The 55,165-nt window shown below is 64.7% G+C and carries 57 protein-coding genes and 1 tRNA gene (2 of these 58 only partly in view); 35 read left to right on the plus strand and 23 right to left on the minus strand.

Annotated elements, in window-relative coordinates:
* The 4 genes from NLM32_RS04830 to NLM32_RS04845 all read left to right on the plus strand — a co-directional run.
* A protein-coding gene (locus tag NLM32_RS04830) for an FAD-dependent oxidoreductase (protein WP_254135213.1) crosses the window boundary here: on the plus strand, positions 1 to 127 show its 3' portion. The gene continues 1,541 nt to the left of window position 1, outside the view; the window shows 127 of its 1,668 coding nt (coding positions 1,542-1,668); its start codon lies beyond the left edge, outside the window; the stop codon is at positions 125 to 127.
* Between the two features lie 123 nt (positions 128 to 250).
* The gene (locus NLM32_RS04835; RefSeq protein ID WP_063985878.1) at positions 251 to 559 is read left to right on the plus strand and encodes an EthD family reductase; all 309 of its coding nucleotides are present in this window, start codon (positions 251 to 253) and stop codon (positions 557 to 559) included.
* 198 nt (positions 560 to 757) lie between these two features.
* Positions 758 to 1,267, plus strand: a complete 510-nt coding sequence (locus NLM32_RS04840; RefSeq protein ID WP_254128124.1) for a hypothetical protein — start codon at positions 758 to 760, stop codon at positions 1,265 to 1,267.
* A 27-nt stretch (positions 1,268 to 1,294) separates the two neighbouring features.
* The gene (locus tag NLM32_RS04845) at positions 1,295 to 2,119 is read left to right on the plus strand and encodes an alpha/beta fold hydrolase (protein WP_254128125.1); all 825 of its coding nucleotides are present in this window, start codon (positions 1,295 to 1,297) and stop codon (positions 2,117 to 2,119) included.
* Between the two features lie 9 nt (positions 2,120 to 2,128).
* On the opposite strand, the gene NLM32_RS04850 is transcribed toward NLM32_RS04845, so the two are convergent.
* A complete protein-coding gene (locus tag NLM32_RS04850) occupies positions 2,129 to 2,770 on the minus strand; it encodes a TetR/AcrR family transcriptional regulator (RefSeq protein ID WP_254128126.1) in 642 nt (213 codons plus the stop codon).
* 84 nt (positions 2,771 to 2,854) lie between these two features.
* On the opposite strand from NLM32_RS04850, the gene NLM32_RS04855 reads away from it, so the two are divergent.
* From NLM32_RS04855 to NLM32_RS04900, 10 genes are all read left to right on the plus strand, one after another.
* Positions 2,855 to 3,793, plus strand: coding sequence for an SDR family oxidoreductase (locus NLM32_RS04855; protein ID WP_254128127.1), 939 nt, complete (start codon positions 2,855 to 2,857; stop codon positions 3,791 to 3,793).
* A gap of 26 nt (positions 3,794 to 3,819) precedes the next feature.
* On the plus strand, positions 3,820 to 4,479 hold the full coding sequence (locus NLM32_RS04860) for an NAD(P)H-binding protein (RefSeq protein WP_254128128.1): 660 nt from the start codon (positions 3,820 to 3,822) through the stop codon (positions 4,477 to 4,479).
* An 89-nt stretch (positions 4,480 to 4,568) separates the two neighbouring features.
* A complete protein-coding gene (locus NLM32_RS04865) occupies positions 4,569 to 5,018 on the plus strand; it encodes a DUF2948 family protein (RefSeq protein ID WP_254128129.1) in 450 nt (149 codons plus the stop codon).
* Between the two features lie 159 nt (positions 5,019 to 5,177).
* A complete protein-coding gene (hisD, locus tag NLM32_RS04870) occupies positions 5,178 to 6,473 on the plus strand; it encodes a histidinol dehydrogenase (RefSeq protein WP_254128130.1) in 1,296 nt (431 codons plus the stop codon).
* A complete protein-coding gene (locus tag NLM32_RS04875; RefSeq protein ID WP_254128131.1) occupies positions 6,470 to 6,967 on the plus strand; it encodes a UPF0262 family protein in 498 nt (165 codons plus the stop codon). Before hisD ends, NLM32_RS04875 begins: the two co-directional genes overlap by 4 nt.
* A gap of 5 nt (positions 6,968 to 6,972) precedes the next feature.
* The gene (locus NLM32_RS04880; RefSeq protein ID WP_254128132.1) at positions 6,973 to 7,440 is read left to right on the plus strand and encodes a low molecular weight phosphatase family protein; all 468 of its coding nucleotides are present in this window, start codon (positions 6,973 to 6,975) and stop codon (positions 7,438 to 7,440) included.
* Between the two features lie 157 nt (positions 7,441 to 7,597).
* The gene (locus NLM32_RS04885; RefSeq protein WP_148774643.1) at positions 7,598 to 8,227 is read left to right on the plus strand and encodes a Maf-like protein; all 630 of its coding nucleotides are present in this window, start codon (positions 7,598 to 7,600) and stop codon (positions 8,225 to 8,227) included.
* A gap of 126 nt (positions 8,228 to 8,353) precedes the next feature.
* Positions 8,354 to 8,536, plus strand: a complete 183-nt coding sequence (gene yacG, locus NLM32_RS04890) for a DNA gyrase inhibitor YacG (protein WP_254135214.1) — start codon at positions 8,354 to 8,356, stop codon at positions 8,534 to 8,536.
* 186 nt (positions 8,537 to 8,722) lie between these two features.
* Positions 8,723 to 8,798, plus strand: a tRNA-Phe gene (locus NLM32_RS04895).
* A gap of 289 nt (positions 8,799 to 9,087) precedes the next feature.
* Positions 9,088 to 9,291: a hypothetical protein gene (locus NLM32_RS04900; RefSeq protein WP_254128133.1), complete on the plus strand. Its 204-nt coding sequence runs from the start codon at positions 9,088 to 9,090 to the stop codon at positions 9,289 to 9,291.
* 44 nt (positions 9,292 to 9,335) lie between these two features.
* Here NLM32_RS04900 and NLM32_RS04905 read toward each other — a convergent pair whose 3' ends face one another.
* Positions 9,336 to 10,481 (minus strand): cytochrome-c peroxidase, encoded by a 1,146-nt coding sequence (locus NLM32_RS04905; RefSeq protein ID WP_254135215.1) that lies wholly within the window; start codon positions 10,479 to 10,481, stop codon positions 9,336 to 9,338.
* A gap of 199 nt (positions 10,482 to 10,680) precedes the next feature.
* Here NLM32_RS04905 and NLM32_RS04910 point away from each other — a divergent pair, with 199 nt between their 5' ends.
* On the plus strand, positions 10,681 to 12,246 hold the full coding sequence (locus tag NLM32_RS04910) for an acid phosphatase (RefSeq protein WP_254128134.1): 1,566 nt from the start codon (positions 10,681 to 10,683) through the stop codon (positions 12,244 to 12,246).
* Positions 12,247 to 12,565: 319 nt separating this feature from the next.
* On the opposite strand, the gene NLM32_RS04915 is transcribed toward NLM32_RS04910, so the two are convergent.
* Positions 12,566 to 12,946, minus strand: a complete 381-nt coding sequence (locus NLM32_RS04915) for a hypothetical protein (protein ID WP_254128135.1) — start codon at positions 12,944 to 12,946, stop codon at positions 12,566 to 12,568.
* A 319-nt stretch (positions 12,947 to 13,265) separates the two neighbouring features.
* The gene (locus tag NLM32_RS04920; protein ID WP_254128136.1) at positions 13,266 to 14,162 is read right to left on the minus strand and encodes a LysR substrate-binding domain-containing protein; all 897 of its coding nucleotides are present in this window, start codon (positions 14,160 to 14,162) and stop codon (positions 13,266 to 13,268) included.
* Positions 14,163 to 14,367: 205 nt separating this feature from the next.
* Between NLM32_RS04920 and NLM32_RS04925 the strand changes: the two genes are divergently transcribed.
* The 8 genes from NLM32_RS04925 to NLM32_RS04960 all read left to right on the plus strand — a co-directional run bounded on the left by NLM32_RS04925 (position 14,368) and on the right by NLM32_RS04960 (position 22,108).
* Entirely contained in the window at positions 14,368 to 15,702 is a 1,335-nt protein-coding gene (locus NLM32_RS04925) for a C4-dicarboxylate transporter DctA (protein WP_254128137.1), read from the plus strand.
* Positions 15,703 to 15,726: 24 nt separating this feature from the next.
* The gene (locus tag NLM32_RS04930) at positions 15,727 to 16,233 is read left to right on the plus strand and encodes an ureidoglycolate lyase (RefSeq protein WP_254128138.1); all 507 of its coding nucleotides are present in this window, start codon (positions 15,727 to 15,729) and stop codon (positions 16,231 to 16,233) included.
* 2 nt (positions 16,234 to 16,235) lie between these two features.
* Positions 16,236 to 17,075, plus strand: coding sequence for a bifunctional allantoicase/(S)-ureidoglycine aminohydrolase (locus NLM32_RS04935; RefSeq protein WP_254128139.1), 840 nt, complete (start codon positions 16,236 to 16,238; stop codon positions 17,073 to 17,075).
* Positions 17,076 to 17,659: 584 nt separating this feature from the next.
* The gene (locus NLM32_RS04940; protein ID WP_254128140.1) at positions 17,660 to 18,601 is read left to right on the plus strand and encodes an efflux RND transporter periplasmic adaptor subunit; all 942 of its coding nucleotides are present in this window, start codon (positions 17,660 to 17,662) and stop codon (positions 18,599 to 18,601) included.
* 19 nt (positions 18,602 to 18,620) lie between these two features.
* Positions 18,621 to 19,322, plus strand: a complete 702-nt coding sequence (locus NLM32_RS04945) for an ABC transporter ATP-binding protein (protein ID WP_254128141.1) — start codon at positions 18,621 to 18,623, stop codon at positions 19,320 to 19,322.
* Positions 19,319 to 20,479 (plus strand): FtsX-like permease family protein, encoded by a 1,161-nt coding sequence (locus NLM32_RS04950; RefSeq protein ID WP_254128142.1) that lies wholly within the window; start codon positions 19,319 to 19,321, stop codon positions 20,477 to 20,479. The genes NLM32_RS04945 and NLM32_RS04950 overlap by 4 nt, the downstream gene beginning before the upstream one ends.
* Positions 20,480 to 20,483: 4 nt before the next feature.
* On the plus strand, positions 20,484 to 21,671 hold the full coding sequence (locus NLM32_RS04955) for an ABC transporter permease (protein ID WP_254128143.1): 1,188 nt from the start codon (positions 20,484 to 20,486) through the stop codon (positions 21,669 to 21,671).
* A gap of 188 nt (positions 21,672 to 21,859) precedes the next feature.
* Positions 21,860 to 22,108 (plus strand): hypothetical protein, encoded by a 249-nt coding sequence (locus NLM32_RS04960; protein ID WP_254128144.1) that lies wholly within the window; start codon positions 21,860 to 21,862, stop codon positions 22,106 to 22,108.
* A gap of 150 nt (positions 22,109 to 22,258) precedes the next feature.
* Here NLM32_RS04960 and NLM32_RS04965 read toward each other — a convergent pair whose 3' ends face one another.
* The 4 genes from NLM32_RS04965 to NLM32_RS04980 all read right to left on the minus strand — a co-directional run bounded on the left by NLM32_RS04965 (position 22,259) and on the right by NLM32_RS04980 (position 27,660).
* Positions 22,259 to 22,873 carry a hypothetical protein gene (locus NLM32_RS04965; protein ID WP_254128145.1) on the minus strand — a complete coding sequence of 205 codons (615 nt, stop codon included), beginning with the start codon at positions 22,871 to 22,873 and terminating at the stop codon, positions 22,259 to 22,261.
* A gap of 118 nt (positions 22,874 to 22,991) precedes the next feature.
* Positions 22,992 to 24,134, minus strand: a complete 1,143-nt coding sequence (locus NLM32_RS04970) for a helix-turn-helix transcriptional regulator (RefSeq protein WP_254128146.1) — start codon at positions 24,132 to 24,134, stop codon at positions 22,992 to 22,994.
* A gap of 67 nt (positions 24,135 to 24,201) precedes the next feature.
* Entirely contained in the window at positions 24,202 to 25,347 is a 1,146-nt protein-coding gene (locus tag NLM32_RS04975; RefSeq protein ID WP_254128147.1) for a helix-turn-helix transcriptional regulator, read from the minus strand.
* Between the two features lie 288 nt (positions 25,348 to 25,635).
* Positions 25,636 to 27,660, minus strand: a complete 2,025-nt coding sequence (locus NLM32_RS04980) for a PAS domain-containing sensor histidine kinase (RefSeq protein WP_254128148.1) — start codon at positions 27,658 to 27,660, stop codon at positions 25,636 to 25,638.
* Positions 27,661 to 27,899: 239 nt separating this feature from the next.
* Here NLM32_RS04980 and NLM32_RS04985 point away from each other — a divergent pair, with 239 nt between their 5' ends.
* The 3 genes from NLM32_RS04985 to NLM32_RS04995 are packed head-to-tail and all read left to right on the plus strand — an operon-like array spanning position 27,900 to position 30,567.
* Positions 27,900 to 28,559, plus strand: coding sequence for an FABP family protein (locus NLM32_RS04985; RefSeq protein WP_254128149.1), 660 nt, complete (start codon positions 27,900 to 27,902; stop codon positions 28,557 to 28,559).
* Between the two features lie 22 nt (positions 28,560 to 28,581).
* Positions 28,582 to 29,286, plus strand: a complete 705-nt coding sequence (locus tag NLM32_RS04990; protein ID WP_254128150.1) for a RibD family protein — start codon at positions 28,582 to 28,584, stop codon at positions 29,284 to 29,286.
* A gap of 9 nt (positions 29,287 to 29,295) precedes the next feature.
* Positions 29,296 to 30,567, plus strand: a complete 1,272-nt coding sequence (locus NLM32_RS04995) for an NAD(P)/FAD-dependent oxidoreductase (protein ID WP_254128151.1) — start codon at positions 29,296 to 29,298, stop codon at positions 30,565 to 30,567.
* A gap of 34 nt (positions 30,568 to 30,601) precedes the next feature.
* On the opposite strand, the gene NLM32_RS05000 is transcribed toward NLM32_RS04995, so the two are convergent.
* From NLM32_RS05000 to NLM32_RS05060, 13 genes are all read right to left on the minus strand, one after another.
* On the minus strand, positions 30,602 to 30,919 hold the full coding sequence (locus tag NLM32_RS05000) for a hypothetical protein (RefSeq protein ID WP_254128152.1): 318 nt from the start codon (positions 30,917 to 30,919) through the stop codon (positions 30,602 to 30,604).
* Between the two features lie 110 nt (positions 30,920 to 31,029).
* Positions 31,030 to 31,605, minus strand: a complete 576-nt coding sequence (locus NLM32_RS05005) for a cysteine hydrolase family protein (protein ID WP_254128153.1) — start codon at positions 31,603 to 31,605, stop codon at positions 31,030 to 31,032.
* A 107-nt stretch (positions 31,606 to 31,712) separates the two neighbouring features.
* Complete coding sequence (locus tag NLM32_RS05010) at positions 31,713 to 32,060, minus strand: DUF3088 domain-containing protein (RefSeq protein ID WP_254128154.1); 348 nt, start codon at positions 32,058 to 32,060, stop codon at positions 31,713 to 31,715.
* 24 nt (positions 32,061 to 32,084) lie between these two features.
* Positions 32,085 to 32,984 (minus strand): LysR family transcriptional regulator, encoded by a 900-nt coding sequence (locus tag NLM32_RS05015; RefSeq protein ID WP_254128155.1) that lies wholly within the window; start codon positions 32,982 to 32,984, stop codon positions 32,085 to 32,087.
* A gap of 125 nt (positions 32,985 to 33,109) precedes the next feature.
* Positions 33,110 to 33,736, minus strand: coding sequence for a hypothetical protein (locus NLM32_RS05020; RefSeq protein ID WP_254128156.1), 627 nt, complete (start codon positions 33,734 to 33,736; stop codon positions 33,110 to 33,112).
* Between the two features lie 80 nt (positions 33,737 to 33,816).
* The gene (locus NLM32_RS05025; RefSeq protein ID WP_254128157.1) at positions 33,817 to 35,613 is read right to left on the minus strand and encodes a tannase/feruloyl esterase family alpha/beta hydrolase; all 1,797 of its coding nucleotides are present in this window, start codon (positions 35,611 to 35,613) and stop codon (positions 33,817 to 33,819) included.
* Between the two features lie 284 nt (positions 35,614 to 35,897).
* Positions 35,898 to 37,760 (minus strand): sensor histidine kinase, encoded by a 1,863-nt coding sequence (locus NLM32_RS05030; protein ID WP_254128158.1) that lies wholly within the window; start codon positions 37,758 to 37,760, stop codon positions 35,898 to 35,900.
* 129 nt (positions 37,761 to 37,889) lie between these two features.
* A complete protein-coding gene (locus tag NLM32_RS05035) occupies positions 37,890 to 38,468 on the minus strand; it encodes a hypothetical protein (RefSeq protein WP_254128159.1) in 579 nt (192 codons plus the stop codon).
* Between the two features lie 218 nt (positions 38,469 to 38,686).
* Positions 38,687 to 39,430, minus strand: coding sequence for a CoA transferase (locus NLM32_RS05040; protein WP_254128160.1), 744 nt, complete (start codon positions 39,428 to 39,430; stop codon positions 38,687 to 38,689).
* The gene (locus NLM32_RS05045; protein WP_254128161.1) at positions 39,430 to 40,248 is read right to left on the minus strand and encodes a CoA transferase subunit A; all 819 of its coding nucleotides are present in this window, start codon (positions 40,246 to 40,248) and stop codon (positions 39,430 to 39,432) included. The genes NLM32_RS05040 and NLM32_RS05045 overlap by 1 nt, the downstream gene beginning before the upstream one ends.
* A 34-nt stretch (positions 40,249 to 40,282) precedes the next feature.
* Entirely contained in the window at positions 40,283 to 41,596 is a 1,314-nt protein-coding gene (locus NLM32_RS05050; RefSeq protein ID WP_254128162.1) for a tetratricopeptide repeat protein, read from the minus strand.
* A gap of 16 nt (positions 41,597 to 41,612) precedes the next feature.
* Positions 41,613 to 42,635 (minus strand): aldo/keto reductase, encoded by a 1,023-nt coding sequence (locus NLM32_RS05055; RefSeq protein WP_254128163.1) that lies wholly within the window; start codon positions 42,633 to 42,635, stop codon positions 41,613 to 41,615.
* Positions 42,636 to 42,959: 324 nt separating this feature from the next.
* Positions 42,960 to 43,385: a PaaI family thioesterase gene (locus NLM32_RS05060; RefSeq protein WP_254128164.1), complete on the minus strand. Its 426-nt coding sequence runs from the start codon at positions 43,383 to 43,385 to the stop codon at positions 42,960 to 42,962.
* Positions 43,386 to 43,457: 72 nt separating this feature from the next.
* On the opposite strand from NLM32_RS05060, the gene NLM32_RS05065 reads away from it, so the two are divergent.
* Positions 43,458 to 44,084, plus strand: coding sequence for a CoA pyrophosphatase (locus NLM32_RS05065; protein WP_254128165.1), 627 nt, complete (start codon positions 43,458 to 43,460; stop codon positions 44,082 to 44,084).
* 53 nt (positions 44,085 to 44,137) lie between these two features.
* Positions 44,138 to 45,355 carry a hypothetical protein gene (locus NLM32_RS05070; RefSeq protein WP_254128166.1) on the plus strand — a complete coding sequence of 406 codons (1,218 nt, stop codon included), beginning with the start codon at positions 44,138 to 44,140 and terminating at the stop codon, positions 45,353 to 45,355.
* Positions 45,356 to 45,534: 179 nt separating this feature from the next.
* Here the strand turns inward: NLM32_RS05070 and NLM32_RS05075 are convergent, their stop codons facing one another.
* Entirely contained in the window at positions 45,535 to 45,837 is a 303-nt protein-coding gene (locus tag NLM32_RS05075; RefSeq protein ID WP_254135216.1) for a hypothetical protein, read from the minus strand.
* 210 nt (positions 45,838 to 46,047) lie between these two features.
* Between NLM32_RS05075 and NLM32_RS05080 the strand changes: the two genes are divergently transcribed.
* The 5 genes from NLM32_RS05080 to NLM32_RS05100 all read left to right on the plus strand — a co-directional run bounded on the left by NLM32_RS05080 (position 46,048) and on the right by NLM32_RS05100 (position 51,187).
* On the plus strand, positions 46,048 to 46,527 hold the full coding sequence (locus NLM32_RS05080; protein WP_254128167.1) for a hypothetical protein: 480 nt from the start codon (positions 46,048 to 46,050) through the stop codon (positions 46,525 to 46,527).
* Positions 46,528 to 46,725: 198 nt separating this feature from the next.
* A complete protein-coding gene (locus NLM32_RS05085) occupies positions 46,726 to 47,673 on the plus strand; it encodes a TAXI family TRAP transporter solute-binding subunit (protein WP_254128168.1) in 948 nt (315 codons plus the stop codon).
* A 200-nt stretch (positions 47,674 to 47,873) separates the two neighbouring features.
* Positions 47,874 to 49,988 (plus strand): TRAP transporter permease, encoded by a 2,115-nt coding sequence (locus tag NLM32_RS05090; protein ID WP_254128169.1) that lies wholly within the window; start codon positions 47,874 to 47,876, stop codon positions 49,986 to 49,988.
* Positions 49,949 to 50,368, plus strand: a complete 420-nt coding sequence (locus tag NLM32_RS05095; protein ID WP_254128170.1) for a DUF1850 domain-containing protein — start codon at positions 49,949 to 49,951, stop codon at positions 50,366 to 50,368. The genes NLM32_RS05090 and NLM32_RS05095 overlap by 40 nt, the downstream gene beginning before the upstream one ends.
* A gap of 12 nt (positions 50,369 to 50,380) precedes the next feature.
* The gene (locus NLM32_RS05100) at positions 50,381 to 51,187 is read left to right on the plus strand and encodes an SDR family NAD(P)-dependent oxidoreductase (RefSeq protein ID WP_254128171.1); all 807 of its coding nucleotides are present in this window, start codon (positions 50,381 to 50,383) and stop codon (positions 51,185 to 51,187) included.
* A gap of 183 nt (positions 51,188 to 51,370) precedes the next feature.
* On the opposite strand, the gene NLM32_RS05105 is transcribed toward NLM32_RS05100, so the two are convergent.
* Positions 51,371 to 52,948: a sodium:proton antiporter gene (locus NLM32_RS05105; RefSeq protein ID WP_254128172.1), complete on the minus strand. Its 1,578-nt coding sequence runs from the start codon at positions 52,946 to 52,948 to the stop codon at positions 51,371 to 51,373.
* Between the two features lie 95 nt (positions 52,949 to 53,043).
* Between NLM32_RS05105 and NLM32_RS05110 the strand changes: the two genes are divergently transcribed.
* Positions 53,044 to 53,808, plus strand: a complete 765-nt coding sequence (locus NLM32_RS05110) for a tetratricopeptide repeat protein (RefSeq protein WP_254128173.1) — start codon at positions 53,044 to 53,046, stop codon at positions 53,806 to 53,808.
* Between the two features lie 131 nt (positions 53,809 to 53,939).
* Positions 53,940 to 55,165: the 5' portion of a tetratricopeptide repeat protein gene (locus NLM32_RS05115; RefSeq protein ID WP_254128174.1), read on the plus strand. The gene runs 148 nt beyond the window's last position; the window shows 1,226 of its 1,374 coding nt (coding positions 1-1,226); its start codon is at positions 53,940 to 53,942; its stop codon lies beyond the right edge, outside the window.

Raw genomic sequence — 55,165 nt, forward strand, 5'->3', positions numbered from 1 at the left:
CGTCTACGCCGTCGGCGACGTCCGCTCCGGCTCGGTCAAGCGCGTCGGCGGCGCGATCGGCGAAGGCGCGCAGGTCGTGGCCTCCCTGCACGGCTATCTCGGCGACGCCGCAAAACCGGCGCTTTAGTCAAGCAGAAGACAAGCAGACGGCAAGTCGAATCCGGCTTGCCATCTTGCCGTGCGATGCCCGACTATCCCCTCGTCGCGAGGCCAATCGCGCGTGGAAACAAAGATTCAACGGGAGGACTAAATGGCCGAACTCGTCGTGCTCTACAAGACGCCCAAGGACGCTGCCGCCTTCGACAAGCATTATGCCGAGACCCACATTCCGCTCGCCAAGAAGCTTCCCGGCCTGAAGAAATACGCCGTGAGCACGGGTGCAGTCGGCTCGCCCGCAGGACCGTCAGGTGTTCACCTCGTCGCCATTCTCAGCTTCGACAGCGTGGGCGACATCCAGAAGGCATTCGGCAGCGAAGCGGGCAAGGCGGCCGCAGGCGACGTGCCGAAATTCGCCAGCGGCGGTGCCGACCTCCTGATCTTCGACACCAAGGAAGTGTGATCGCGACGATCGATTCAACTTTCGTCGAAAGCTGCTGTCGTTTGTGACAGCGCTGCAAAAAATTCGGCCATGCGTTTGTCGATTCGCACGATGACGCATGGCTGCACGCACATGTGTGATCGTGCCGCATGTGGCAATCCGATGAGGACCGTAATACTAATCTTCTGACCTCAATGCTGAGCGTAGGAGAGAGATGCCATGGTTCTCGGGATGAGCCTGCAAGCCTTCACACTGGTCCATGTCATCATCAGCCTGATCGCCATCGCGGTCGGCCTGATCGTGATGTTCGGGCTGCTTGGCTCGAATCCGATGCCGGCCCTCACAGCGATCTTTCTTCTCTTCACCATCCTCACCAACGTCACCGGCCTGCTGTTTCCGTTCAAGGAGCTGCTGCCCTCGTACATCATCGCCGGCATCTCGCTGGTGCTGCTCGCGATCGCCTGCTTCGCGCTGTACGGCATGAAGCTCAGAGGCGCCTGGCGCCCGGTCTACATCGTGACCGCGATGATCTCGCTCTATTTCAACGTCTTCGTGCTGGTGATCCAGTCGTTTCTCAAGGTGCCGGCCCTGGCCGCGCTCGCACCGGCAGTGCCGCCGAATCCACCGGGTGGCCCGGTGTTCGCCGCGGTGCAGGGCATCGTGCTGGTGTTCTTCGTGATTGTCACCATCGGCGCTTGGCGTCGCTACAGGCCGGTGGCGTTCGCCTGATCGCATCTCGCTAAAGGAGTCCCGCAAATGCCCACCATCACCACCAAGGACGGCGTCGAGATCTTTTTCAAGGATTGGGGCTCGGGCCAGCCGATCGTGTTCAGCCATGGCTGGCCGCTGTCAGCCGACGACTGGGACGCGCAGATGATGTTCTTCGTCACCCGCGGCTATCGCGTCGTCGCCCATGACCGCCGCGGGCACGGCCGCTCGGCCCAGGTCGCCGACGGTCACGACATGGATCATTATGCCGACGATCTCGCGGCGGTGACCGCGCATCTCGACCTCAAGAACGCCATCCATGTCGGCCATTCCACCGGCGGCGGCGAGGTCGTGCACTACATCGCGCGCCACGGCGAGTCTCGCGTGGCGAAGGCCGCGATCCTCTCCGCAGTGCCACCGCTGATGGTGAAGACGGAAGCCAATCCCGGCGGTCTGCCCAAGGACGTGTTCGACGGCTTTCAGACAGCACTCGCTGCCGGTCGCTCGGCGTTCTACCGCGACGTCGCTGCCGGACCCTTCTATGGCTACAACCGTCCCGGTGCAAAACCGTCGGAGGCGGTGATCCAGAACTGGTGGCGCCAGGGCATGATGGGCGGCGCGAAGGCGCATTACGACGGTATCGTCGCGTTCTCGCAGACCGATTTCACGGAGGATCTGAAGAAGATCAACGTGCCGGTGCTGGTGATGCACGGCGACGACGACCAGATCGTGCCTTACGCCGATTCCGCGCCGCTGTCGGCCAAGCTGCTCAAGAACGGCACGCTGAAGACCTACAAGGGTTTTCCGCACGGCATGCCGACCACGCACGCCGAAACCATCAACGCGGACCTGCTGGTGTTCTTCAAGGGCTGAGCAGGTCGCTCACGCCAGGATCGTCCTGATCGCATCGAAGGTCCGCTTGACGAAAGCCTCCGGCTTGTCGCGCGGGCCTTCGCTGAGCCAGCTCTCGCCGCCGACGCGCATCGCGCCGGTGGCGATCATGGCGACGAGACGGGCCTTCAACCGGTCCGACTTGCGGCCCGAGCGTTGCGCAAGCCCCTCCGCCAGCGCGCGCTCGAGTTTTTCGTATTTGAGCTGATCGCGGGCCTGCAGCGCGGGATTGTCGCGCTTGAGCCGCGACATCGCCGCCGCCTCGGTGGGATCGATCCGCTTCATCGCCGCAGCGATCGCGTTCTCCGCCGCCGTCAGCATGGATTCGTCCGCCGGCCGCGCCAGGATTTCGGCGACAAGCGCCGCTGCCGCATCCTCCTGCCAGGCGGCGACCACGTCCTCCTTCGACGCGAAATAATGAAAAAAGCTCCGCCGCGACATGTCGGCCGCTTCGGCGATGTCGTCGATCGTGGTGGCCTCGAAGCCGCGCTCCAGGAACAATGCCATCGCCGCGCGCTTCAGCCGCCCGCGGGTTTCCTGCTGCTTGCGCTGGCGCAGGCCGGCGGCCGGCGGAGATTTCTCTCCGGCGTTCAGCGGCTTGGGGCGTTTCGCGGCAGGCTTCGAAGCCTTCAAATTATTTCACCTCTTGCAAACTTGCACTCAGTGCACATTTAGACCCGTCGCGGGCCTCGTTCCAGCCCTGAACGGAGATATGGCATGACCGACTGGACCACGGCAGACATCCCCTCGCTCAGCGGCAAGACCGTCGTCGTCACCGGGGCCACCGGCGGCCTCGGCTATGAGACGGCGCTGGCGCTGGCGGGCGCCGGAGCCATCGTCATACTGACAGGGCGCAACGACGCAAAGGGGCTGCGGGCGATCGAAGGCATTTGCGCGCAGTTTCCCAACGCCCTGATCGCCTATGAGCATCTCGACCTCGCCAGCCTGGCGTCGGTCGCCGATTTCGCCCGGCGTTTTGCCGCCAGCAACGACCAGCTCGACCTCCTCGTCAACAATGCCGGCGTGATGGCGCTGCCGAAACGGCTTGAGACCGAGGATGGTTTCGAGATGCAGCTCGGCACCAATTATCTCGGCCATTACGCCCTGACGGCCCGCCTGCTGCCGCAGCTCCGCCGCGCCAAGGCGCCGCGGATCGTCAACCTCTCCAGCCTCGCGCATCGCACCGGCGCGATCCATTTCGACGATCTGCAGAGCCAGCGGTCCTATCGTCCCTGGCGCGCCTACTGCCAGTCCAAGCTCGCAATGCTGATGTTCTCGCTCGAATTGCAGCGGCGCAGCGATGCGGCCGGCTGGGGCCTGCGGAGTGTTGCCGCGCATCCCGGCTACGCGCGCACCGATCTCATTCCGAACGGTCCGGGCACCAACAGCTTCCAGTCGCGCGTGAGCCGGTGGCTCCAGCCCTTCATCAGCCAGTCCGCGGCGGAAGGCGCGCTGCCGACCCTGTTCGCGGCGACCTCGCCGGCCGCGGAGCCCGGCGGTTACTACGGCCCCAACTGGTTCTACGAATTGAAGGGGCCGCCGGTCGAGGCGCGGATCATGCCGCGGGCGAAGGATTTCGCGTCGGCGGCCAAGCTGTGGGATGTCTCGGCGACGCTGACCGGTGTATCCTTCGACGCGATCGCGGCCGCCGCATGAGCCGCGATCCCGGCGGGGACGTCCCGATGCGTGTCATCATTTTCGGCGCGACCGGCATGGTCGGGCAGGGTGTGTTGCGTGAATGTCTGGTCGATGCCGGTGTCGCGCATGTGCTCGTGGTCGGACGCAGCCCGGTCGGCGTGCGCAATGCCAAGCTGACCGAGATCATCCACGACGATTTCACCGACTATTCGAAGATCGAGGCGCAACTCGCAGGCTATGATGCCTGCTTCTTCTGCCTCGGCGTTTCCTCGATCGGCATGAGCGAGGACCGCTACCGCCATCTCACCTACGACATCACGCTCGCGGCGGCGGCGACGCTGGCGCGGCTCAATCCGCAGATGACCTTCACCTATGTCACCGGCGCCGGCACCGATTCCACCGAGAAGGGTTCGCGGATGTGGGCGCGCGTCAAGGGCAAGACCGAGAACGATCTGCTCAAGCTGCCGTTCAAGGCCGCCTACATGTTCCGGCCCGGCGCGATCCAGCCCCTGCACGGAATCCGCTCGAAGACGGCCTGGGTGCAAGCGGTCTACGACGTGACCTGGCCGCTGTGGTCGGTGCTGCGCCGGATCTCGCCCGGGCTCGTCACCTCGACCGAGCAGATGGGGCGCGCCATGATCCATGTGGCCAGGGTTGGCTATCCCAGGAGGGTGCTAGAGATGAACGATATCAATAGCCTCTAGTCGGTCGTCCACGCGGCCGCTAGTTTGCGCGGAAATTTCGGCAGCCCCGCGCGTTGAGCCGTATCAGCCCTCGAGGAGAAGTGTCGGTGATGTCTCCCCAGCTCAAACTGATCGCGCTCGATGCGGACGATCTCGCGGTGATCTCCACCCATGTGCAGGATGCCCGGGTGCAGCCTTCCGACATCATCTGGCGGCAGGGCGAGAAGCGCCTGGTGGTCGGGATGAGCCGGCTGGACTGGGAGCAGACGCTGGCGGGCGAGGCCGAGCCGCGTCGGCTGGTGTCGGCGCTTCGCTTCGACCGCGTGCTCGCCTGCAAGTCGCGCAACATCGATCTCGCGACGCCTGAGGCGGTCCTGGACCTCGTTGGTATCGAGTTTCATCCCCAGGACGGTCGCGATGAGGAGCCTGGCGGCAGCGCGCTCTTGCTGTTCGCCCAGGGCGGCGCCATCCGCCTCGACGTCGAATGCCTGGAATGCGAGCTGACCGATTTGGGCGCGGACGAACTGGGAACGGGGCTGGCGATCGAGGGAGAGGGGTGAGGTTGCCTGTATACCAGCCGAGCCGGCGCGGGCCCTCGCCGGAACGGCAGCTTCCAAAGGGGCTGCCAAGGGTTGACGCAGCTTTCCCGCCGCGCCATTGAGCAGGGGGGCCGGTAAGCCGGACCGCGCCCCCTAAAACCAGCAGAAGCCAAGCCCAAAATGCCCGTTCGTCTCGACCGCAGCAGCGCCGATTTTGACCAGCGATTCGCGGCCTTCCTCGCCGCCAAGCGCGAGGTCTCGGCCGATGTCGAGGCGGCCGCGCGCGCCATCGTCGACGACGTCGCCAAGCGGGGCGATGCCGCGCTGCTCGAGGCGACCGCAAAGTTCGATCGGCTGAGGCTGGACGCCTCCGGCCTGCGCATCTCGGCGGCCGAGATCGAAGCTGCGACAAAGGCCTGCGATGCGGCGACGCTGGATGCGCTGAAACTCGCGCGTGACCGGATCGAGACTTACCATCGTCGCCAGCTCCCGAAGGACGAGCGCTTCACCGACCCGCTCGGGGTCGAGCTCGGCTGGCGTTACTCAGCAATCGAATCGGCCGGCCTCTACGTGCCCGGCGGCACTGCGGCCTATCCGTCGTCGGTGCTGATGAACGCGGTGCCTGCAAAAGTCGCCGGCGTCTCGCGCCTCGTGATGGTGGTGCCGTCGCCCGACGGCAAGCTCAATCCGCTGGTGCTGGCGGCAGCCCATCTCGGCGGCGTCAGCGAGATCTACCGCGTCGGCGGCGCGCAGGCCGTGGCCGCGCTCGCTTATGGGACCGCGACGATTGCGCCGGTCGCCAAGATCGTCGGTCCCGGCAATGCCTATGTCGCCGCCGCAAAGCGGTTGGTCTTCGGCAAGGTTGGCATCGACATGATCGCCGGCCCCTCCGAGGTGCTGGTGATTGCCGACGACACCGGCAATGCCGACTGGATCGCCGCCGATCTGCTGGCGCAAGCCGAGCATGACGCCAGCGCGCAATCGATCCTGATCACTGACTCGGCGCGCCTTGCCGCCGATGTCGAGAAGGCGGTCGAAGCGCAGCTCAAGACGCTGCCGCGCGCCGGGATTGCCGGCAAGTCCTGGGCCGATTTCGGCGCCATCATCATGGTGAAGTCTCTCGCTGACGCCATTCCGCTCGCCGATGCAATCGCCGCCGAGCATCTCGAGATCATGACCGGCGATCCCGATGCGCTTGCTGCAAAGATCCGTAACGCCGGTGCTGTCTTCCTCGGCGCGCATACGCCGGAGGCGATCGGCGATTATGTCGGCGGCTCCAACCACGTGCTGCCGACGGCGCGCTCGGCGCGATTCTCCTCAGGACTCGGGGTCGCCGATTTCATGAAGCGCACCTCGATCCTGAAATGCGGCCCGGACCAGCTGCGTGCGCTGGGACCTGCCGCAATGACGCTCGGACAAGCGGAGGGGTTGGATGCCCATTCGCGCTCGATTGGATTGCGCCTCAATCTGTCATGACCCAGCCGCCCGAACAGGACGACTCGACCAATCGCATCGTCGCGGTCACCCTCGACGAAGACTCGATCGGCCGTTCCGGGCCCGACATCGAGCATGAGCGCGCGATCGCGATCTACGATCTGATCGAGCAGAACCTGTTCGCGCCAGATGGTTCGGACGGCAAGGGGCCGTTCACGCTGCACATCGGCATCACCGGCAGCCGGCTGATGTTCGACATCCGCCGCGAGGACGGCACGCCCGTGGTCGCGCATCTGTTGTCGCTGACGCCGTTCCGACGGATCGTGAAGGATTATTTCATGATCTGCGACAGCTACTACCAGGCGATCCGCACCGCGACCCCGGACAAGATCGAGGCGATCGACATGGGCCGGCGCGGCATCCATGACGAGGGCTCGCGTACGCTGCAGGAGCGGCTGAAGGGCAAGGTACGGGTCGACTTCGAGACCTCGCGCCGGCTGTTCACGCTCATCACCGTTCTGCACTGGAAGGGCTAAGTGCGATGGCGGGTCCGCCACGCACACGCGATCCGCAATCGGTGCTGTTTGCCTGCGCCATGAACAGCGTGCGCTCTCCGATGGCCGAGAGCCTGCTGCGGCACATGTTCCCGCAGGGCCTCTACGTGAAATCGGCCGGCGCCAGAAAAGGCGAGCTCGATCCGTTCGCGGTGGCCGTGATGGCCGAGCTCGGCCAGGACATCTCCATCCACAAGCCGCAGACCTTCGAGGAGCTGGAGGACTGGGAGGGGCTGAATTTCGACCTCATCATCACGCTCTCGCCGGAGGCGCACCACAAGGCGCTGGAGTTGACCCGCACGCTCGCCGCCGACGTCGAATACTGGCCGACGCATGACCCCACCACCATGGAGGGCAGCCGCGACCAGAAGCTCGCGGCCTATCGCGAGGTCTGCGACCAGCTCCTGATGCGGATCCGCCGGCGTTTCGCCAAGGTTGGCGCGGCGAGCGGGTAGCATGGACCGACGTAACACCCGCGTCACAGATGAAGGGCACACGCATGTCGGACACCTCGAATCACCAAAGTCCGGGTTCCCGGGTTGTGAAATCAGCCCTCGTCCGATAGGTTCCGCGCGCAATTCACCCCCTGCCTCGACCCTCAAAAATCACCTGATGCTCGGCCGCCCCAAATTCGTTCTTGCCTCCGGTTCGCCGCGACGCCTGTCGCTGCTCAACCAGGCCGGCATCGACCCGGACGCGCTCCGGCCGGCCGATGTCGACGAGACGCCGAAGCGGGGCGAGCTGCCGCGCGCCTGCGCCAACCGTCTGGCGCGGGCCAAGGCCGATGCGGCGCTGAAATCGGTGCAACTGGACGACGAGCTGCGCGGCGCCTTCATCCTGTCGGCCGATACGGTCGTGGCGGTCGGCCGCCGCATCCTGCCCAAGGCCAATCTGGTGGACGAGGCCGCGCAGTGCCTGCGGCTGCTGTCGGGCCGCAACCACCGCGTCTACACCGCGATCACCCTGGTGACGCCGCGCGAGGCGTTCCGCCAGCGCCTGGTCGAGACCCGCGTCCGCTTCAAGCGCCTGTCGGAAGACGACATCCAGGCCTATATCGGCTCCGGCGAATGGCGCGGCAAAGCCGGCGGCTACGCCGTGCAGGGCATCGCGGGCTCATTCGTGGTGAAGATGGTGGGCTCCTACACCAACGTCGTCGGCCTGCCGCTCTACGAGACCACGACGCTGCTCGGCGGCGAAGGCTTTCCGATCCGCTTCGGCTGGCTCAACGCCACCGCCGTCTGACAAAAAACGCGAAAACAACCCCATGCACAGTAGAAGCGGGTGGGGACGCGCTTGCGCCCCCGTCGCAGGAACCCGTTTGCCGAAGGGCACTTGAACCGCGTCACCGCGTGTACAGCTATCCCGACCATGGACGACCACGTCAAAAAGCCCGCCTCGCCCCTCAAAACCTGCCCGATCTGCGGCAAGCCGCAGGTGGAGGCCACCCGTCCGTTCTGCTCGTCGCGCTGCCGCGACGTCGACCTGAACCGCTGGCTGAAAGGTTCCTACGTCATCCCCGGCCGGGATGATGAGGTGGACGATATCGAATAACTCAGTAATATCAATCGCTTGAAGAGGAATTGAGTGCGGAGCCCGCCCGCCGCGACAAGCCCGCCCCACCTTGTGCACAGCTGGGCCGCGCCCCATCAAGCCGAGGGTGAAGCGTGGGTAGACAGGCCGCTGTGAGCCCACTATAAACCGCCCGCTCGATGGGCTTTGGCCCCTCTCGTGGAGCACGCCCAGGTAGCTCAGTTGGTAGAGCATGCGACTGAAAATCGCAGTGTCGGTGGTTCGATTCCGCCCCTGGGCACCACTCAATTTCGGTGCTTCCGTAACCCGAAGACCTCCCGAGCGAGAGCTCGTCCCGGCGTAGCCCGAAGGGCGAAGCCGGATGGTTCGATTCCGCCCCTGGGCACCATTCCCACGCTGAAGCGTGAACTTCTCAAATTTCTTCGACCTGGAGAAAGTCGCTTCGCGCGACAAGGTCTTTCCATGTCCAGCGCCCTCAAGCTCTGTCCAGAATGGCTTGAGGAGCTTAGGCTGCGCCGGCGGTGCGTATGCCGCCCAAATCTATTCGGGACATCTTACGAGAGGTGACGACCATGGATGCCGACAAGGCCATTGCATTGATCTCTGCGGCCGGCATGGAACTCACCGACCGGCGCCGCAACGGTGCGGATAATGGGTGGACGCTCAGTTTCTCCAACGGCGCCACCCTCGAAGTCGGGGACAAGGGGGAGGTGTCCGCTTCCGGCAAGGGAGCCGACGCGGTCGCAAACCTTCTCGGTCTCGGCAGCAAAACCTGAGCTGCGAGCTGAAGAACGGCGACGAACGGGCTCTTCTGAGCTTCTCACTTCGTTGGCTCATATCCGTCGGTCAGCGCACCAAGGAAGGCGACGACATCGTCGATGTCAGTCGCGTTCAAGGCCGGCGCATCGCCGGCCTTGCGGTCAAACGGCGGCTCCATGTTGACATTGGCCTTGGGCCTGTCGGGCAGGTCGTCATATTTGTCGATGCTGCCGTCGGCCTTGCGCGGATACCAAAGTTCGGGCCGGGTTTCCCGCTCGACGTAGAACCGCACTGCGTCCCGTAACGAATGTACGGCGCCGTTGTGAAAGAAGGTCTGGCGGAGCGCGACATTGCGGAGCGTCGACGTACGGAAGAGACCGCAATAATCCTCGCGTTTCAGGAAGTCGATGCGTAGGGGGCCACACAAACCGAGATCGAAATAGCCCGGGTCCTTGTTGGCGGGAATGTCGCGATTGCGCGGAATGCCGAGGGCGATCAGTCCGTAATCCGTGAACTGCGGCGGGGTGCCATCATTGCCTCGTTTGCTGATGTGGCAGGACGCGCAATTGCCCTTGTCCGGCGCATTGAACAATTCGAGCCCGCGCGCTTCCTGAGCGGTGAGCTCAGCCTTTCCAGCCAGCACCGCGTCATATTTGCTCGAATAGGGATAAAAGGTTCGGTGGTCCTGCTGGTAGACCTCGAGCGCCTTGAGGGCCGTCTTGTAAACCGCGGCTGGATTGGCAACGGCTTTGGCCCCGGCAATGGCAGCGATAGCCTTGCCGTGCCCCGCAGCGAGCACCCGGCGAGCCACCTCGGTTTCATCCCGATTGCCCATCTCGAAATCCGAGAGCAGGGGAATCCTGGCCTGATCGGCACCACGGTCGACCCGTCCATCCCAGGTGAGGCCTCCTGTCGGGCCATTGTCGATGCTTTCGTCGGCCTCGTCCTCGGAATCATGGAAATGCTCGGTGAAGGACGGCACCACCTGCAGGTATTTCAGGGAGGGAACCGCTCGCGCGCCAGGTTGCTGCATGTCGCCACCGCCCAACTGGACCGCGCGGTCGTTGGCAGGGCCGAAAGCGTGCGCGGGATCGTGGCAGGATGAACAGGAGAGTTTCCCCGATCCCGAGAGCGACGGATCGAAAAACAGGGCCTGACCCAAAGCCCCGAGTTGCTCGGCCTGCCGACGCGCCTGGCTACGTGACATCTCAGCACTGGTCTGGGCCGGACCAACGGTCGAAGCCGCGAGGACGATCACAGCTGCGAAAACCCAATGCTCAATCCGCATATTGCCAACCGGGTTGATCCTTGGACATCTTCATGGCGATCCGAACGTGCCTTCGGCGAGCGTCTGCGCTATGACGAACGGAACGATAGCAACAATCAGGCTGAAGCAGGGGGCTTGGATGCTGGCGAAATCAGCGGTTTTCCTTTGTGCGTCGAGTGTCGTCATCGGTGCGTTCGGTCCGGCGCTGGCAGCGGGTAACGGACCGGGCCCCCAGAAGAATGCCGCCGACGATCTGACATTGATCGACACGGTGGTGGTGATTTACGCCGAGAACCGCAGCTTCGACAATCTCTATGGCAGTTTCCCGGGCGCGAACGGCGTGGCGAAGGCGCCCGCCTGGACGCGGACGCAGCGCGATCGTGATGGCAAACCGTTCCGTGAATTGCCGCCGATCTGGGACGGCCTGACCGCAAAGGGCGTGACGCCACCGGTCACCCAGGCCCAGACCGAACATCTGCCCAATCGTCCCTACTATCTGGACGATCCGAAGGGCTTCAATCTCAGCTACGGCACCATTACGCACGACCTCTGGCATCGCTTCTATCAGAACCAGATGCAGATCAATGGCGGGCGTAACGACAGATTCGTCGCTCATGCCGACTCGGGCGCGCTCGTGATGAGCCTCTGGGACGGATCGAAGATGGCGATGTGGAAGGTTGCCCAGAAATACGTGCTGGCCGACAATTTCTTCATGGGCGCGTTCGGCGGCTCCTTCCTCAACCACCAATGGCTGGTCTGCGCCTGCATCCCGACCTATCCCAAGGCCGACACCAGTCCCGCCAAGCCGTCGATCTCCGTGGTCGAGGCTGATGGCGTGACCTTGAAGGAAGCCGCCAACTCGCCGAAATCGGCGATGGACGGCATTCCGAAATATGTCAGCGACGGCAATCTCACGCCCGACTTCTACGCCGTGAACACCATGCAGCCACCCTATCAGCCGAGCGGCAACGAACCGGCGAAGGATGGCGACAAGGCTTATGCGGATCCCATGAAGCCGACGACGCTGCCGCCGCAGACCGAGCCGACGATCGGGGACATGCTTAGCCTCAAGCGTGTCAGCTGGGCCTGGTATGGCGGCGCTTGGCAGGACGTGCTGGATCACGGCAACAAGTCGCCGGTCCCGTTCTTTCAGTATCACCATCAGGCCTTGAACTATTATGCCAGCTTCGCACCCGGCACTGCGGCGCGTGCCGAGCATCTGCGCGACGGCGGCCTGGCGGGCACCGAATTCATCAAGGCGATCGACGACGGCAAGCTGCCGCAGGTCACTTTCTACAAGCCGCAGGGCGATCTCAATGAGCATTCGGGCTATGCCGATATCCAGGCCGGCGACGCCCATATCGCCGACGTGGTCGCGCATCTCGAAAAGAGCCCGCAATGGTCGCATATGCTGGTCATCGTGACCTATGACGAGAATGGCGGCCTGTGGGATCACGTACCGCCGCCGAAGGGCGACCGCTGGGGTCCGGGCTCCCGCATTCCCGCCATCATCATTTCTCCCTATGCGCGCCGCGGCTATGTCGACCACACGCCGATGGACACGACCTCGATCCTGCGCTTCATCACGCGACGCTTCGAGTTGCCGACACTGCACGGCATCACCGTGCGTGACGCTGGGATCGCCGCTCACGCGCAGAGGCCGCTCGGCGACCTGACCAGCGCACTCGTGCTCAAGGAGAAGTGAGGCGGGGTGGCCTTCGGGCCGAGCGCAACGGTTGCCCCGTGCCTTAGCCCGGACGACGGACTAGGTGTGATCCGAAGAAATGCGAGCGGCTTTCCGAAGAGATTATTCGCAAGTAACAACCTGATGGTTGCGTGTGACTTCTTCCCGGGGCACGATGGCTCTTCTGAAAGCCCGATCTTCAAGAGCGGTCAGGCATCAAAAGCTGATCCGCTGCTCAGCCGTTTCCGTTGGTTCAAGTATCGTAGCGCGAGCTCGTGCGCGCAGAAACGAAACCGGCGGGCTCTTAATAAGAGCCCGCCGGTTTGTTTAGGTGCTAAAATCAGTCCTTGCGTTGAAGTCCTGTAATCTTCCAGCCAAGCGCGTCAATTGCAGCAAGGTGGTAGTCGAGCGTCTGCTTCTCGTCAGAAGCGGGCGAGTGCGTCGTTGAGCCATTCTGAGGCTGGGGCTTGTTCAGTCCCAGCTTCTTCGCGTGCTTCACTTCGGCTTCCTCGATCGCGCGGACAATGCGCTGAATATGCTTACTGTCCACACGCGCGGGGTTCTTCTCGTTGAGAAGCTGACTGACGAACGGTCCACTAAAGTCGAGCGTGTCGCCAATCTCGGCCAGCGTGAAGAGGCTGCGGAAGCGCCTCAGGCGATCACGAAGATCCTTTTTAAGAGGACCATTCTTCTCGTCCTGATACTTGGGGTCGAAGTCCATTCAATATCCTTTCGTTCTGAAATGCCCCGGCCAGTCCGGAGCGTGACGTACATATACGCTTACAAATTCAACAAATCAACCAAAATCGAATACTTTGTTGGAAATATTTTCAAGATGATCGTCGGGCCAATTGGCGGGTACGAATCTTTTCGCCCGAGGCAGCCTGAGCTCGTTCGGTTAGGAAGCTGGGTACGGCGCTATTCTGCGGTATCAAGAAGATCGACGGTGCAACGGATTACTGACACGGTACAGTCAAGCTTTTGGGCACCAAGGCTCGTTCGATACGTGATCTTCAGTCGCAAATTCGACGGCTCATTCGCTACCCCACCCTTTTCCTCTGGCTCAGATACCTCAGCGCGAGCTTGATGAAATTGTGCACCACCATCGAGGTCTCGTCCGCTCGGTACACCAGGAACACGTCGGCTGCAGGTGGTGAGGGCCTGATGGGGCGGAACGCGATATCGGCGGTCGTGAAGCGCGCGATCGACTGCGGCACCAGCGCGACGCCGAAGCCGGCTGCGATCAGGCTCGGGATCGACTGCGCGTCGACGACCTGCTGGGACACTTTCGGCAGGAAGCCGGCATCGACACAGCAGGTCTGAATATAGCGCGCGAAGTCGGAGCTGTTGGGATCGAGGACGACGTGATCCTCCGACGCCAGATCGCCGAGCGCGACGCGCTTGCGCTTCGCCAAGGGGTGGGTGCGAGGCACGGCGAGAACGACCTCTTCGCGCCACGCCAGCTTGCTGGTCAGGTCGCGCTCGGTGGGAACGCCGCGAATGAGCGAGATGTTGGTGGTCCGGTTGAGCAGGGCCGCGATCTGTCGCGCCGGCGCCTGCTCATGCACCGTCATCCTCACCAATGGCGCAACCTCACGGTAGGCCGCGAGCAGCTCGGCAAGTCGGCCGCGCAGGATGGAGCCGGTTGCGCCGAGATCCAGCGTTCCGACCAGGCCGGCGCCGATCGAGCGTACTTCGTCTTCCGCCGACTTGACCTGTTGCAGGATCGCGCGCCCGCGCGACAGCATTGCTTCACCGGCCTGCGTCAGCTCGACCTTGCGGCTCGTCCTGTAGAGCAAGGGGGTGCCGAGCTCGGCCTCGAGCGCCTGGATGTGCTGGCTCAGCGGCGGCTGCGAGAGGTTCAGCCGCCGGGCGGCGAGGGTGAAGCTGCGCTCTTCGGCCACCGCGATGAAGTACCTGACCTGGCGAAGATCCATAGTGAAAACCTATCAATCGTGTTGTTCTATATATTGGACTTGATGTCGCACCTGGTCAACGAATGACCGATGGCGCCTTCGTCCGCGTGCAAGGGGCGAATGGCTCCGTACGCAGCGGCGTGACGCCGCTGCCAAATGACAAGAATGGCGAAAGGCTCAAGCCGACCAAGCCAGACAGACAAAAGCCCAGCGAGCGAGGAAAGCCATGCCCAACATCTTCAAGTCACTCTTCTTCCAGGTTGTCGTCGCACTCGCGCTCGGCATTGCGCTCGGCATGGCCTATCCTGATACGGCCCTGCAGATGAAGCCGCTCGGCGACGGCTTCATCAAGCTGATCAAGATGCTGGTGCCCGTCATCGTGTTCTGCGTTGTGGTGCAGGGAATTTCCGCGGCCGGAGACCTTTCGAAGGTCGGCAGGGTCGGCATCCGCGCGCTGCTCTATTTCGAGATCGTCACCACAATCGCCTTGGTGTTCGGCATTGCGCTTGCCTATTACTTCCAGCCCGGCGCCGGAATGAACATCGATCCATCGACGCTCGATGCCAAAGCGCTCAGCGGATTCAGCCAGACCGCGGCCCAGGTTGCCGGCGGCGGCGTCTCCGAATTCCTGATGAAGCTGATCCCCTCCACGATCGTCGGCGCGTTCAGCTCCGGCGATGTCCTGCAAGTCCTGATCGTTTCGATCATGTTCGGTTGCGCAGTGTCATTATGCGGCGAGCGCGCACGGCCGGTCGTCGATTTCATCGAGCGCGTGAACGAGATCATCTTCAAGATGATGAACTTCGTCGTCCGGCTTGCCCCAATCGGCGTGTTCGGAGCGATTGCCTTCACCGTCGGCAAGTACGGCATCGGTTCGCTCAAGCAGCTCGGTGGCCTCGTCGGCTTGTTCTATCTGGCCGTGGTCCTCTTCGTGGTGATCGTCCTCGGAACGATCATGCGGCTATCCGGCTTCAGCCTGTTCAAGCTGCTCGGCTATCTGCGCGAGGAGCTGATGATCGTGCTCGGCACGGCCGCCGGCGACAGCGTGCTGCCGCAGACCATGCGCAAGCTCGAGCAGCTCGGAATCAAGCGGTCGACCGTCGGTCTCGTCATCCCGACCGGCTATTCGTTCAACCTGGATGCGTTCTCGATCTACCTGACCCTGGCGGCGGTCTTCATTGCGCAGGCGACCAACACGCCGCTCGCCCTGGGCGACCTTCTGGCGATCCTCGGCGTCGCATTGCTCACCTCCAAGGGTGCCCACGGCGTCCCGGGCTCGGCCATCGTCGTCCTCGCCGCGACGCTGTCGGCGATCCCGGCCATTCCGGCAATCGGACTGGTGCTGATCTTGTCGGTGGACTGGTTTATCGGTATCGCTCGCGCGCTCGGCAATTATGTCGGAAACTGCGTCGCGACGGTCGTTGTCGCCGCATGGGAAGGCGATCTCGATCGCGCCAAGGCGCATCGCATCCTGAATGGCGAGATCGTTCCCCAGGGCGAGACCTCGCAGGCCGAGCCCGATGGTGCGGATGCTCCCGTCGCGGGTCTGCAACCGCTTTGAGCGCGGAAACTTTTGAGGTTGACGATGGCTTCACTTTCGATTGAACCGCTGACGAAGCAGGCGTTCGCGCCGTTCGGCGAGGTGATCGAAACGGACGGGGCGGTCCCCCTGTCGATCAACCAGGGCTTTGCGAAGCGTTTCAACGACCTCGCAAGCATCGACGTCACCGCGGAAGGCGGACAGACCAACATCAGCTGGTTTGCCGCCTCGCTGCGTCCCGCGCCGATTGCGATCCGCCTGATGGAGCGTCATCCGCTCGGGAGCCAGCTGTTCATGCCGCTTAACGGCGCGGAGTGGCTGGTCGTCGTTTGCACCGACCCACGCAATGCCGCGAGCTATCGGGCGTTCACAGCGACCGGGCACCAGGGCGTGAACTATGCGCGCAACTGCTGGCACCACCCGCTCCTGGTGCTCAAGGAGGCAAGCCCTTTCCTTGTCGTCGACCGCAAGGGCGGTGGCAACAATCTCGAAGAATATTGGCTGGACGAGACCATGCAGCTCGATCTGATGCCCGAACGACACGAGGCCTGACGATGTCATCGCGAACCTATCATGTCCCGCAGGGCGGTCTGCCGCCGCAGACGGATCTTCTCAGCGGCCGCGCGGTCTTTACGACCGCCTACGCCGTCATTCCCAACAGCGTGCAGCGCGATATCGTCGTCAGTCATCTGCCGCACTGGGACAACACCCGTGTCTGGGTTTTGGCGCGGCCGCTCTCGGGCTTCGCCGAGACGTTCTCGCATTACCTGATGGACATCGCTCCGAATGGCGGTAGCGAAATCCCTGAGCCCGAGAAGGACGCCGAAGGTGCGCTGTTCGTCGCGGGCGGGCAAGTCACGCTCAAGTTGGCAGGCAAGGACAGAGAGCTGAAAGCCGGCGGCTTCGCCTATGTGCCGCCCGGGTGCGGATGGAGCCTGCGCAATCGCGGCCCAGGCCCGGCCAAGCTGCACTGGATCCGCAAGCTGTATCAACGCGTTCCGGGATTGGCCGAGCCCGAGGCGATCGTGACCAACGAAGACTCGATTGCGCCGGTGCCGATGCCTGATACGGAGGGACGATGGGCCACCACGCGCTTCATCGATCCTTCGGACATGCGCTATGACATGCACATCAACATCGTGACATTCGAGCCGGGGGCGACCATCCCCTTCACCGAGACGCACGTCATGGAGCACGGGCTGTACGTGCTCGAAGGCAAGGCGGTCTACCGCCTCAATCGCGATTGGGTGGAGGTCGAGGCCGGCGACTATATGTGGCTGCGCGCGTTCTGCCCGCAGGCCTGCTACGCAGGCGGCCCCGGCCGGTTCCGCTATCTGCTCTACAAGGACGTCAACCGCCACATGAATCTGCGGCAGGGTGCGCCGCTGATTTAGTCTTGCGTACATTGGCCGCCCGCTCGATGGGCCCTGGCCTTCTCTTTGGGGGGCTTCCCTCAGCACGCCCAGGTCGTTCAGTTGGGAGAGCATGCGACTAAAATTCGCAGTGTCGCTGCTTTTCTCAAACGTTGTCGCATCAATGAGGCCAAGGCAAACCGGCCTGACGCCGACTGAATTGTGCCGCGACGCACTCAGCCGGTCGGCCGCAACGGCATCGGACACCGACGAGAATTTCAGAATCGGCCGATCCGGCCAGGAATCGGCTAGCCGAATTCTGCATCGGGCGAGAACGAACCTGCCGCGCGCGATAGATCTTCTTTTCTCGAAGGGATGTCGGAGTTGAGCCGATGCAGTCAAACGCCGACTCACCGAAGCGAGACCACCTAATAGTTGCGGCAGAAGATTGCTCATGCCAAGGATGTGTTGCATAATATCGACTGTCCTACTCGGGGGCCTGTGGTCGGATGGATGACAGGACGCGATCGTTACGCTCGCTCGTCATCGAACGGTCCCCACCGGCCGGGCCTTCGTTGCGGCGGAAAAAAAGTTGGCTGCTGCCAGCCATCGGGATTTTGGTCTCAGTGCTTGTGCTGGGAGGCGGCACGGTGCTTTGGCTCGGCGGTTTGTCGCCGTCCGCGCAGGCGCCGGCTGCCGAGGTCCCATCCACCCAGGTCGCACAACAGGAGCGTCCAGCCCAATCGGTCGCGACCGGTGCGGGCGGCCTGATCGCGTCGGGCTACGTGGTGGCACGCCGCAAGGCCACGGTCGCGGCCGAGGTCACGGGCAAGGTCGTCGAACTCCTGGTCGACGAGGGCATGGTGGTGGAGGCCGGCCAGGTTCTCGCCAGGCTCGACGATGTCCTGGCCGACAAGGACTACGCGCTGGCGCAGGCGCGCGCCGAGGCCTCCGAAGCGGCCATGGCCGCGATTGCCGCCGATCTGGCCGACGCCGAGCGAATCCTCAATCGAACCCAGACGCTGTCGGGAAAGAATTATGCCACCGAAGCCGACCTGACCAAGTCGCAGGCTCGAGCCGGCGTGCTGCGGGCCCAGCTCCGCCAGGCGGAGGCCCAGCTTGCGGCGGCCCGGCTCGAGGCCCAGCGCTTTGGCGAGGTGCTCGGCAAGCACCGGATCCGCGCTCCGTTCGCCGGTATCGTGGTCGACCGCAGCGCGCAACCCGGCGAGATGATCTCGCCGCTGTCGGCCGGCGGCGGCTTCACCCGCACCGGCATCTGCACCATCGTCGACATGGACTCGATCGAGATCGAGGTTGACGTCAACGAAGCCTCGATCGGCCGCTTGCATGCCGGCACCCGCGTCGAAGCCGTGCTCGATGCCTATCCGGACTGGCGCATCCCTGGCGCCGTCATCGCCATCGTGCCAACCGCCAATCGCGAGAAGGCGACCGTGAAGGTCCGTGTCGGCATGGATGTGAAGGACAGGCGCGTTCTGCCGGACATGGCGATCAAGGTGACATTCGTGGAAGACGGCGCGCCTGCCACGGCGCGCTCCGATCCCCCTTAAGCGCGCGGGAGCAAGACCCATGTTATCGCCAACCGACCCGATGATTGGCATCGTCGATTTGTCCAAGCGGTTCACCAAGGGCAAGGAGACGATCACCATCTTCGATGGCCTCAACCTTGCCATTCCACGCGGGGATTTCGTCGCCGTGATGGGACCGTCGGGGTCCGGCAAGACCACCCTGCTCAATCTGCTCGGTGGCATTGATCGGTCCGACGCAGGCGGGATCGAAGTCGCCGGTGAACGCCTTGACCGCCTGTCCGAGAGCGAACTTTCGCGCTGGCGGGCATCGCATATCGGCTTCATCTTCCAGTTCTACAATCTGATGCCGATGCTGACCGCGGCGCAGAATGTCGAATTGCCGCTGCTGCTGACGCGGCTCGGCCGCAAGGAACGGCGCCAGCGGGTCGAGACCGCGCTCGGCGTGGTCGGGCTCGCCGATCGGGTCAAGCACTATCCCAAGGAAATGTCGGGTGGGCAGCAGCAGCGCGTCGCCATCGCGCGCGCCATCGTCTCCGATCCGGCGCTGCTGTTGTGCGACGAGCCGACCGGAGATCTCGATCGCGCCACCGCCGACGAGGTCCTGTCGATCCTGCAAGTGCTCAACCGCGATCTCGGCAAGACCATCGTGATGGTGACCCACGACCCGGCGGCGGCGCAATACGCCAAGCGATCGCTGCATCTCGACAAGGGCCACTTCATCGAGAAGGAACTCGCGGCGTGAACGACCTGGTCCTGATCCGCAAGAATCTGTTCCGCCGGAAATTGCGGGCCATCCTGATGATGGTCTCGATCCTGATCGCCTTCGCAATCTTTGGTGTGCTGGCGAGCTTCGAGCGCGCCTTCAACGCCGGCCAGGACCGCGCCACGCCCGACCGCCTGGTGGTCCTCAACAAGATCAACTTCACCCAGCCCTTGCCGATTTCCTATTACAATCGCGTCGCCGCCATCGACGGCGTCGCCCAGATCACCCACTTCAGCTGGTTCGGGGGCTATTACCAGGAGCCAAGGAACTTTATCGCGGCCTTTGCGGTCGACCCGCAGAACTGGATGAAGCTTCGCGACAGCGACTTCGTGTTTTCTCCCGAGGCACGCGCGGCCTTCATCCGCGAGCGTACCGGCGTTCTGGTCGGGGCGCGCATGATGGAGAAGTGGGGCTGGAAGGTCGGTGATCATATTCCGATCTCGAGCAGCGTCTGGTCCCAGAAGAACGGCTCGCACGCCTGGGACTTCATCATCGTCGGCAGCTTCACCGCCCGCATTCCGCAGGCCGACACCAACGTCATGCTGATGGGCTACGATTATTTCAACGAGACCCGCTCGTTCGGCAAGGACCTGATCAACTGGCTGGCGCTGCGCACCACGTCTGTGGCCGCGAACGAGCGCGTGACCAACGCCATCGACGCGATGTTTGCCAATTCCCCCTATGAGACGACGACCGACAGCGAAAAGGCCTTCAACAAGGCATTCGCCGCCCAGCTCGGCAACATCGCGCTGATCGTCGAGCTGGTGGTCGGGGCGGCCTTCGTGACGATCCTGATGATCGTCGGCAACACCATGGTGATGACGGTGCGCGAGCGCACGCGCGAGATCGGCGTGCTGAAGACGCTGGGCTTTTCCGGTGGTCGCATCCTGCGCATGGTGCTCGGCGAATCGATCCTGCTGGCGCTGCTCGGCGGGCTGCCCGGATTAGGCGTCGCGCTTCTTCTGATCACGCGAGTGCGGGACAGCCTGATGAGCTTCGTTCCGACGTTGTCGCTATACCCCGATATCGCCGCGGCGGCAGTCGGGCTGATGGTCGTATTCGGCATCATCACAGGCCTGGTGCCGGCGCTCAACGCGATGCGCCTCAACATCGTCACCGCGCTGGGACGGAGCTGATCCGATGCGCTCGATCTTCCTGCAGATCCTGGCGGTCACCACCATCAATCTCAAGAGCCTGCCACAGCGCCTGTGGCTGTCGCTGGCGACGGTGATCGCGGTCGGCCTCGTCGTCACGGTACTCCTGGCGTTTCTCTCCATGGCCAATGGATTCCGCCGCACCATCGCGGATTCCGGCGCGGAGGATGTCGCCGTGGTGTTGCGCAGCGGCGCGGTTTCGGAGATCAACAGTGTCGTCCTGCGCGACCAGGTCCGGCTGATCGAGGACGGTCCCGGCATTGCCAGGGGATCCGACGGCAAGCCGCAGACGTCCGCCGAGCTCTATCTGACGGTCAATGGGATCAAGCGCAGCACCGGGACCAAGGCGAGCCTGCCGCTGCGCGGCCTCGGCCCGCAGGGCCCCGCGCTGCGTCGTGGCGTCGTCATGACCGCCGGCCGGATGTTCAATCCGGGCAGCAACGAGATCATCGTCGGCAGGGCGCTGGGCAAGGAATTCGAGGGTTTCGAGCTCGACCAGACGGTGACCTTCAACAATACGCGGTGGACGGTGGTCGGAATCTTCGGCGCCGACGGCAGCGTGTTCGAATCGGAGATCTGGGCCGATCTGCCGGTGCTGCAGAGCCTGTTCAAGCGCGCCGGCTCGGTCCAGACCGTCCGCGCGCGGCTGACCAGCCCGGCCGCGACCGAGACGTTGCGCGCATACAGCGACAACGATCCGCGCCTCAAGCTCGACGTGATGTCGGAGGCCGCCTATTTCGCCCAGCAGGCGTCGAATACGTCGGACCTGATCCAGAAGCTCGGCTGGCCCCTGGCGATCGCGATGGCATTTGGCTCGCTCGCTGGCGCGCTCAACACCATGTATTCCTCGGTCGCGGCACGGGCGACCGAGATCGCGACCCTGCGCGCCATCGGGTTCGGCGGCTTCTCGACATTCATCGGCACGATGGTCGAGTCGCTGATCCTGGCCGCGGTCGGCGGCGTGATCGGGGCCGCAGCCACCTATCTCGTCTTTGACGGCTTCACGGCCTCGACGATGGGTGCAAGCTTCAGCCAGGTGGTGTTCAACTTCCAGCTCAGTCCGCGGCTGATCGGTCAGGGCCTGCTGCTCGCGCTCGTGGTCGGCCTGATCGGCGGACTGTTTCCCGCTCTCCGCGCCGCCCGCATGCCGATCGTCACCGGGCTCTATGGCTGATTGCTCTCCGCGCCTTTCGGCTTAAGCGTCAGATCTTGATCAAGCCGGTTCCGCCGACACGAGGGCATTGCGAAGCGCTTGGTTAATTCCGGAACCGGATTCCGCTCGCCCCTTGCTGGCACTCCGCTTGCTCAGTTGGCACCAAAGCCAGGCCTCAGCAGGGAGGCCGTGTCAGGTTGAGGCAAGTTATGCAGGAAGTGTCCCGTTCTGGTGCTGATGGAGAAATTCGGCTCGACGCGTTGATCGCCGATTTGTGGTGGCGCGTCCGGCTGCTTAACACCGACCTCCTCGAGGAGGAGGCAAGGGCCGGGGTGTTCGACGCGCAGCAGCCGTCCTATCCGGCGCTCGCGGCGAACCTTCGCGCACGACGCGACAATCTGGTCTCGACGATCGGCGTGCTCGAGCAGCGTGCAAGATCAGCGTCGGAAGCGGCCTGAGAACGTCTCCGCCTCACGCCGGATACCGACGGCACGCCGGGCGAACCCGAGGTGACGGCACTCCCAATGCATGCCCGAACCGCGGGCGGTCGAGCTCGCGTGCAAAATCACTGAGTTGAGAGCGCCGTCACCGCAGCTTGTTGGGTCTCGTTACATCGGGGGGACGATGCCGTTGGCGCCGACGATGACGAAGCCCGCGGTAAGCGTGCCGTCAGTGCCGCGTTCGGTGGGTACGAACACGGTGGTGCCTGGCTTCAGGTCCGCCGCAGTCGCGGGCGCCAGGGTGACGACGACCGTGCCGTCCGCAACGGAAATCTTCTTGTCCTTTCCGTTGACCTTCACCGTGACCTCATGCCCATCGACTTCCTTCACGGCATTCGAGACGGTGGCATTGGTCATCGTGCTCTGGGGCTTCAGATCCCAGGGATAGCTGCCCTCGCCGGTGCCTTTCATGGCCGCCGGGAAAATGAGAACTTCAACGGCGCCGTCGCCACCCTTTGATTTGGGCAATGAAGCGATGCCCACGAAATCGCCGGGCTTGATGTCTTCGACGGACGCCTTCGCGACGGCCATGACCTTGACGGCGGCGGCCAATGCGATCGCTGTCGATGCGCCCTCGCGGGTCTTGACGGTCATTTTCGATCCGTCCGTCGCCTCGATCACGCCGCGAACGCGCACGGCGTCTGCCGCGATGGCCGCACCATTGAAGCCATTGAGGATCACGATCCCGAAGCCCAGCGCTGCGGCAGTCAATTTCCAATTCATAATTCTTCCCTCTGATGATGGATCATCATGGGCAGCTACGTTCTGCTTGCCGGAATGTTACGGATCGGAATTTTCTATGCGGTCACGAAGGGTTGATGGATGTCGGGGCTTCCGCCGCTCACACCGGAAATGTCAGCGACTTCGCCAGCCTGACCAGATCGACCTGGCGGCGGCGTCCCGTCTTCTCGAACACATGAAGCAAATGGCTCTTCACGGTGGCGACGGAGACGCCGAGCAGTCCCGAGATCGCGTCGCGCGTGTGGCCCTCGCAAATCAGCTCGAAGATGCGGATCTCGGCCGGCGTCAGATCGTAGAGCTGGTTGAGGGCGACGTGGGACATCTGCGGCGGGCCGGAGGCTGTCGCCACGAACAGGGCGGCGGCCGCGCGCTGGATCAGCCCGGCGCGCATGTGGCCGCGCCGCAGCGGCAGCACGTGGATGACGAGCGGGTCGCCGCTGTCGCGAAGGATCGGGATGCCGATGCCTTTCTGGCCGAGCGCCGCCTCGTCCTTCGCCGCCTGTGCGATCGCCTGATGCAATGAGCTGGTCGCGGTCGCGGACGGAGCCGCAATCCGGCCCTGTCGGACCATGATCGGGTCTTCGGCCGCGAGCATTGCGGTGGCCGTGGCGTTGCTGTGGACGATCTTCGCATCCTGGTCGACAAGCACGACGCCGACCGTCAGCGCTTCCACCGTCGCGGAGAATGTCGCGGCCTCCACGCTCTTCATGTCGAACAGATTGCTGATGGTGACGGCACGGCGGATGTGCGGCGTCAGCAGCCGCAACCCTCCGAGCTGCGCATCCTCGATGGGACCGGCCGATTGATGCTGGCTGAAGATCGCGTTGCCGACCATCGCCCGGTCGCGAACGAGGCCGACAGCGACGGCGTCGAACAGGCCCTTGGGGAGGGCCCATTCGCGATAATAGCGATTGGCAGCGATGATGTCCTGCCGGACGGCCTGGGATTGAACGATCGGCTCTCCGAGCGGGTATTGCTGAATGCGCGCGGCGCCGCCCCAGAGCTCGATGATCTCAGGCCCATAGCCGATCGCATTTTGGGCCATCTCAGCCAGGTTGGATCCGGAGACTGCGTTGACCGCGGCCTTCATGTTGGTGAGGCTGGCGACCGAGAGTGCGCCGGTGGCGAAGCCGAGCTTGGCGCAAATCACCTCCAGAACGTCGGTCCAGTGTTCGGGGGCGATGACACAATCGTAGATATCGCCGATGATATCCGAGAATTCTTCGACCGAAACCTGCTGCATTCCCAACCACTCACTTCAAAAATCACCTCATCCGCCGATGGCGGACGTCTCATGGCCGAGCCGCGCTTCACACCGGGAATGTCAGCGACTTGGCGAGCCTGACCAGGTCGACCTGGCGGCGGCAGCCTGTCTTCTCGAACACATGAAGCAGATGGCTCTTCACGGTGGCGACGGACACGCCGAGCAAACCCGAGATCGCGTCGCGTGTGTGTCCTTCGCAGATCAGCTCGAAGATGCGGATCTCGGCCGGCGTCAGGTCATAGAGCTGGTTGAGCGCGACATGAGACATCTGCGGCGGTCCGGAGGCTGAGGCCACGAACACGGCGGCTGCGGCGCGCTGGGCGAGGCGGGCCCGCACGGGGCCGCGTCGCAGCGGCATGACGTGGATGACGAGAGGATCACCGCTTGGTCGAAGGATCGGGATGCCGATGCCCTTCTGGCCGAGGGCCGCCTCATCCTTCGCGGCCTGTGCGATGGCCGATTGCAATGAGGTGGTCGTCGCCGTGGACTGAACCGCGATCCGGCCATGTCGCGTCAAAATCGGATCGCCGGCCGCGAGCATCGCGGTGGCGACTGCGTTGCTGTGAACGATCTTCGAATCCTCGTCCACCAGGACGACACCTGCTGTCAGGGCCTCCACGGTCGCGGAGAATGTCGCGGCTTCCACGGTCTTCATGTCGAACAGATTGCTGATCGTCACGGCGCGGCGGATGTGAGGTGCGAGAACGCGCAATCCGTGGACCTGCGCATCCTCGATGGGGCCGGCCGATTGATGCTGAGCTAATGTCGCATTACCGATCATCGTTTTGTCGCGAACAAGGGCGACGCCGACGGCGTCGGACAAACCCTTGGGCTTGGCCCATTCCCGATGATAGCGATTGCCGAGAATCATTTCCTCCGGAACCGCCTGGGATCGAATGATCGGTTCTCCAAGCGGATATTGCCGAATGCGCTCGACGCCGCCCCAGAGTTCGACGATATCAGCCGCATACTCGATGCTGTACTGGGCTAACGTCTGGACAGGGGCGGTTCCAGCGGCCGCATTTACTCCGATCGTCCGGTTTGTCAGGCTGCATGCCGAGAGTATCGCGGTCGCGAACCCGAACTCCGTGCGAATCTCGTTCAGAACCCTCGTCCACTGTTCGGGGGCAATTACGCAATCGTAGATCGCGCCGATGAGGTCAGAGAATTTCTCGACCGAGGCCTGCTGCATTCCGAACCACTCACTTGAAAAATGTCGCTCAAAAGTCACTTCGGGAACCGCATCATCCCCCGGTGGCTGAAGTCGCGGTCCGTGAGGCAAGTCTCACGTGTCAAATTATTACCACTGCGACTCCGCGACGCAATGGGAGTGCCGAGCACAAACATTTGGATGGCTGCGAGGATTTTACGCGGATCGCATGCGCGTGCCCGTACGGCCGGAAGCCGGTGCTGTATCGGTGCGAGGTCTGACTAAAACTGCGGCACAAGCGATGCCGTGCATGCACGACCGCTCTTCGCCCTACCGCCCGGCCTTTGCGAGATTAGCCAGGCTCGCCGCCAGCTCGTCGCTCCGGAACGGTTTTGTCAGCCGCGACAGGTCCGGCGTGATGCCTTCGTTGTTGGCGTAGCCTGAAACGACGAGGACCTGGATCTCGGGATATTGGTTGCGCAGCGCGAGGCCGAGGTCCGTGCCGCTCATGCCGGGCATCAGATGATCGGTGACCAGCAGGTTCGGCCGCAGGCCGTCCCTGACGCGGCGAAGCGCGTCCTCGGCGGAGCTGGCTTCGACGACCCTGTAGCCGAGCTCGCTCAGCATCTCGGCGGTGCTCATGCGCACCAGCGGCTCGTCGTCCACCAGCAGTGCCGTGCCGGCGGGAAGTGGTCGCAGTCTGGGCTGCGTGACGGCATCGATCGCGCCGGCGGCCGCGTGGCTGACCGGCAGCCACAGCTCGACCGTGGTGCCTGCCCCCACGGCGCTCTTGATCGTCAGCGCGCCGCCGAGCTGCGAAGCAAGACCGTGGACCATCGAGAGGCCAAGGCCTGTGCCTTGTCCGATGCCCTTGGTCGAGAAGAACGGCTCGACGGCATGGGCCAGCGTCTCGTCATCCATGCCGATGCCATTGTCTGCAACGGAGATGCAGACATAGGTGCCGGGCGCCAGGTCCGAGCCGTGTGCGCGCTCGATCGTCCGGGCCTTGGCGGAGATGCGCAAGCTTCCGCCGTCGGGCATGGCGTCACGCGCGTTCACGCTGAGGTTCAGGATCGCCATCTCGATCTGGTTGGGATCGGCCATGGCTTCGGGAAGTCCTTCCGGCGTATCCACCGTCACCTGGATCTGCGGCCCGGTGGTGCTGGAGATCAGCTCGCCCATGTCGGTGACGAGCCGGCTGATGTTGACTGGCACGGCCTGCAGCGGTTGCCGGCGGGCGAAGGCCAGCAGGCGCTGCACCAGCGTCTTGGCGCGGTCGGCGGCCTGGATGGCGCCGGCGATCAGGCGATGCTCGCGCTCGTCGCCAATGCCCCGGCGCTGAAACCGGTCGAGCAGACCGACAATCGGCGTCAGCAGATTATTGAAATCGTGCGCGACGCCGCCGGTGAGCTGGCCCATGGCCTCCATCTTCTGGGCCTGGCGCAGTGCTTCCTCGGCCTGAGCGAGCCGCGCCTGCTCCTCCAGACGATCGGTCACGTCGACGCCGGTCAGGAACGCGCCGATCCGCGTGCCGTCGGCGGCGCGGAGCGCCTCGAATTTCATTTCAAAGACGCGGCGGTCGAACTTGGGATCGCCGAACTCCTCGATGTTGGTAAAGGCTTCGCCGGCGAGCGCCCGGCCCCAGATCGCCGTCGCCGCCGCAAGATGCTCGGGCCGGTCGGCCAGGAATTCGTGCATGGAATCGCCGACCTTCGGCCGCTTGCCGTAGATGCGCTGATAGGCATCGGCGCAAGACGTGTTGATGGCGAGCCAGTGGTAGTCGAGATCGAGCGCCTGGATCTGCCCGTCGGTGGTTTCCACGATGGTGGCGAGCAGATGACGCTCGGCGGTGCGTTCGGCAACGCGTTGCTCCAGCGTGGCATTGAGCTCCCTGTAGCGTGCTTCGCTCGCCCGCAACTGCGCCTCGCCGAGCACGCGTTCGGTCGTCTCGGAGACGAGGCACAGTACGCCGCCGACCGAACCATCGTCATCGAGTACGGCCGAGTAGGAGACGTCCCAATAGCTGGTCTCGCCGTAGCCATGACGCTCGACGTAAAAGGGACGGTCCTTCGCCGCGAATGTCTTTCGCGTATTGCGGACGCCGGCCAGCAGCGGTTCGAGATCGTCCCACAGCTCGCCCCAGTTCTCGATCGCGGGCCGACCGAGGGCGCGGGGATGATTGGCGCCGATGCCCGGTGCGTAGGCGTCATTGTAGAGCGCGACGAAATCGGGGCCCCAGAACAGGACAATCTGGGCTTGCGCGGCCAGCATCATGCCGACTGTCGTCTTCAGGGCCTGGGACCATCGGCGGGGCGCGCCGAGCGGCGAGCCCGACCAATCGAGGGTGCGCATCATCGCACCCAGCTCGCCTCCGTCGGAGGGGAAGCCCACATCGATTGACTGCCGAGCAGCTTTCTCCGACAGCACCGGACCCCCTCGCGACGCGTGACATGGGCGTCCTTGCCCATTCGAGCCCGACGATCGAGGACTCGTACTCAAGGTCTCATAACGCGTATGCAGCCGCGGGGTTCCATTCCCCTCGATTCGCGCCGCCCTTGTGCTATTGCTGCCCTGCGCAACGATGCGAGGTCGCCATGCTCCCCATTCCCGCCGACATCTTCACCGAACAAGAGGACGTTTCGCCCGACAGTCTTGCCAATCTCGGGCCGCTCCGCCGGCTCGCCGGCACCTGGCAGGCGGACAAGGGCATCGACATCAATCCGAAAGCGGAAGGGCCGGAGCGGCGGACCTTCATCGAGCACATCCGGATGGACCCGATCGACCCGCAGGCCAACGGGCCGCAGCTGTTCTATGGCTTGCGCTATCACATCCACATCAACACGCCCGAGGAAGACATCACCTTCCACGACCAGGTCGGCTACTGGCTGTGGGAGGCGGCGACCGGGCTGGTCATGCAGACGCTGGCGATCCCGCGCGGGCAGGTGCTGCTGGCCTCCGGACAGGCCAAGCCGGACGACAAGACAATCTCCGTCACCGCAAAGCGCGGCGACACCGCTTACGGGATCTGTTCGACCGACTTCCTGGAACAAGCGTTCCGCACCGACAGTTACCGTTGCGACATCACCTTCAACGACGACGGCAGCTGGAGCTACGAGATCCAGACCGAGTTGTTCGTCCGCGGGGCGCCGTTCAATCATCATGACAGCAACACGCTCAAGCTGGTTGCGCGGCCGAAACTCAATCCGCTCGCGGTGATCGTGAACGATCGCGAGAAAGGCAATAAGCCGGCCTGAGAAGCCGGCGCGGAGAATTGGCATGAAGCCCTACATCATCTGCCTGATGCATTCGAGCCTCGATGGTCGCACGCATCCCAGCCGCTGGCGCCCGAAAGGCGCGCACAGCGACTGGTTCGAGAAGATCCATGACGAGCTCGGCGGCGATGCCTGGGTGATCGGCCGCGTCACCGGCTCGGAGTTCGCCAAGGGCAAGCCCTATCCCGAGACGAGTAGCGAAAAACTGCCGCGCGAAAACTGGTTCGCGCGGCGCGATGCGAAGACCTTTGGCGTGGTGCTCGATGCGCAGGGCAAGATCGGCTGGGGCCGCTCGGATATCGGCGGCGATCCGATCGTCGTGGTGCTCACCGAGAGCGTGCCGGATTCGCATCTCGCCGGCCTGCGCGGCGAGGGCGTGTCCTATATCTTCGCGGGCCAATCCGAGATCGACCTGGCATTGGCGGTCGAGATCCTCAATCGCGAGCTTGGCGTCAAGCGCCTGCTGGTGGAGGGTGGCGGTGTCGCCAATGGCGCGTTCCTGCGCGCCGGCCTGATCGACGAATTCAACCTGATCCTCAGCCCCGCGATCGACGGTGCCAAGGGCGCTCCCTTCGTGTTCGATTCGACGGACGCCGACAGCGACAAGCGCGCACCGCTCACCGCGATGACGCTGGAGAGCACGCGGCAGCTCGGCGGCGGCGTGCTGTTGCTGCGCTACCTGATCCAGAACGACGCCGCCGGCCGATAAGCAACGGCAATGTCGGACACGCCGGAGCATATCGTCATCGTCGGCGCAGGCGCGGCCGGCCTGATGGCGGCCCGCGAGCTTGCGCGTGCCGGCAAGCGGGTCACGATCCTGGAGGCGCGCGACCGCTGTGGCGGACGCATCCATCCGCTGCCGGCATCGGAGTTCGGCTATGCCGCCGACGGCGGCGCCGAGTTCGTTCATGGCGAGGCGCCGGTCACGCGCGGCCTCGTGCGCGAAGCCGGGTTGACGGTGCGGACGATCGGCGGCGCGCAATGGAGCTTTGACGGCAAGAATTTCTCGCGGGAGAGCCCGCGCGATCCCTATGACGAGAGGCTTCATGCCGCCGTGAAGGATCTGACGGACGACCTCACCGTCGCCGATTTCCTGCGCCGGCATTTCGCCGCACCTGAGTACGCAAGCCTGCGGCATGCCGTCGAACGCATGGTCGAGGGCTACGATGCCGCCGACCCCGAGCGCGCCTCGATACTGGCGCTGCGCGACGAATGGATGAATGACGGACACGCGACGCAGGCGCGTCTCGACGGCGGCTATGGCGGCCTGATCGACTTTCTGGAAGCCGGGTGCCGCAAGTCCGGCGTCGCCATTCAGCTCAGTGCCGTGGTCACTGCGATCGAGGAGAGCGATGGCAGGCTCGCTCTCCGCTGCGCGGGCGGCGCGGCGCAACTCTGCGATCGCGTGATCGTCACCGTGCCGCTGCCGTTGCTGCGCGAGATCGCGCTGCCACCAGCCGCACGCGCGAAGGCCGCAGCCGCCGACGACATCGGCTTCGGCAGCGTCATCAAGATCCTGCTGCGATTTGAGCGGCCATGGTGGCGCGAGCGGCGCGAAGAGCTCGCGGATATGCTGTTCCTGCTGTCGGACGAGACGATTCCGGTGTGGTGGACGCAGCGGCCAGATCAGCATCACGTGCTCACAGGATGGTTCGGCGGTCCGCGAACGGCGGAGCTGTCGCATCTCGATTCGCCGGGGCTGATCGATGCGGCGATCTCGTCGCTCGCCGCAATCTTCGGCATTCCGCGCGAGGACATTGCGCGAGAGGTCGTGGCGGCGTCGGCCACCAATTGGGCGCATGATCGCTTTGCTCGCGGCGCCTATTCCTGGGCGACGCCGCGGACGCGCGCGGCGCAGGAGAGTCTCGCGCGCGCCGATGGCCCCGTGCTGTTCTCCGGCGAGGCGCTCTATCGCGGCCGCGACATGGGCACGGTCGAGGCTGCGCTGGCGAGCGGGCTGGAGACGGCTGGCTTCATCCTGCAGCGCTGAGAAAGAAGGCCCGCATCTCTGCGGGCCCCTTGTCTCACCAGCGATTGGCGCCGAAGCCGAACGTCACGCTCGGGCCGCCGCCACCATAATAACCGTACGGTCCGCCGCCGTAATAGCCTTGGTGCCGTGGATAATAGCCGTAGCTGCGATAGTGCGGCCGATAGTAGCCGTGATGATGAGGGTGCCAGCGATGATGGCGATGGCCGTAATGGCGGTGCCTGTGCTGCGCGCTGATGTCGGTCGACTGGCCGATTTGCGCGTTCGCTCCGGCCTTGCCGCCGCCAGCCGCGTTGGCCGCGGATGCGGAGAGCGCAGCCGCACCGATGGCCATCGCGACAAAGAGATACTTCATGTCATCACTCCAGTTGAGATATCGAGTGACAACAGATGGGCGTTGGCAGCGTTCCGGCGAGGGCGGGCGTCGAAACGACGCAGATGATCAACGCGCATTCGCGCTGAGATTTATTGTCGCACGTCTGCGAGCGAGGAGACGACGTCGTTCGTGGTCACGATGCGGGCAAATTCGCCATTGAGATTCGACAGCGTCATCGCGTGAATGGATTCGGCCGAATGCGTGTCGCCATCGGGACCGACGCGGTCGAACGTCCAGGTCGCATCACGCACGAGGGCCGCGTCGAAGCCGAGATTGCCGGCCATCCGCGTCGTCGTCTCCACGCAATGATTGGTGGTGGCGCCGCAGATCACGACCGTGGCGATGTCGCTTGCGCGCAGGCGCGTCTCGAGATCGGTGCCGATGAAGGCGCTGTTGACGCGCTTCACGATCACGGGCTCGCCGGGCTGTTCGCGCGCCTCGTCCTTGACGGCGTAACCGCTGCGCGAGGGCAGGAACGTCGAGTTCGGCTTGGTGCCTTCGTGGCGGATGTGGAAGATCGGCGCGCCGCTCGCCCTGAACGCCGCGAGCAGGTCAACGATGCGCGCCACCGCATCCGGATTGTTGCGGCGCTTACCCGCCGCCTCCCATTCGTCGAATGCACGCTGGACGTCGACGACGATGAGGGCGGGAAGGGGATGGGGCATGGCGAGAGATTCCGGGGTTTTGTGCAGTATGTTGGGCGATTGCGCGACTGGGCAATGCCGATTTTCCCTCGTTTAGGGACGGCTCGTGTCCCGGACGGCACTGTCCCCTACGGATGCGGTTCAGGAAAGCCGTGGCGCTCGGACAGCGCGGCAAGGATGGCGTCCTTGTCGGCGATGAAGGCGCGCCCGTGATGGCTGCCGGTCTGATGCGGCGATGTGGTGCCGTCCGCGAGCACGAGCAACGGCAGCCACTGATTCTCCTCACCGACCAGCGCGATCACATCCTGTCGCGGCTTCGGCCAGGCGATGCGCTCGACGTCGAACCTGTCGGCCAGCGCCGGAAACGAGGTGAGCAGACCTTCGACCAGCGCGCAGTGCCAGCAGAAGAAGCGGCGGCCGGGATAGGCCGGGTCTTCGAAACCCTGGCGCAGCAGAAACAGCCGATCACGCGTCATGGACGTCTCCGAAACTGCCGCTTCTCACCGCAACAATGAGACGAAATGCTGGCGCACCATATGTAGCAGAGCCTGTGCGGTGCGCGACAGGGGTCTGTCGCGCCGGGTGATGACGCCGAGGCTGCGGTGAATGCTGGGGTTGCGCAGCGGCACGGCAGCGAGGCCGGCGACGCCCGGCAGGCTGCCGGCGATCTTGGGCACGATGGCGATGCCGACATGCGACAGCACCATCCCGACCGCGGTCTGGAGGTGCTGGACCTCGTAGCGCCAGTTCAGCTTCTCGCGGCGGTGCCCGAGCGCATCGTCGATCAGCACGCGGTTGCCCGCCTGCGGACTGATCCGGATCAGCGGCGCATTGCCGAGCTGCGACCAGTTGATGAAGCGGCGCTTGGCCAGCGGGTCGTCCTTGGCGCACAGCAGCACGAACGGCTCCTTGGCCAACACCTTGACCTCGACGTCGGCGACGTTCGGCGACACGATGGTCAGGCCGAACTCGGCGGTGCCGGATTGCACGAGCTGCGCGATCTCGCGCGCCGAATTGTCGTAGATCTTCACCGATACGTTCGGATAGGCCGCGCTGAAGTCGCGCAGCACCCGCGGCAGCTGGTAGGCCGCGATCGTCGGCAGGCACCCGATGGTGACGCGCTCGACCTTCTTGGTGCCTTGCCCGCGCACGCCTTCGAGCGTGTCGGACAATTCGTCGAGCAGCGCGCAGGCTTTCGGCAGCAATTCGAGACCGGCCGGGGTGAGCGAGACCTGCCGCGTCGTGCGCACGAACAGCGCGACGCCGAGGTCCTCCTCGAACTTCTTCATCCGGTGGCTCAGCGCCGTCTGCGACAGATTGAGATGGGCGGCGGCGCGCAGAAAGCTGCCGCGCTCGGCTACGCTGACGAAGGCCTGCAGGCCCAGAAAGTCGATCCGCATTCCCGTCCCCGGCACCGTCTGTCACCGGACTTGCTGGGCCGGCGTTTGCGTCGGCCACACTGCACGCCGCGGGCCCAACATTCAACTCGCGCGGGAGCACGGCGCGAAGGCCGGGCACGCTGCAACTAATGCGATCCGGCTTCGCCTTGCCGCAGGATCGAGGTCCAGTCGAACGCGGCGACGGGCGTGGGGGCAGGCATCCTCGGCCGCGCCATTGCCGGCTCCGCGGCGGGTTGAGGGGCCGGCGCGGGGAGAGCCGGGGCCGCGGGCGGCGTGCTGTCTCGTGGCGCCAGCGTCAGCGTCACGCGTGTCCCGCTTTTTTCCATCACCACGCGGCCGCGCTGCACCCGACGGAGCGCCCAGCCATCATGCTGCTCGCCGGTCTTGAGGCGCATCGCGCGTTTGGCGATATCGTCGATGAAGATGCCGATCCCTCCGGCTCCATCGGCGTCCGTCACCGTTCCGAGCAGCGAGAGAGCCGGCCTGTCCGGCGTCGCCTGTGCCTGCCGCGGCGTGGATGCTGCCGGCGCTTCGCTCGCCACGGGTCGGGAAGGGCGGCGCGCGGGCGTGAAGATCGGGCGTTCGCCGGTTGCGCTGAGCTCGGTGAGCGGTACCGTCGACAGAGGATTGCCGCCGCGTCGTGCCTGCACGGGCGCCTGCTCAAGGCCGGTCTCGCTGCCGGGCGATGCGCAGACCCGACTTGCCTCGCCAATCAGGAACAGGCCCGTCAGCACGAGCACCGGAAAACGCATCGTCACTGTCCGTGCCCTGTCAAAGTGCGAAAGACGCTGCGCGCCAGCCCCGCCCGGGCATGGCGCGCAGCTTGGTGGCGTCACCTCTGGGCTTCGTCGTGGCGCCCGTCGTCGCCATGCCCGTCATCGTGACGCTTGTCGTTGGTGCAGACGAGCGTGGTCCCCTCGGCATGACACTTCGCCTGCGGGTAGTCGGGCGAGAACAGATAGTTGCCGACGAACTCACTGACCGGCGGCTCCTTCTTCGGCGTGTAGGCGACGAAGTTGGCGGCGACCTTCGGGTCGAGACCGGGGGCTTTCAGCCGCGCCACCGCCGGATAGGGATAGACCGGGCGCGAGGTCGCGGTCGAAGTGTTGGTGGCGACGATCGCGTTCGGCGCCGAGTTGGTCTCGACCCAGGACATCAACGGCGTGACGATGTCGAAGGTGTTCGGGCCGAGCCCGCTGCCGCAATGCGCCATGCCGGGGAACAGGTAGAATTTGGCGAACCGGCCGACCTGATCGTCGCCCAGCAAATCGTTCACCGCATGCCAGTACTTGATGGTGCCGCGCGGCGGGATGTGCTGATCCGCCCAGCCGTGCCACAGCAGCAGCTTGCCGCCATGACGCGCGAACCGCCCGAGATCCGGATTGTTCGCGGCATAGACGGTCGAGCTTGCCACCGTGTTGTTGAAGCCAGGCACGGTGAGCTGGAGGTCGTTCAGCGTCCAGCTCGCATTGTAGGTGTTGAGGAAGGTCTTGTAGGCGGCCCACGAATTCACGAAGTTCTCGCTGCCGACGGAGGCACCTTGGGCTGCCGGCACGAACAGGCTCCAGTCGAGCTCGCCGCCCCATTCGGAATTGGCGGTGGGCTCGAGCCGCTGGCCGTCGGCCGTCACGGCGCCATCGTGGATGCGGCGGACGACGTCGGCTTCCGCCTGCGTCAGGCAGCCGGTCTCGTTGCCGTTGTTGCTGCACACCAGCGTCTTGGTGTCGAAATTGCACGCCCGGGGATCGTCGATCACGCCGTCGACGACGCCGTCGATCGCATCACAGGCGGCCACCGACTTGGCGTGGACATAGGCGAGCTTGGAAGCCAGCAGGACGTAGGTGTTCCTGGCCGGAATCGGTATCGTGCCGGGCGTGGTCTGGTTGGTGAGAACGCGCCAGCCGTGGTGATAGGTGTTTTGCACGTCCATGTCGCTCGCCGGAGCGCCGGCGGCGATGCCGTCGAAATCGTGCGGATAACGCTGCGCCGCCATCAGCGCCTCGCGGCTGCCGTCCGAGCAGCCGCTGAAATAGGAGTAGGCCGGCTTCTTGCCGTAGAACTTCGCGATGACGGCCTTGGCGACTTCCGAAGCGACGTGCACGCCGCGATAGGCGAAGTCGATCTGCGCCTGCGGATTGTTGACCGACCAGGTCGGCCCTTGCGCTCCGGTGTGGCCCATATTGGTCGTAGCGCTCGCGATCGTGCCGTTGGTGATCGGCACGCAGCCGGTCGATTGCGTGTAGCTGATATTGTCGTTGCCGCACTCGCCGCCGCATCCGGTCTGGAGATAGCGCTGCGTCCAGGCGTTGGTGGGCAGGCGCATCACGATGGAGTTGGTCCCGGGCCCGATATTGCCGCGCACGCCGCAATAGTCGGCGGGATTCGTCGCCGAGGCCGGCACGATTGCGGCCGAGGTGATGGTGACGGTGCCGCCGACCTTCTTGCCGACATCGCTCAGATCGACGCCGACCAGCGAACTGCACGTCATCACCGGGGCGATCGACGGCAGATCCTTCAGGCCCGCGGCGCTGGCGCGCGTACCGGGCGCAAGCAGCATCGCGGCCGCCGCAAGAGCGAGCGCGATCCCTGTGGTGGATCTCGATTGAATACTGGCACGCTTGACTGTCATGAACGGTCCCCTCTTCTGGTTCAGTACTTCGGACGACAGATGGTGCACGCGCACTCCGCCATGACGCGTCGATCCGGCAAATCGCATTGCCGGACTGTCAGTGTCGGACGTTTGATCGGAGAGCGAGATCGATGAAATGATGCGCGGGTGAGTTGGGCGCAGCATCCCCCCGGATTGTGTCGTGTTATTTCATACGAAAGTCGGATTTGGCGGCCGACAAAGCAAATGAATTGTTTGGCGGGATTTATGAGCGCCGTGCATCTTTCGCGACAGCGCGTGCGCGATCACGCCTGTCGCGTGACGACCAGTGGCAGGCTGATGTGAAACACGGCGCCGCCTGACGGCGCGTTCTCGGCCCAGATGCGGCCGCCATGGGCCTCGACGATGGTGCGTGCGATCGAGAGGCCGATACCCATGCCCTGCGTCTTGGTCGTAAAGAACGGCTTGAAGATCTCGGTCACCTTTCCCGCAAGGATGCCGTCGCCCAGATCGGCGATGGAGACCAGCGCCAGATTGCCCTCGGTGAGACTGGTGCGACCGACGACGCGGCGCCGATCGGCTGGAAGATGGGCCACCGCGTCCATGCCGTTGACGACGAGGTTCAGGATCACCTGCTGAAGCTGCACCCTGTCGGCCTTCACGCGAATGGTTGCAGGCGACGGCTCCGTCGAGAGCCCGACATCGTAGGTCAGGGCCTGCACGGAGAGGAAGCGAAACACCTCGTCGACGGTCGCATTGAGGTCGATGTCGCGCCGTTCGGTCGGGTCTCTCTTCAGGAACGAGCGCAGCCGGCCGATGACTTCGCTTGCGCGCTGATCGTCGCGGCGAATGTGCTCCAGCATGTCCCTGACTTCGCCGAGGTCGGGCGCCGGGCTCTGCAGCACGTGCCCGGCGGTCTCGGCATTGAGCAGGATCGCGGCGAGCGGCTGGCTCAGCTCGTGAGCGATCGAGGCGGACATCTCTCCCGCGGTCGCGCGGCGATTCATGTGGGCGAGTTCCGACATGCGCTGGCGTGCCTCGACCTCGGCCAGGAAGCGCAGCCTGCGCTCGCGCAGCAAAATGGCGATCATCAGCGCCTGCGTCAGCACCACGGCGGCAACGAGCATGGTGTGCCAATAGTACTGCTCCCAGAAGCCCAGCTCGCGGAAGCGCACCTCGCTGCCCGGAGGCAGATTGGCTTCGTCGACGTTCCAGCGTTTCAGTTGCCGCCAGTCGAAGATCGGCTTGACGTTGTCGCCGTCGAAGGCTGCGATGCTCGACGGCGCTTCGCCGGCGAGAATCCGCGCCGCGACGCCGCCGGCTTCCCGTCCGATGACATCCGGCAGCAGCAGGAAGCCACCCACGCCCGATCGCCCGAGGAACGTATCGGACGTGATGATGACCGGGCGGTTCGCGCTCTCGGCGACGCGTGCGAGCGCCGAGGCCGGCGAATAATAGGTGCCTTCGCCGTCGGAATACATCGCCGAGGTCAGGATCGCGGAGCCGGCGGGCAGGGTCGCGACTTGATTGCGGACCTCGCGCAGCGTGGCGTCGGAGAGATCGGTGACCTCGAGACCGGGCATCGCGGCCGCGAAGTCCTGCTTCCAGTGTCCATAGACCAGCGGATTCCTCCAGGCACCGCCGACGAGGACGACACGGGTCAGGTCGGGAACGATCGCGCGCGCGGCCGTCAGGAGATGTGTCGGCCTCACCCTTGCGAAGATGGCGGTCGTGTCCGGCAGAAACAGCGCACGCACCTCGGGCAGATCGGGCACGAAGGCGTACACGACAGGCGCGGCGGGCCAGATGTCCTGCTTGTGCTTCTGGAGGAATTTCGCCGCTGCGACGCCGATCGAAATGATGACGTCGATGGACCGGTCGGCAAATTTGGTCTTGAGGTGGCCGACGAGGCTGTCTTCGTAGTCCGGTCCGGGGAAGCGCGCGAGATCGAGGCTCTCGCCGTAGATCACGGTGTGAGCATGGCCGTTCTGCTTCGCGGCGGCGCGGATGCCGTCAAAGATCTCCGAATAAAACGGCGAGCGAAAATCGGCTTCTTCCAGCACCAGGATGGAGCGCTGCCGCGGACCGTCGGCCGCACTGCATTCACGCGACAGGCAAGCGAACAGGAGGACAATCAGGATGCGCCCGAGCCCGGTGATGATACGCATTGCTGGACTCTCGGCCCCGCCTTCGGTTGCTATCGGGCTTCCTCATGAGGACGCGCGAAAGAGCATACCCGGCCAACCCGGAGTTTCAACGGAAGGATGCTGTGTCAGGCAGGGTGAGGCGACGGGCCGCTACTTGAACGGATCCTGGACTGAGGGCTGCGACTGCCTGATGCGGCGCACGCTCACCGGCGTACCGTCGGAGACGAACAGCAGTTCATACTTGCGGCCTTCGGTGTCGGTCGCAGAGCAGGTGACGTCGTTCACCTTCCTGGCCGAGAAATTACCGGTCTGGCGGCAGCTACCGGTGGAGGTCTGCGCAGCCGGGACCGGAAGGCCGTCGACCTTCGGGCGGGTCTTGGAGTTGAGCAGCATGCGGTCGACCGGCAACTCGTAGGAATTGTCGTCGGCCCGCTTGCCGTTCTCGCCGGAGAACGACACGACGTGGTTCTCGTCGTTGGGATCGTCGACGGCGACCGCGAAATTGACCCGGCCCTTGTCGTCATGGGCAAAGGCCACGGTCTTGCAGGCGAAGGGGCGGCCGGCGACCTTCAGCGTCTTGCAGTGGCCCGACATCAGCGCCAGCATGTCGACGAGGGAATTTTGTTGCGCCGGCGGATTGTTGACCGCAATCGCCGTGGAAGACTCGGCAAAACAAGGACTTGCGAGAGCAACGAAGGGGGCAACCAGGACCAGTCGGCGGAGGCGCATCGTCAGGCTCATGTGCCAGGGGGCCAAGGAGGGGGCCACGGAGCGGCAGAGGTTCCGCCCAACAACCATCGAATCGCAAATTGGTTGCGATACCGTTTGCTCCGCCAATCCCGACTGGAATACCACCGCGCCACCCATCGGCGATTCACCTCGATCGCTTCAGCCCGTCCCGGGAGGCACATGCCGCCAGACCGATGTTTTTTTCGTGGCAGACCGCCTCACGCCGCCTGTTTCATGGTCCGCGCAAAGGCCGGATAAGTCTCGGCCAGCTCCGTGAAAACCCGCCCGCGCAGCAGCGACAGCGTTGCGGCATCCGGCCGCGGCGTTTCGCGCACCACCTCCGGCTCCTGATAGGCGAAGCCGGTGCTCTCGCGGATGTCGGCCGGGGTGAAGGGCGGATGCACGGAGCGAAGCGCAAAGCCGCCTGCCTCACGATCGAAATCGAACAACGCCATGTTGGTCAGCAGCGCATGCGGCCCGCCGCGACGCGGCACCTCCGGCGTGATGGCGCGCGCGCTGACGAAATCGACCTTGGGCACGAACACGCGCGACGAATGCTCCTCGCGAAACAGGATCACGCGAGGAATGAGATGATAGAGATAGGCCGAGCCGAACGAGCCCGGCCAGCGCACGTGGCTGGTGGGATAATCGCCGGTGCCGACCAGGTTGATGTTGCCCTGGCCGTCGATCTGGCCGCCGCCGAGAAAGAAGGCGTCGACCCTGCCTTGTGCGGCGCAGTCGAACAGCTCGATGCCGCCATTGGTGAAGAAATTGTGCGTCTGCGATCCCAGGATCGAGATGCGTACCGGCGGTTTGCCGTCGCGTTCGTTGCGGGCCCGCAGCAGCATGGCGCCGGCCGCGGGGATCGGCGACGACGCGCCGACCGCGACGTGACGGATGCCGTCGAGCAGGTCGGCAATGGTGGCGATCAGGATCTCGCGCCGCTCGCGCTCGGTCGACATCAGGCCACCTGCTTGCGATGCGTCAGGAATGCCGACAGATAGGCGCGAAAGCCGTCCTCGCTGCGCGCCATTGCCGCGTAGCGCGCGATCTCGGCCTCGTCGGCCGGATATTCGTCCCACAGCGCCAGCGGCCAGGCGCCGCGTGCGGCGACCGCGACGGCATCGACATAGAGCGAGGGTAGCACGCCTGCGGCGGAATCCTCGCTGTCCAGCAAATTGCGCTCGACGATGCGCTCCACGGTGACCAGCGTGCGCCTGGAGGCGTAAGCGAGATCGGCGAGCTCGCGATGCCGGCCGATGCGGACATTGCCGGCGCGGTCGGCCTCGGGCGCGTGAAACAGCGCGACGTCAGGCGAGATCGCGGGCACCACGACGACCTTGCGTGCCTCGCCCACGGGACTGTCGATCACCTGCCAGTCCGGCCGCACCTCGAGGAGATCGCTGCCGATGATGCCGGCGATCGGCATGAACGGCACGCCCTTTTGGCTCGCGAGCAGGCCGGCATAGATCGCGGGGCAGGTCGAATCGCGCATCGCGAAGGCGCCGCTCTTGATGCCAGCGGTGAAACGCGGTGCAGCGCCGGCTTCGCCGAGCGACACGGCGCTGGTTTCCAGTGAAGCGATCGCGCCGGCGCCGATCAGGAGATCGGCCTGCATGCCGGAGATCGGCACGCAGATCAGCCTGAGGTCACGGATGCCGGACTCCAGCAGCGCTGCGGTCGCCGCCATCGCCACGCCAGAACCGTCGACCGGGATCGCCAGCGACTGCCCGGATGCAACGCGCGCAGCCAGCGCCTCCAGCGCAACGATCTCGGTCATGGGCGTCCTCCGGCCGTGTTTTCTCCATCCTGCCTCAGGCCATCGCCGCCTGCCAGCGCGTATCGCGCAAGGACGGGCGGCGGTGGAGGCGGGCGTCGAGGAGCTTGCGGGCGCGCGGCAGCTCGCCGCTGCGTATCAGGGCAACGAGGTACGTATCCTCGATCAGCTCGCGCTGGGCGTGGCTGCCGCCGATGCGCACGACCTCCGTGAGGACAGGCGCGAGCTCGCGCACGCAAGCCGCATAATTTTCATCCGCGAAGGCCGCCAGTGCGCGGCAGATCGCCGGCACCACGGGACCGGCCGGCAGCTTGCCGTCGGCAAGCCGCTGCTCGATCACGGCAAGGCGCGCGGCCAATGCTTCCTGATTTTGTGTCGCGGCCGCGAACAGCGCCATGTGGACGTCGGCGAAGGCCAGGCCCGATTTGGGGAACAGTTTTTGCGCGGTAGCGTCGGCCTCGGCCCAGAGCGCTTGCGGCACGGCATGGCCGTAAGCCGACAAGCGCCACAGCAGCGAGGCGCTGTCGGTGATGACGTTGAGCGGCGGCGCTTGCGTGGCGCTGGGCTGCAGCACGTTGTCATAGATTTTGAGCGCACGGGCCGCATCGCCATGCTCGAGCGCGCCAAGTGCCTGGTGCCAGAGGATATGGCCGTGGAGAATTCCCGCGCGGTCATAGGTCGGGAGCCATTCCTCGACGAGACGATCGGCCGCCTCGATCGAACCGTCCTCGAACATCGCATGCAGCACGGCATGCGCGGCGTGCGCGTTGGCGCGGCGGAGGTCAAAACCGCGCTCGGTGACGGCGCGACCGCGTCCGACGTCGCCATTCTCGGTCATCGCCCAGCCGGACATGGTGAGAAACCACCAGTCCTCGCCGTAATGATGCGCGACGCGTTCGCACAGCTCGTGCCGGGCGCGGTCGTGATCGGCCATGCCGGAGAAGGCGAACAGGCCGAACGCGCCGAGCGACAACGACAGCACCACGGCATCGCGCGGCCAGCGCTCGATATGCCCAGACATCGCCGCGATCGCATCGGGCCCGCGTCCCTCGATCGCGAGCGCCAGCGTCTCGACATGCGAGCGCTCGCGCTCGCTGCCGCGCCTGGCCACAAGCTCGCGTGCCAGTGCCGCTTTCTGCCGCGCAAGATCGCCCTGCTGGTAGAATGCATGCACGCGGCCGCGGGCGATATGGGCGAGGGCAAAGTCTGGATCGGCCACGATCGCACGCTCCAGCGCCTCCGCCGTGCCGGTCCAGCCGGCGAGCATGAGATCGATGCCGTCGCGATAAGCGGTCGCGGCGGAATCGGACGTGGTGGAGAGCGGCAGGCCGTAGCGGTCTTCAAGCGCCATCGTGATCCCCGAGACTTCAAGCCGTCCGCGCGCGCCGTCCCTCGATCGGGTAGGCCGGGTCGTTGTAGCCCGGTGTCGACGGATGACCCGGCACGACCAGCCGGTCGATCAGCGCCTCGTCCTCCGCAGTAAAGCGATAGTCGAGCGCGCTGATATAGCCGTCCCACTGTTCTTCCGTGCGCGGGCCCGCGACGATCGACGAGACGAAAGCGGAGTTGAGCACCCAGGCCACCGCGAACTGGCCGGCGGTGATGCCGTTCTTCTCGGCGTGGCTCTTGATCTCCTGCGCGAGCTGGAGCGACTCGGGGCGCCATTCGGTCTGCATCATGCGGGTGTCGTTGCGGCCGGCGCGCGTCTCCTTGTCGGGGGCTGCGTCCGGCTTGTACTTGCCGGTGAGCACGCCGCGCGCCAGCGGGCTGTAGGGCACGATGCCGAGGCCGTAATAGGAGCAGGCCGGAAAGTGCTCGACCTCGGGCATGCGGTTCATCGCGTTGTAGTAAGGCTGGCTCACCACGGGGCGGTCGATGCCGAGCCGGTCGCAGATGTTGCAGATCTCGGCGACGCGCCAGGCGCGGTAGTTGGAGACGCCGAAATAGCGGATCTTGCCGGCGCGGATCAGATCACCCATCGCGCGCACCGTCTCTTCGAGCGGCGTCGCATGATCTTCCTTGTGCAGATAGTAGATGTCGATATGGTCGGTGCCGAGCCGCTTCAGGCTCTCCTCGGCCGCTTGCAACACCCAGCGCCGCGACAGCCCGACGCGATTGGGATCGTTGCGCGTGTCGTTACTCATGGGGTTAGCAAGCTTCGTCGCGAGCACCCAGGCATGACGGTTGTTGCCGATGGCGCGGCCGACGACTTCTTCGGAGCCGCCCTTCGAATAGGCGTCCGCGGTGTCGATGAAGTTGATGCCGGCTTCATGCGCCTTGGCGATGATCCGCGTTGATGCCGCCTCATCCGTCGGCCCGCCGAACATCATAGTGCCGAGACAAATCGGCGACACTTTCAGGCCGCTGCGGCCAAGTTGGCGGTAGTGCATGGGGCTGTTTCCTCAACGCTTCTGTTGCGGGGGCACCATAACCAGCTCTGCCCGTCATTGCGAGCGCAGCGAAGCAATTCAGAGATGCGTCCGGGGAGGGATGCTGGATTGCTTCGCTACGCTCGCAATAACGAGGATGTGGGCGCAGCTATCTCCTCAACGTCGTCCCGGCGAAGGCCGGGACCCATACCGCGTGATCTATCGATAGCAGGCGGTACCAGTACCGAATTACGAGTCTTCGCCAAACTTCTCCCTGTGGTTATGGGTCCCGGCCTTCGCCGGGACGACATGGGAGTATGTGGCGTGCGGCTGTGGCAGCCCTGCCTACGCCGGCCCCTTCAAGATCTTGAACACACCGTTCGCCATCACCACGCAGCGATCATCGACCGTGATCTCGGTGCTCATGAAGATCAGGCTGCGGGTCGCGCGCACCACGCGGGGGCGGGAGATCAGGATGTCGCCGATCTGGCCGGCTTCGACGAAATGGGTGTCGAGCTGCACCGTCGCCATGTAGTCCTTGCCCGACGTGTAGCGAGCAGTCATGCCGCAGGTGCGATCGGCGAACGTCATCATCACGCCGCCCTGGACCATGCCGCGGCGATTGTGGTGCTTGTCTTCGGTGGCGAGTGCGAATTCATATCGGCCGTCGACCTTGCGCTCCCACAGCGGGCCGACCAGGTGCATGAAGCCCGTGGTCTCCAGGATGGTCCAGCCGTCTGATTTGAGCTTTGCGGCGGTCTTGCTGGTCATCGCTCCGTCCATCCTTGCAACGCTTGATCTCTCCTCGTTTCATCGAGCGCGGTCCTGGTGTAGTCAAGCATCATGAGAGCTTTCGGCGATGCCACCAGACGGAATATCGCAGAGGCCTGCGCGTCATTCGCGCGGCTACCCGAAGCGGCCGAGCCGTCGGCGCTGAAGCGCGCCGCGGTGGTGCTGGCGCTCACCGCATCCCATGACGGCGATGACACTGCGTTTCTGCTGACCAGGCGTGCATCGAGCTTGCGCTCTCATCGCGGTCAGTGGGCGCTGCCGGGCGGACGCTGCGACGCCGGCGAGACGCCGGTCGAGGCGGCGCTGCGCGAGCTCGACGAGGAGCTCGCGCTCAGGCTTCCCGCCGACGCGGTGCTCGGTCTGCTCGACGATTATCCGACGCGCTCCGGTTATCTGATCACGCCGGTCGTGGTCTGGGCTGCCGAGAGCAATGCCATCACACCGAATCCGGACGAGGTCGCCTCGGTCCATCGCATCGCGCTCGACACGATCGAGCGCGACGATGCCTTCGATTTCACGGATATCCCCGAAAGCAGCCGTCGCGTGATCCGCTTCCATCACCGGATGAGCCTGATCCACGCGCCGACGGCGGCGCTGATCTACCAGTTCCGCGAGGTGCTGGCGGGCCGGCAGACCCGCGTCACCGACCTGGAACAGCCGGTTTTCGCCTGGAAATGATGGTAAACGGCGCGTTAACGTGACGGTTACCGGATGCCTGCTAAGAGGGCAGCATGCATCATTCGATTCGAACACATCTGGCGCTGGTTCCACTCGCGCTCGTCCTGCTCGTTCCCGCCGCGCGTGGCGGCGAGTCCGACGCACTGCCATCAAACGTCAGCAATGCCAACGCCCAGCTGTTGTCGCAGTTCTTTGCGCAAAGCGGCGGTGCATCGCCGGCGGTGCTCGAATATCGCCGCAAGCTGGCCGAGTACCAGCAGATCCGCGGCGCCTTCGACCAGGAGGCCGGTGCCTATTGGAGCCAGGTCTCCGAGAAGCGGAAAGGCCGCAATGCCAAGCGGCGCAGCGGGCAGCAGATCACGCTTGACGATTACATGCTGGACCAGCCGCCGGTCTATACCGGGCCGAAGCGGCCGGTGAATCCGGAGCCCGAGGAAACGCCGGAGCGCCCGGCGCGCAAGCCGCTTCCGGTGGCCTCCGACCTCCTGCGCGCCGCGCAGGATCTCTATCAGTTCACGCCGCAGCGCCCCTCAAACGAAGTCGAGTTCAAGCGTGCCTATGCGCGCTACGCGCTCGCTTCCGGGCTGACGCGCGAGCAGGCGGTGCGGGTCTATTCGTTCGAGACCGGCGGCACCGGCAATTACGACGTGCAGGCCGGCATCGAGCATGGCGGCAAGCGCGCGATCTCGACCGCGATGGGCTACAACCAGCTGCTCACCACCAACAGCGTCGAGCTGCTGGCCGAGCAGGGCCATGAGTTCATTCGCGCACTCTCCGACAAGGTGGCGCGCACCTCGGGGCCGTCGCGGCAGTCGCTCGAGCACAAGCTCAGCGTTCTGAAGAAGATGGTGGCGCATGCGAAGTCGGTGCCTGACACCTGGTCGGAGCACGAGAAGATCGGCGACACCGCGCAGGGCTGGGCGATGCATGCGATGGTGCTCGACATCGACATCGGGCCGATGCTGCAGACCCACAAGCTCCTGACCTCGGTGCTGTTCGCCCGCGCCAAGGGCTACACCCGTCCGCTGACCGCCGCCGAGCTCGAGATGATGAACCTCACCGGCGACGGCACCGGCCTCGACATGGTGACGATGCCGCAGGCGATGCGCGAGCAGGTGCCGACCTCGAACTTCTTCCAGCGCGGCGGCTATGAGCGCAACCCGGTCGCGATCCGCCACAACACGGTCGCGAAGCTGCTCGCGGTCACGGATTCGCGGATGGACAGCAACAGCAACAATGCCGGCGCGAGAGAGCTGGCGGCGGCGTTTTAGAGCGCTGGGCGAGCTGCCCTTCACCTCGCCCCGCTTGCGGGGAGAGGTCGGATTGCATCGAAGATGCAATCCGGGTGAGGGGGTACAGGTCCGTCGATCATCTCATGCGCGGAGAGAAGCCCCTCACCCCAACCCTCTCCCCGTAAGAACGGGGCGAGGGAGCGCACCGTGATCGCGCCCTAGTGGTCCGACCCGAACTTGAACCTGCCGTCGCCCTCGAGATACTGCCCGCTGCGCATGTAGAGCTGGCCGTTCTGGCCGATGAAGAACAGCGTGCCTTTGGGGACCTTCTTGGCGCCCTTCAGCAACTCGCCGGCATTGTTGGTGCCCATCTTGTAGGAGAAGGTCTTGCCTTCCTTGTCATAGGCATAGCCGGTGTCAGCCTTGAGCTCCCACGGCGTCGCCGCGTTCTGTGCGCATGCGGGAGCGGCGAGCGCGCCCAGCGCGGCTGCAATTGCAAATGTCCTGGTCGAAAATGCCATCATTGAAAACGCCATCGATCCATCCTCCCCGTCGTTGGGGTGCCCGGTTTGAACAAATCACGAACGACGTTTCCGGGTCAATCTGCGATGACGCCGCAGCGCATCACGTCCCGCCCAGCAGTTTGTGATTTTCCCTTCGTCCCCTCGCGACTATGTTCCGCTTTCAGTCTAGAACGCAACACGACAAAGATATTGGTGGGGATGATTCGAATGCGCCACGTCATGAAATTTTGCTGGATTGCCGGGTTGTCGCTGACGGCGCTCGCGCCGGACGCCCGGGCCGATGACTTCCAGCTCAGCCACAACCAGCGGATTTCGTGCAGCCGCGGCCTTGCCCCGGGCAAGCTCAACACCGCAACCTGCAAGTCCTACACCTATCTCTTCAACAGCAAGACCTCGGAATATTTCCGCTGCCAGGTCTCGCTGGCGCTGACCCGCGACAACAAGGAAGTCATCAACGTCCAGACCGACGGTGGCTGCACCAAGAAGCCGCGCATCTTCGAGACCGACGGGCACTATGATTTCGACGCGACCGAGACCGAGCCGCCGAACACCAACTCGTTCTTCGGTCCCGGCGGCTACTCGATCTGGGCTGCCGACATGGCCGCGCAGAAGATCCGCGGCTGCATCACCATCTCCTCGGGCCTCGGCTCCGACATCTCCAAGTGCCTGGACATGACGTTTCAGTAACGGCTCGCCGGTGACGGCTTTCTAACGAGCGCGAGGCGCACGCCGGCGATCCGGCTGCGCCACGTCGCCGCACCCGGCGGGTTCCATCAAAACGCAGCTAAAACAGGGGCTTCCGCAGCCCTGTTGTGCCTTTTGGATGGGTTGACCCGCCCTCCTCATCCGGCCAATTTCGCCGCCGGTTTGGGGAGAATAACAACCATGAAACGTACGTTTATCGGCGCAGCCGCGGCTTTTGCTCTGGCGGCGTCGGCACCTTGCGCGCATGCGCAGTCCTTCATCAACGTGCTGACCGGGGGCACCTCCGGCGTCTACTACCCGCTCGGCGTCGCGATCGGGAAGATCTACGGCGACAAGATTCCGAACGTGAAGACGCAGGTGCAGGCCACCAAGGCGTCGGTCGAGAATCTCATCCTGCTGCAGCAGGGTCGTGGCGAAATCGCTTTCACGCTGGGCGACTCGCTGAAGGCCGCCTGGGAGGGCGACGAGGAAGCCGGCTTCAAGACCAAGCTCGACAAGCTCAGGACCATCGGCGCGATCTATCCGAACTACATCCAGATCGTCGCGACCGCGGAGAGCGGCATCAAGACGCTGGCCGACCTCAAGGGCAAGAGTCTCTCGGTCGGCGCGCCGAAATCGGGCACCGAGCTGAACTCGCGCGCGATCCTGGCCGCCGCCGGCATGACCTATAAGGATCTCGGCAAGGTCGAATATCTGCCGTTCGCCGAATCCGTCGACCTCATGAAGAACCGCCAGCTTGGCGCGACCTTGCAGTCGGCCGGCCTCGGCGTCGCCTCGCTGAAGGACCTGTCGACCTCGGCCTCGATCAATGTGGTGGCCGTGCCGAAGGAGACCGTCGACAAGATCGGCCCGCCCTTCATCGCGGCGACGATCCCGGCCAACACCTATACCGGCCAGGACAAGGACGTGCCGACCGCGGCCGTGGTCAACTATCTCGTCACCAGCTCGGCCGTGTCCGACGACCTTGCCTATCAGATGACAAAGCTGGTCTACGAGTCGCTGCCCGAGCTCGCCAACGCGCATGCGGCCGGCAAGGAGATCAAGCTCGAGACGGCCGCCACCGGCAGCCCGATCCCGCTGCATCCCGGCGCGATCCGCTATTACAAGGAAAAAGGGCTGATCAAGTAAGGTCGGCTCTCTCCACGTCGTCATGCCCGGGCTTGTCCCGCCTGCGCGGCCGAAGCCGCTTCGGCGAGGCGAAGGCCCGGGCATCCACGTTCTTGGAGGCGCCGTAAGGCGTGGATGGCCGGGACAAGCCCGGCCATGACGGTCCGATTGGATCGTGTTGCTGCTATAATTGAATGGGCTTGGACTGGGGCGATTTGAGAATGTTGGAAAAGGCAGAGGGCGCAGAAGCGGCGCCCATCAAGGTTGAGTTCGACAATTTCGAGCATGGTTTTCCGGAGGGCTTTGGCCCGGGTTGGTGGGGGACGCTCGCCTACTGGATCGGCATCGCCTTTGCGACCTTCCAGCTCTATGTCGCGGCCTTCAACTATCTGCCGAGCCAGGTGGTGCGCGGCGTCCATGTCGGCTTCCTGGTCCTGCTCACGTTCGGCCTGATCGCCAATTTCACCGCGAAGAGCAGCGCTGGCCGTGCGCTCGGCTGGGTGATCGGCGGCGCCGGATTCTTCTGCGGGCTCTATCAATGGATCTTCTACGCCGATTTGATCGCGCGCGATGGCGATCCGACCAGGCTTGACCTCGCCGTCGGCACGCTGCTCGCGGTCCTGATCTTCGAAGGCACGCGGCGCCTGATGGGCGCGGCGCTGCCGCTGATGTGCGGCGCCTGCCTCCTCTACTGGTTCTTCGGGCAGTACCTGCCGTCGCCGCTTAATCATCGCGGTTATGATTTCGACCAGATCGTCACGCATCTGTCCTACGGCACCGAAGGCTTCTACGGCGTGCCGATCTACGTCTCGGCGACCTACATCTTCCTGTTCATCCTGTTCGGCTCGTTCCTGGAGCGCGCCGGCATGATCCAGCTCTTCACCGACGTCTCGCTCGGTCTGTTCGGCCGCACCCGCGGGGGACCTGCCAAGGTCGCGGTGTTTGCCTCGGGCATGATGGGCACGATCTCGGGCTCCGGCGTCGCCAACGTCGTCACCGTCGGCCAGTTCACGATTCCCTTGATGATCCGGTTCGGCTACCGCCGCGCCTTCGCGGCCGGCGTCGAGGCGACGGCCTCGATGGGCGGGCAGATCATGCCGCCGGTCATGGGCGCCGTCGCCTTCATCATGGCGGAGACGCTCGGCGTCCAGTATTCGGAGATCGTCAAGGCCGCCGCAATTCCGGCGGTGCTCTACTTCGCCTCGGCGTTCTGGATGGTGCATCTCGAAGCCGGCAAGCACGGCCTCGTCGGCATGAAGCGCTCGGAAATCCCGAGCGCCTGGCGGGCGCTGGTGACGCGCTGGTACCTCGTGCTGCCGCTTGCAGCCCTGGTCTACATGCTGTTCGAGGGCTTTACCCCGCTCTATGCCGGCAGCATGGGCCTCGCGCTCACCGTGACGCTGATCCTGGGCGCCAGCATCACGGCCGGCGCGTCCTCCATGGTGATCCGCACCATCTTCTGGGTCGGGCTTGCGCTGGTCGTGGCGACGCTGTCGCGCGACGGCCTGCAGATCGTGCCGGTCGCAAGCGTCGTCGTCGCGCTGATCGTGATCACCGCTTTCATCCGCGGCGGTCTCAAGGCTCTGCGTGAGTGCCGCGATGCCCTGGCCGAGAGCGCAAAATCCGCCATCACCGTCGGAATGGCCTGCGCCATCGTCGGCGTCATCATCGGCATGATGTCGCAGACCGGTGTCGGCACCATCTTCGGCAGCTGGGTGATCGGGCTCGGCGAGAAGAGCCTGTTCCTGGCGCTGATCATGACCATGCTGCTGTCGATCCTGCTCGGCACCGGCATCCCGACCATCCCGACCTACATCATCACCGCAGCCCTCGCGGCACCCGCGCTGGCCAAACTCGGCGTGCCCCTGATCGCGAGCCACATGTTCGCATTCTACTACGGCATCATGGCCGACCTCTCGCCGCCGGTGGCGCTCGCGGCGCTGGCGGCAGCTCCGATCGCGAAGGAGAATCCGGACAAGATCGGCTGGGAGGCGATGCGCATCGCGCTCGCCGGCTACGTCATTCCCTTCATCTTCGTCTATTCGCCGGCGCTGATGCTGCAGGCCGGCGATCCCATGGCGGCTAAGCTCGGCTTCTATGGCGCGGTGGCGCTCGCGACCTTCAAGGCGCTGGTGGCGATCGCGCTGTTCGGCATGGTCGCGATCGGCTTCCTGTTCACGCGGATGACGCTGCTCGAGCGCGTTGTCTCGCTCGGCGCCGCATTGTGCCTGCTCGGCGACTTCCCGTTCAGCGACACCGCGGGCTTCGTGCTCTCGGCGGCGCTGGTGCTGTGGCAATGGCGGCAGCGTCCGCCCGCCGTGGTCGAGGCGATGTGAGCCTCTGCCTTGCAACAGCCGGGGCTGTGAAGGCGCTGGCGCTATCCGCGTTCACACTCGCGTGGACGCATTCGATCGCGAAGGTCGAGTGGCAGGAAGACTGGCGCGTCACGCCTGCTGGCCTCGAACTGGTGCAGGCGCGCGTCAAGGGCACCGGTCCCGGCATGGAGCCGCCGCCCGAGGCGCGTCTCGTCGACGGCTGGTTTCAATGGAGGCCTGCGCGCGCGCCGATGCCGGAAGTCGTGCTCGGCAATTCCGGCGCGGCCGGCGAATGGCGGCTATGCCATGACGGGACGTGCCGGACATTGTCCGAGATTGTCGGCCACGCAATCGGTGCTAACGTCACCAAGATGAGCATCTGCGACGAACAGCAGAAATAAGGGAGACACGCGATGGACCGGCTCAAGGGCAAGGTTGCGATGGTTGTGGGCGCCGGCTCGATCGGACCCGGTTGGGGCAACGGCAAGGCGACCGCGGTGAGCTTTGCGCGCGAGGGCGCGCAGGTGTTTTGCGTCGACCGCAACGGCGCTGCCGCCGAGGAGACCGCCAAGATCATCGCCGGCGAAGGCGGCAAGGCGACGGCGTTCACGGCGGACGTTGCGCGACATGCCGAGATCGAGGGAATGGTGGCGGCCTGCCTGAAGGCCTATGGCCGCATCGACGTGCTCGACAACAATGTCGGCATCGCCGAGATCGGCAGCGTGGTCGACCTCGACGAAGAGAACTGGGACCGCGTCTTCACCGTCAACCTCAAGAGCGCCTATCTTGCCATGAAGCACGTCGTCCCTGTGATGGTGAAGCAGGGCGGCGGCTCCATCATCAACATCTCCTCGATCGCCTCGATCCGCCATGTCGGAATCTCCTATGTCAGCTACAACGCTAGCAAGGCGGCGATGAACCAGCTGACGCGCTCCACCGCGATCGAGTTCGCCAAGAGCCACGTGCGGGTGAATGCGATCTTGCCCGGCCTGATGAAGACGCCGATGGTCGAGCATTCCGCCGGTCTCGCCAACAGCTATGCCAAGGGCGACGTCGAGGCGATGTGGCGCGCCCGCGATGCGCAGGTGCCGATGGGCCACATGGGTGAGGCTTGGGACGTCGCCAACGCCGCGCTGTTCCTGGCGTCGGACGAGTCGAAATATGTGACGGGGATCGAGCTCGTGGTCGATGGCGGGATCACGTGCAAGGCGGGGGCGTGACTTAGCTTTAGTGCGCTTCCTGCCCCGTCATCCTGAGGTGCGAGTGGCGCGATGCAAAGCATCGCGCCGGGAGCCTCGAAGGATGAACGGCCGCGATGCAGCCGGGCCGTCGCCCTTCGAGGCCTCCGCTTCGCTCCGGCACCTCAGGGTGACGGGGGTCGGTTTGCCGGGACGACGGCGGAGTTATCCTCCCGCACTCAACTCCGCCCGATCAAGTTCCTCCTCCAACCGGTGGAACGCATCATCGCCGATCACTTCGGTGGTGCGCAGGTTGAAGATCGATTTGCGCGCGGCCTCGATGGCGCGGCGGCGCAGCGGATCGGCGGGTAGCTCGCCGTTGGCGATGCCGCCGTGCGGATCGTCGTCGGCCTGCATCAGGATTGCGCGATATTCGAGCCTGAGGATTTCGGCCTCCTCCGACGGATCGTCCTCGATCGCGTCAAGCGCGGCGCGATAGGCGACGGCGCGTGCGCGCGCGACTTCGATGCCGACGGGATCGTCGTCCTTGAGGCCGAAGGCGAGGATCAGCGGTCGCAGCGTCAGGCCCTGGATGATCAGCGAGCCCAGCACCACCGCGAAGGCGATGAAGACGATGAAATCGCGATAGGGGAAATTCTCCGGCAGCGCGAAGGCGGTGGCGAGCGTGACCAGGCCGCGCATGCCGCACCAGGAGATGATGAGGCCGCCCTTCGGCGAGGCGACCTGCTTCGGGTCTTTCGGGTGATAGATGCCGCGCGCGATCAGCACGCGCAGCGTCGTGCGGTAGAACGTGATCCAGAGCAGTCGCACCAGGACAACCGTGAGCAGGATCCAGGCGGCGGCCACGCAATATTCCCAGCGCACGTCTGCGTCGAGCTTGGTCCAGATCGGCCGCATCTGCATGCCGATCAGCATGAAGGCGAGCACGTTGAGCACGAACACCGTGGTCTCCCACACCGCATAGGACGGCACCCGCAGCCGCGCCGGGATACGGGCCGGCGCGGTTTGTGCGACGGTGATGGCGTAGACGACGATGGTGAGGATGCCGGAGAGGCCGAGATGCTCCGCGGCGATCCAGACCATGAAGGTGGTGGCGAACTGCATGATGATCGCGCTCGGCACCTCCCTCACGCGTTCCATGAACAAGGGGATGATGCGCCCCGCGAGAAGGCCGGCCAGCACGCTGCCGACCAGTCCCAGCGCGATCGTCGGCGCGACCTCGCTCCATTTGAGGTGTTCCATGACGACCGCGCCGACGGCGATGCGATAGATCAGGAGTGCAGTGGCGTCGTTGAGCAGGCTCTCGCCCTCGAGCACCTTGACCATGCGGTAGGGCAGCTTGACCTGGCTCAGGATCGCGACGGCGGCCGCGGCATCCGGCGGCGCCACGATGGCGCCGAGCGCCACCGCGGCGGCCCAGGGCATGTCCGGGAACAGCCGGTGCGCGACATAGGCCACGCCGACCGTGGTCAGGCCGACGGCAGCGACCACCAGGGTCGCGACCGGGACCCAGTTGTTGCGGAGATCGCGCAAGGATGTGTCGAAGGCGGCGTCCAGCAGCACCGGTGCGACAAAAAGCGCCAGCGCCAGGTCCGGCTCCAGCGTCCAGGTCGGGCTGTTCGGCACGAAGGCGATAGCCGCGCCGCCGATGGCGAGAAAGGTCGGATAGGGGACCTTGATCCGCCGGGCCAGCGCCGATAATGCAACGGCGCCGAGCAGAAGCGCGATGATCCATTCGAATGTCGACACGACGATCCCCGAAACCGATGTGAGCAGCGCCACAAGCTAGCACCAATCCGGCCGTATGATGGATAGTACGGCCCCAAGGCAAGCCCCCAAGATAAGCTCCAAGACAAGACTTTCCGGCTGCAACGAGCATGCGTTTTCAAAAACTTCTTCGACTGTCCGGGGCCGTGGTGCTCGCAACGCTTTCGCTCGGTGCCGCTCGGGCCGCGACCGGAGGGGAGCCGGCGGCGGCCGCGCAGATCGACGTCGCGGCATGCCTGTCCGCAACTGCGGCCGATGACATGGACAAGGCGACATCGACCTGCGCCGCAATCATTGACAACGAGAAGACCCCAAAACCCGATCTGATCAAGGCGCTGGTCGCGCGCGGTGCGCTGCTGGCGCGGCACGACCAGATCGATCGGGCCATCGCCGACGATAGCCGCGCCTTGCTGCTCGATCCTACCTTGGCCGACGTCTTCAACGCGCGTGGCGAGCTCTGGCTGAAGAAGGGCGACAAGCCCAAGGCCGTGCAGGATTTCGGCGCGGCGCTGCGGATCGATCCGAACCACGAAAAGGCCAAGGCCAATCACAAGGCGATCGCGCGCGACCTCGAGCGGATCGGCGCACAGATGGCGGTCGCCGGCAAGCCCAGCTTCAATTGCGCGGGCGCGCGCCGCCCGGTCGAGAAGGCGATCTGCGGCAACCGCGAGCTCGCCGACCTCGACCGCGAGGTTTTTGCCACCAATGCGCGCGTGCTGCGCGAGGCGCGCAACGAGGGCGAGGCCAGGAAAATCCAGCGCGAGCAGGATGATTTTGTTGCGCGTCGGAATGCCGGGTTCGGCCGGCCGGGATATGATTTGAAGAAGGCCATGCAGGATCGGCTGCAGCAGCTGAACGGGGTGGACGGGTATTGAAGTTCCCCGCCTCATGAGAGGACGTCATGCCGGGACAAGCCCGGCCAAGACGGCAGGGACCGGCCTGATTTGAACCCATCACGCATCCCCCGCGACAATGGTGAAAACCTGATGTCACGGAGTGCTTCGGCATGCGTACGCGTTCTTCCGCGCAGATTTCCAAAGTCTCGCTCCGCACCTTCCTCCTCAGCGCAGCGGTCAGCCTGGTCCTCGCCGCTCCGGCGTCGGCGGCCGCCGATTGCGTGATGGGCAGCAAGGCGGCGCCGGCGGACATCATCTCGGCGTGCAGCGCCATCATCGACCAGACCTCAAATCCGAATGCCGACCGCGTCGCGGCGCTGCTGGTTCGGGCCGACGCCAATGCGCGGACCTCCGGCGGTCTCACGCAAGCGCTGCGGGATATCGACCGCGCCATTGCGCTCGATGGCAAGAATGCGCGCGCCTGGCGCCTGCGCGGCGATCTGCTGCGCGAGGCGGGCGGCGATCTCAACCGCGCCACGGCCGATCTCAGCAAGGCGATCGAGCTCGATCCGCAGGATGCCGAAGCCTACGAGCTGCGCGGCGTCGCCTACACCAACCAGCGCCGGCTCGACCGGGCGCTTGCCGATTACGACAAGGCGATCAAGCTGAAGCCGGATTATGCGCAGGCCTGGTCCGACCGCGGCGCGACCTTCTATCTCAATGGCGACAACGACAAGGCGGTCGCCGATCTCAGCCAGGCCTTGCTGCTCGATCCGAGCCGGGCGCGCAGCTACACCAATCGCGGCGCGGCCTACAAGAAGCTCGGCCAACTCGACAAGTCGATTGCCGACGACAGCGAGGCGATCAGGCTCGATCCGAAGGTGGCGGAATATTACGACAATCGCGGGCTCTCCTATGCCGCGATGAAAGACTACGACAAGGCGATCGCCGATTACGACCAGGCGCTGCGGCTGGCACCGCGGCCGAACTTCTTCACCAATCGCGGCGATTCCTACCAGTTCAAGGGCGAGTTCGGCGCCGCGCTCAGCGATTACAATGACGCGCTGAAGCTCGATCCGAATTTCGCGAAGACCTACAACAACCGCGCCGTGCTATATACCAAGATGGGCGACCGCAGGAAGGCGCTGGCTGACTACGAGACGGCGCTGCGGCTCGACCCCGGCAACACCAACGCCGCGGATGGCCGCCGCACCATGATGGCGGAGATCGCGAAGTTCGGCGCCGAGCCGCCGCAGCCTTTGGCTGCGAATTCCGGCAACGGCCCCTCATTCGATTGCGCCTCCGCGAAGCGCGAGGTGGAGAAGGTGATCTGCGCCGATCCGCAGCTTGGCATGCTCGACCGCCAGCTCGCCGAGGCCTATGAGCGCGTGCTGAA

The organism is Bradyrhizobium sp. CCGUVB14 (assembly GCF_024199935.1).
In the GTDB taxonomy this organism is placed as follows: domain Bacteria; phylum Pseudomonadota; class Alphaproteobacteria; order Rhizobiales; family Xanthobacteraceae; genus Bradyrhizobium.

What these genes read in the sequence shown, in the direction of transcription:
- NLM32_RS04835 (WP_063985878.1), top strand. Translation starts at nt 251, where the DNA reads ATGGCCGAACTCGTCGTGCTCTACAAGACGCCCAAGGACGCTGCCGCC.
- NLM32_RS04840 (WP_254128124.1), top strand. Translation starts at nt 758, where the DNA reads ATGGTTCTCGGGATGAGCCTGCAAGCCTTCACACTGGTCCATGTCATC.
- NLM32_RS04845 (WP_254128125.1), top strand. Translation starts at nt 1,295, where the DNA reads ATGCCCACCATCACCACCAAGGACGGCGTCGAGATCTTTTTCAAGGAT.
- NLM32_RS04855 (WP_254128127.1), top strand. Translation starts at nt 2,855, where the DNA reads ATGACCGACTGGACCACGGCAGACATCCCCTCGCTCAGCGGCAAGACC.
- NLM32_RS04860 (WP_254128128.1), top strand. Translation starts at nt 3,820, where the DNA reads ATGCGTGTCATCATTTTCGGCGCGACCGGCATGGTCGGGCAGGGTGTG.
- NLM32_RS04865 (WP_254128129.1), top strand. Translation starts at nt 4,569, where the DNA reads ATGTCTCCCCAGCTCAAACTGATCGCGCTCGATGCGGACGATCTCGCG.
- hisD (WP_254128130.1), top strand. Translation starts at nt 5,178, where the DNA reads ATGCCCGTTCGTCTCGACCGCAGCAGCGCCGATTTTGACCAGCGATTC.
- NLM32_RS04875 (WP_254128131.1), top strand. Translation starts at nt 6,470, where the DNA reads ATGACCCAGCCGCCCGAACAGGACGACTCGACCAATCGCATCGTCGCG.
- NLM32_RS04880 (WP_254128132.1), top strand. Translation starts at nt 6,973, where the DNA reads ATGGCGGGTCCGCCACGCACACGCGATCCGCAATCGGTGCTGTTTGCC.
- NLM32_RS04885 (WP_148774643.1), top strand. Translation starts at nt 7,598, where the DNA reads ATGCTCGGCCGCCCCAAATTCGTTCTTGCCTCCGGTTCGCCGCGACGC.
- yacG (WP_254135214.1), top strand. Translation starts at nt 8,354, where the DNA reads ATGGACGACCACGTCAAAAAGCCCGCCTCGCCCCTCAAAACCTGCCCG.
- NLM32_RS04900 (WP_254128133.1), top strand. Translation starts at nt 9,088, where the DNA reads ATGGATGCCGACAAGGCCATTGCATTGATCTCTGCGGCCGGCATGGAA.
- NLM32_RS04905 (WP_254135215.1), bottom strand. Translation starts at nt 10,481, where the DNA reads ATGTCACGTAGCCAGGCGCGTCGGCAGGCCGAGCAACTCGGGGCTTTG.
- NLM32_RS04910 (WP_254128134.1), top strand. Translation starts at nt 10,681, where the DNA reads ATGCTGGCGAAATCAGCGGTTTTCCTTTGTGCGTCGAGTGTCGTCATC.
- NLM32_RS04915 (WP_254128135.1), bottom strand. Translation starts at nt 12,946, where the DNA reads ATGGACTTCGACCCCAAGTATCAGGACGAGAAGAATGGTCCTCTTAAA.
- NLM32_RS04920 (WP_254128136.1), bottom strand. Translation starts at nt 14,162, where the DNA reads ATGGATCTTCGCCAGGTCAGGTACTTCATCGCGGTGGCCGAAGAGCGC.
- NLM32_RS04925 (WP_254128137.1), top strand. Translation starts at nt 14,368, where the DNA reads ATGCCCAACATCTTCAAGTCACTCTTCTTCCAGGTTGTCGTCGCACTC.
- NLM32_RS04930 (WP_254128138.1), top strand. Translation starts at nt 15,727, where the DNA reads ATGGCTTCACTTTCGATTGAACCGCTGACGAAGCAGGCGTTCGCGCCG.
- NLM32_RS04935 (WP_254128139.1), top strand. Translation starts at nt 16,236, where the DNA reads ATGTCATCGCGAACCTATCATGTCCCGCAGGGCGGTCTGCCGCCGCAG.
- NLM32_RS04945 (WP_254128141.1), top strand. Translation starts at nt 18,621, where the DNA reads ATGTTATCGCCAACCGACCCGATGATTGGCATCGTCGATTTGTCCAAG.
- NLM32_RS04955 (WP_254128143.1), top strand. Translation starts at nt 20,484, where the DNA reads ATGCGCTCGATCTTCCTGCAGATCCTGGCGGTCACCACCATCAATCTC.
- NLM32_RS04960 (WP_254128144.1), top strand. Translation starts at nt 21,860, where the DNA reads ATGCAGGAAGTGTCCCGTTCTGGTGCTGATGGAGAAATTCGGCTCGAC.
- NLM32_RS04965 (WP_254128145.1), bottom strand. Translation starts at nt 22,873, where the DNA reads ATGAATTGGAAATTGACTGCCGCAGCGCTGGGCTTCGGGATCGTGATC.
- NLM32_RS04970 (WP_254128146.1), bottom strand. Translation starts at nt 24,134, where the DNA reads ATGCAGCAGGTTTCGGTCGAAGAATTCTCGGATATCATCGGCGATATC.
- NLM32_RS04975 (WP_254128147.1), bottom strand. Translation starts at nt 25,347, where the DNA reads ATGCAGCAGGCCTCGGTCGAGAAATTCTCTGACCTCATCGGCGCGATC.
- NLM32_RS04980 (WP_254128148.1), bottom strand. Translation starts at nt 27,660, where the DNA reads ATGATGCGCACCCTCGATTGGTCGGGCTCGCCGCTCGGCGCGCCCCGC.
- NLM32_RS04985 (WP_254128149.1), top strand. Translation starts at nt 27,900, where the DNA reads ATGCTCCCCATTCCCGCCGACATCTTCACCGAACAAGAGGACGTTTCG.
- NLM32_RS04990 (WP_254128150.1), top strand. Translation starts at nt 28,582, where the DNA reads ATGAAGCCCTACATCATCTGCCTGATGCATTCGAGCCTCGATGGTCGC.
- NLM32_RS04995 (WP_254128151.1), top strand. Translation starts at nt 29,296, where the DNA reads ATGTCGGACACGCCGGAGCATATCGTCATCGTCGGCGCAGGCGCGGCC.
- NLM32_RS05000 (WP_254128152.1), bottom strand. Translation starts at nt 30,919, where the DNA reads ATGAAGTATCTCTTTGTCGCGATGGCCATCGGTGCGGCTGCGCTCTCC.
- NLM32_RS05005 (WP_254128153.1), bottom strand. Translation starts at nt 31,605, where the DNA reads ATGCCCCATCCCCTTCCCGCCCTCATCGTCGTCGACGTCCAGCGTGCA.
- NLM32_RS05010 (WP_254128154.1), bottom strand. Translation starts at nt 32,060, where the DNA reads ATGACGCGTGATCGGCTGTTTCTGCTGCGCCAGGGTTTCGAAGACCCG.
- NLM32_RS05015 (WP_254128155.1), bottom strand. Translation starts at nt 32,984, where the DNA reads ATGCGGATCGACTTTCTGGGCCTGCAGGCCTTCGTCAGCGTAGCCGAG.
- NLM32_RS05020 (WP_254128156.1), bottom strand. Translation starts at nt 33,736, where the DNA reads ATGCGTTTTCCGGTGCTCGTGCTGACGGGCCTGTTCCTGATTGGCGAG.
- NLM32_RS05025 (WP_254128157.1), bottom strand. Translation starts at nt 35,613, where the DNA reads ATGACAGTCAAGCGTGCCAGTATTCAATCGAGATCCACCACAGGGATC.
- NLM32_RS05030 (WP_254128158.1), bottom strand. Translation starts at nt 37,760, where the DNA reads ATGCGTATCATCACCGGGCTCGGGCGCATCCTGATTGTCCTCCTGTTC.
- NLM32_RS05035 (WP_254128159.1), bottom strand. Translation starts at nt 38,468, where the DNA reads ATGCGCCTCCGCCGACTGGTCCTGGTTGCCCCCTTCGTTGCTCTCGCA.
- NLM32_RS05040 (WP_254128160.1), bottom strand. Translation starts at nt 39,430, where the DNA reads ATGTCGACCGAGCGCGAGCGGCGCGAGATCCTGATCGCCACCATTGCC.
- NLM32_RS05045 (WP_254128161.1), bottom strand. Translation starts at nt 40,248, where the DNA reads ATGACCGAGATCGTTGCGCTGGAGGCGCTGGCTGCGCGCGTTGCATCC.
- NLM32_RS05050 (WP_254128162.1), bottom strand. Translation starts at nt 41,596, where the DNA reads ATGGCGCTTGAAGACCGCTACGGCCTGCCGCTCTCCACCACGTCCGAT.
- NLM32_RS05055 (WP_254128163.1), bottom strand. Translation starts at nt 42,635, where the DNA reads ATGCACTACCGCCAACTTGGCCGCAGCGGCCTGAAAGTGTCGCCGATT.
- NLM32_RS05060 (WP_254128164.1), bottom strand. Translation starts at nt 43,385, where the DNA reads ATGACCAGCAAGACCGCCGCAAAGCTCAAATCAGACGGCTGGACCATC.
- NLM32_RS05065 (WP_254128165.1), top strand. Translation starts at nt 43,458, where the DNA reads ATGAGAGCTTTCGGCGATGCCACCAGACGGAATATCGCAGAGGCCTGC.
- NLM32_RS05070 (WP_254128166.1), top strand. Translation starts at nt 44,138, where the DNA reads ATGCATCATTCGATTCGAACACATCTGGCGCTGGTTCCACTCGCGCTC.
- NLM32_RS05075 (WP_254135216.1), bottom strand. Translation starts at nt 45,837, where the DNA reads ATGGCATTTTCGACCAGGACATTTGCAATTGCAGCCGCGCTGGGCGCG.
- NLM32_RS05080 (WP_254128167.1), top strand. Translation starts at nt 46,048, where the DNA reads ATGCGCCACGTCATGAAATTTTGCTGGATTGCCGGGTTGTCGCTGACG.
- NLM32_RS05085 (WP_254128168.1), top strand. Translation starts at nt 46,726, where the DNA reads ATGAAACGTACGTTTATCGGCGCAGCCGCGGCTTTTGCTCTGGCGGCG.
- NLM32_RS05090 (WP_254128169.1), top strand. Translation starts at nt 47,874, where the DNA reads ATGTTGGAAAAGGCAGAGGGCGCAGAAGCGGCGCCCATCAAGGTTGAG.
- NLM32_RS05095 (WP_254128170.1), top strand. Translation starts at nt 49,949, where the DNA reads ATGGCGGCAGCGTCCGCCCGCCGTGGTCGAGGCGATGTGAGCCTCTGC.
- NLM32_RS05100 (WP_254128171.1), top strand. Translation starts at nt 50,381, where the DNA reads ATGGACCGGCTCAAGGGCAAGGTTGCGATGGTTGTGGGCGCCGGCTCG.
- NLM32_RS05110 (WP_254128173.1), top strand. Translation starts at nt 53,044, where the DNA reads ATGCGTTTTCAAAAACTTCTTCGACTGTCCGGGGCCGTGGTGCTCGCA.